Genomic DNA, 57198 nt, shown 5'->3' with positions numbered 1-57198 from the left:
ATCTGCTCGGCGCCGACCCGGACTACAATGCGGCGGCCATCCATGCGCTGTTCGACGGCGCGCCGGGGGCCTATCGGGATGTGGTGCTGCTCAATGCCGGGGCAGCGCTCATTGTGGCCGACAAGGCGGCCGACCTGCGCGAAGGCGCAGAGGTCGCCGCCGGCATTATTGACAGCGGCAAGGCCAAGGAAACACTCGCCCGCCTGGTGGCGGTATCGCACGGACGAGACCGATGAGCGACATTCTCCAGCAGATCGAAGCCTATAAGCGCGAGGAAATCGCGGCCGCCAAAGCAATGCGACCCTGGGCCGAGGTGGTGGCGGAGGCGCATGACCAGCCGCCGACGCGCGGCTTTCTCAAGGCTATCAAGGCCAAGCGGGCGGCAGGACGCTACGCGCTGATTGCCGAGGTGAAGAAGGCCAGCCCATCCAAGGGCCTGATTCGCGCCGATTTCAACCCGGCCGAGATTGCCCGGAGCTATGAAATGGCCGGCGCGGCCTGCCTTTCGGTGCTGACCGACCGGCCGAGCTTCCAGGGCTCGCCGAGCTATCTGATCGAGGCGCGGGCGGCGACCAATCTGCCGGTTCTGCGCAAGGACTTTCTGTTCGAGACCTACCAGGTGGCCGAGGCGCGTGCCTGGGGCGCCGACTGCATTCTCATCATCCTTGCCGCTGTGGGTGACGACGTGGCGCGCTACCTGCTCGACGCCGCCGAAGAGTGGAAGATGGATGCGCTGGTGGAAGTGCATGACCAGCTTGAGCTGGACCGGGCATTGGCGCTGGGCGCCGAATTCATCGGCATCAACAACCGCAACCTGCGCACCTTCGAGACGACGCTCGACACTTCGATCAACCTCGCTGCGGGCGTGCCCAAGGGGACGTTGCTGGTGAGCGAAAGCGGCATCGTCAATCACGAGCATATCCTCAAGCTCGACCATGAGGCCGGCATCGGCACCTTCCTCGTCGGCGAAAGCCTGATGCGGCAGGAGGACGTGGCTGCGGCCACCCGTGCCCTGCTGATGGGCGCGCCGCAGGCCGTGCGCTGATGGGCCAGGGGCTCACCCATCTCAACGACAAGGGCGAGGCCCATATCGTCGATATCGGCGACAAGGCGGTGACGCGCCGCCGCGCCGTGGCGCAGGCGCGGGTGCTGGCCCGGCCCGAGACCATCGCGGCCATCATGGGCGGCGGACTGAAGAAGGGCGACGCGCTGGCCGTGGCTCGGATTGCCGGCATCATGGCGGCCAAGAAGACAAGTGAGCTCATTCCGCTGTGCCACCCGATCGCGCTGACCAAGGTCAGCGTCGACATCGCGGCAGACGGCACTGAGGCTGTCCTCATCCATGCCACGGCCGAAACCACCGGGCAGACCGGAGTGGAGATGGAAGCTCTGGTGGCAGCTTCGACGGCGGCGCTGACGCTCTACGACATGGCCAAGGCCATCGACCGCGCCATGGTCATCACCGACCTGTGCCTGCTGGAAAAATCCGGTGGCAAATCGGGCGATTTTATCCGGTGAGCCTGCTCCCGGTCGACGACGCCATTGCCGCCATCCTCAAGCGCGTGCCCGAGCCGGTGGCCGAAAGCGTGGCACTGGCCGAGGCGGCCGGCCGTGTGCTGCTGGCGCCGGTGATCGCCACGCATGACCAGCCGCCATTTGATGCCAGCGCCATGGACGGCTATGCCATGCGCGCCGCCGATGTGGTGGCGGGGCACCGGCTCAGGATCGTCGGTACCGCGCAGGCCGGCACCGGCTTTGCCGGGCCGGTGGGAGCGGGCGAAGCGGTGCGGATCTTCACCGGAGCGCCGGTGCCCGCCGGAGCCGACACCGTCATCATGCAGGAACAGGCCGTGACGGATGGGGATTTCGTATCCTTCACCGCCCCTGCCCGGCTGGGCCATAGCATCAGGCCGCTGGGCAATGACTTTTCGCGCGGGCAGGTGCTGGTCGAGGCCGGGACGCTGATCGCACCGATGCAACTGGCAGTGGCGGCGGCCGCCAATACCGCGACGCTTGCCGTGGCCAGGCGCCCGCGCATCGCGCTGCTGGCGACCGGGGATGAACTGGTATTGCCGGGCACGGTGCTGGGGCCGGACCAGATCGTGGCGTCCAACAGTTTCGGGCTGCGGCCACTCCTGGCGCCCTATGCTGCCGATGTGACCGACCACGGGATTGCACCAGACAACCGGCCTGCGCTGCGGGGCAGGCTGGAATCGATGTTTGCCGGGGAGCCGGATGTGGTGGTCACCACCGGCGGGGCCAGCGTGGGCGACCACGATATCGTGCAGGACATCCTGCTCGAGCTGGGCGTGACGCTGGATTTCTGGCGCATCAACATGCGGCCGGGCAAGCCGCTGATGTTCGGCACCCGCGGCAAAACGCTGATTTTCGGCCTGCCGGGCAATCCGGTTTCGGCCATGGTGACGGCACTGGTTTTCATCCGCCCGGCCCTGCGGCACTGGCTGGGCTATCGACAGAAGGCGAGCTGGCGCCTGCCTTTGGCGGAGGCCACGCCGCCCAATACGGCGCGCCGCCACTTCATGCGGGCCCGCCTGCTGCATGGGGCGGACGGGCTGGCGCTGCTGCCCATTGCCCAGACCGACAGCGGGCACACCTCGTCCCTGGCTCGTGCCGACATGCTGATCGTCCAGCCGGAAAACGATCCGGGCCAGCAGGCCGGCACGATTGTCGAAGCGTTGCCCATCGACGCATTCTGACAGTCGAATCCAGACCAAGACTGCATGGCGCAGAGAGATATTGCAGAACATAACTGGAACACGTATAGTCGTTCTGTCTATGTTCCGATTCTCTCCCCGAGGGGCCCATGCTCACGCGCAAACAACACGAGCTGCTGATGTTCATCCACGAACGGATGAAGGAAAGCGGCATCCCGCCATCGTTCGATGAGATGAAGGATGCGCTCGATCTGGCGTCCAAATCGGGCATTCACCGGCTGATCACGGCGCTGGAGGAACGCGGCTTCATCCGCCGCCTGCCCAACCGGGCGCGGGCGCTCGAAGTGGTCAAGCTGCCCGATTCGATGAACCCTTCGCTCGGCGGCCGCAAGGTGCGCTTCGAGCCGTCGGTGATCGAGGGCAATCTGGGCAAGGTGGCCACGCCACCCTCACGCATTTCGGCAACCGAGGACTATGTGCGACCCGTCGCCATCCCGGTCATGGGCCGCATCGCCGCCGGCACGCCGATCGAGGCGATCCAGACCCACTCCCATACCATCATGGTGCCGCCCGAAATGCTGGGCGCCGGCGAGCATTATGCGCTCGAAGTGCGCGGCGACTCGATGATCGATGCCGGCATCTTCGATGGCGACACCGTGCTCATCAAGAAGCAGGAAGCCGCCAGCACCGGGGAAATCATCGTCGCTCTCGTGGATGATGAAGAAGCCACCCTCAAGCGCCTGCGTCGCAAGGGAAATACCGTGGCGCTCGAAGCGGCCAATCCGGCTTATGAGACCCGCATCTTCCCGCCCGACCGGGTGAAGGTGCAGGGCCGACTTGTCGGCCTGCTGCGGAAATACTAATGCGGCCCGCCCTGGTTCTGGCATTGGGACTGGTTTCTTTCCTGTGCAGCCCGACGGTTGCCCAGGAAGCGAGCGTGAAGGAGACAAGGTGCTGGGTCGGGGATGTCACCTTCTCGGCCGGCGCGGGCATCAATGCCGGCAATTCGACCGCGGTCTGCGAGGCCGGACGGGGCTGGAAGGAAGCCGAGGCCGGAGCGCCGGTCATCGGCTGCCTGCTGGAGGGCGAATTGTCCTCGGTCGGCGCTGTGGTCGGCATCCGCAACAATGACAGCCTGATGCTGCAATGCGATGCCGGCGGCCGCTGGACGACATTGGCGGCAAATAGCGAGGGCTGATCGGCGGGCGGACGCTTTCGCCGGCCGACGATATTATCGGCATGATTGGGTGGCGGGTTTGCCGGCCCGGTGTTCGCGTCCGGCTCCTGCGACCGCGTGGTGGCGGGCACCGGCGCGCGGGAGGCGGGGCCAATCCCGGCAGGTTGTTGTTGCTCTTGCCCGTACTTGCGGGTACGGTTGAAACGGCAAAATGGAAGTATCGGCAAACTCTTACGGGCACACATCTTGCGGAATGACGGTTTCCGTGCCACATAGAGGCCATACGTTTTCAGCCTAAGTCGGCTGCCTGACGCCGGTGCGCCGGTCCGTGGCTTCCTTCTCGATCATGCGAACGTTATGTCCCCTTGGCATGTTGCCATTGGATAACCGCTCGGTACGAGCAAAAGGAAACTATCATGGCCCTCATCACCGGCACCGTGAAATTCTTCAACACCACCAAGGGCTTCGGCTTCATTTCGCCTGAAAATGGCGGCAAGGATGCCTTCGTCCACATCTCCGCCGTTCAGCGTTCGGGCCTGCAGGGCCTCTACGAGAACGACAAGGTGACCTATGAGCTCGAGACCGGCCGTGACGGCAAGGAATCGGCGACCAACCTGACCCTGCTCTAGGCTCAGCGACATCGGCGAGCGCGCTTCGGCGCCGCTGGCACAAGGGCCACCGCGGTAAACGCGGTGGCCTTTTTTTTGCGCGGTCTGGCGGGATTTCGTCCGCCATGGTCATGTCCACCGGCGCTGTCGGGGCCGCCAGGACCAATCGACAACGTCTGAGGCTGAGCCGAAAATGGCGGTTTTCGAGAACCGGACTGGCGCGCACGTAGGGGCCGGTGAGGAGTGGAGGCGCGGAAAGGCCGGCATTTGCAGGCCGGCGACTGGTCCTAGTCGAGATACCGGCCCGTACCGGCGCCGTCCTTGTGCCGCAGCCTGGCCGCTGCGACGACAGCCGGGGGAAGCAGCCGCGCATTGATGCCCCGCGTTTGCCGCCCCGCCGATCGCGGTGCCCAGTGGGTGACGCAGCCGCAATCGCGGCAGCGATGAAAATCCACATGCCTGCCGTTCCACGCATAGACATGGTCGGCGCCGGCTTCGGGCAGGCCCGTGAGTTCGGCTATATCGTAGTAGACCCAGAGCACGCCATAGCGGCGGCAGAGACTGCAATTGCACTCGACCACCACGGTCGGGACGCTCGCCAGACCTATTTTCACCCTGCCGCAGTGGCAGGACGCGACGAGGGGCGCGCTGTCGTCGGCTTCAGTTGCTGGCGTCGTCATGTCCTGGCCCCGCGAGTCACCGGGACAACCCTACCCTATCGCTGCGCAACACTGAAAGGCGCGCGACCCGGCCGCCCGGCAGCCGGATCAAACACGTCCCCGGAATGTTGTGGCAAACAGAGGTTCCCGCTTGCGCGGGAACGACCCGGTGAAACAGCACGATTGCGCCAGAGGACCTGAATATCGCCCAGTATTCTAGTGCATCGCGCCGGCCTGGCGCGGCAGCCAGAGCACGAGGTCGGGTATGTAGGTGATCATGAACAGGACCACCATCAGCAGCAGCAGATGCGGCCAGAGTTCCTTGATTATGGCGCTGATGCTGATGCCGTTCACCGCCTTGATGACGAATAACAGCATGCCCATTGGCGGGGTGATGAGGCCGATCATCATGTTGAGCACCAGGACGACGCCCAGATGGACGAGATCGACGCCGAGGGCCAGCGCCGTCGGAATGAACAGCGGCACGATGACCAGCTGGATGGTCGACACGTCGAGAAAGCAGCCCAGGATGAGGAACAGGATGTTCAGCAGCAGCAGGAACAGCCAGGCCTCCATCTGGTAGTAGGCGAAGACCTCGTAGACCATCTGCGGGATGCGCTCGATGGCGATCACATAGTTGAACACGAAAGCACCGCAGAGCACGATGCTGACCACGGCGGTCGTCTTGACCGTGGAATAAACCACCGCGGCGAAGCTCTTGAAGCCAAGGCTGCGATAGGCGAACAGCGCCAGCAGGAGTGCATAGAAGGCCGAGACGGCGGCCGCCTCGGTGGGCGTGAAGGCGCCGGAATAGATGCCGCCCAGCAGGATGGCCGGCATCAGCAGGGCCGGGAAAGCGCGCAGGAAGATCAGTGGAAACTGCCGGAACGGAATGGCGTCCTCGACCGGGAAGCCGCGCCGCCGGGCTGTGAAATAGGCGGCGATCATCTGGAAACCGACGATCAGCAGAGCCGGCACCACGCCGCCCAGGAAAAGCGCGCCGATGGAGGCCGAGGACACCAGAGCGTAGTAGACCATCGGAATGGAGGGCGGGAAAATCGGCCCGACAACGGCAGTGGCGGCGGTCAACGCGCCGGCATAGCCGGGAGGATAGCGATTTTCCCGCGTCATCATGTCGTTGACCACCTTGCCGATACCCGCCGCATCGGAAATGGCGGAGCCGCTCATGCCCGAAAAGATCAGGCTGGTGAGAATGTTGACCTGCGCCATGCCGCCGGGCATGCGCCCGACCAGCGCCAGGCAGAAGGTCAGCAGGCGGTCGGAAATCTTGCCGGCATCCATGATGTTGGCGGCAAAGATGAAGAGCGGCACCGCCAGCGCGGCGAAATTGCCGAAAATGCCGTTGAGCACCATTTCGGCGCCCAGGCCCACGTCGCGGCCCGAGATGAGAAGGTAGAGAACGCTCGAGGCAATCATGGCAATGCCCATGGGCAAGCCGGCGACTGTCGTCGCGACCAGCACCACGAGCATGATGGGAAGGGCATATTCGACCAGCATGGAAACCTCTTTTGGCGTTAAAGCGCGTCGCGATCTTTCAGATGCGCTCTAAGCGCTTTGGCGCGTTTTTTACGCATGTCTTCGTCCCCAAACCGGGGCCACTTTCGGGAGACATGCCTAGATCTGCCTGCCCCAATCGGGGGTGAACAATCGCCAGAGCCGCACAGCGGCCTGAATGGTGAAATTGACCACGAACAGCAGGTAGCAGCCGTAAATCCAGGTCATCGGGATGCGCAGCACGGGGCTCCGCTTGCGCAGCAGGAATTCGAGATAGTCCCAGGTCGCCGGAACCAGCAGCACGAAGGCGATGATCAACACGATCATGGAAACGATCGCCATGACACGCTTGATCCGCGGCGAGACGACCTCGTAGACCACGTCGAAAGTGACATGCTCGCGGATATTGACCATGCAGGCCGCCGCCCAGAACACCGTCCAGACGAAGGCGATCATGGTGACCTCCTCGGTCCACAGGATCGGGCGGTTCACCACGTAGCGGAAAAAGACCTGCACGATGAAGCCGAGGAAGGCGACCGTGAACAGAAGGACGCCGATGAGATCGGCGCCCCCCTTGAGGTAGCGCAGCCAGGGCGGAAGCCTGGTGGTCGCGGGATCGTCGAACATGAACCTACTTGGCCAAAGCGTTGATCTGCTCGATCCAGCCTTCCGGCCAGGACGCAGCGCGATCAGAATTGAGGTAGTAATCCTGCACGTGGGTCCGGAAGGCGTCCACGTCCGGCGTGGTGATCGTCAGGCCCTGTTCCTCGAAGAACGAGACCAGACGCTGTTCGTCGGCCACGCGCTTTTCGTTGTTCCAGTCGCAGGAGGCCACGGCGGCCTCGGTCATCGCGGCCTTTTCGGCATCGCTGAGCTGTTCCCAGGTCTGGTTATTGACGGCCACGTTGATGCCGTCGACCAGGTGGCTGGTCAATACGATCTGCTCGGTGACTTCATAGAACTTGGCCGCTTCGACGGACGGCAGCGGATTGTCCTGGCCATCGATCGTGCCGGCCTGCAGGCCAAGATAGACTTCCCCGAACGGCAGCGGCGTCGGATTGGCGCCGAGCGCCTGACCCAGGAACAGCCACGCATCCGAGGACGGCATGCGCAGCTTCACACCGGCCAGGTCGTCCGGAGTCTGCACGTCGCGGGCGGTACGCAGGTTGATCTGGCGGGTGCCGAGATAGCAGGTATCGAGCAGCTGGATGCCCATCTCGTCGGACACGCGCTGCTTGAACTCGGCACCGATATCGCTGCCGAAGAAGGCGCGGTAATGCTCCGGGCTCTGGAACAGGTAGCCGGCGGTCAGCAGGCCATATTCGGGAATAGCGTCGGCGATGAGCTGGAACGACACATAGGTCATTTCGGCATTGCCGCGCTGCAGCGCATCGAGATCGGCGCCCTGGGCGAAGAGCGAGCCCGAATCGTAGAGCTGGATGTCGAAGCGGCCGGGAACCAGCTCTTCGAGCTTATCGGCGAATACCTTCATGGCCTGGGTATGCAGGTCCGTCGGGACGCTCGGCACGGTATATTTGAGTTCCAGCTTGTCCTGCGCGGCAGCAGCAAGTGTCAAAGCGAGCGTGGAAACGGCCGCCAATGCGATGGTCTTGATAAGCATCATGATCCCTCCTCCAGGGAAATAACGAGCGCGCAACGGAGCCTCCCCAGGCGTCCTCCAAGCGCAACGCGGCGCACCTTGCATTAACTTCCAGCTCATGTAAACAGTGATTTGATATTTGATTGCATAACTGATTGTATCAGTATGCAGATGAGGAGGAAGACTTGTCCAAAGCCCCGCTGAAAGGCGTCATTACCGCATCGATCACTCCCTTCGCCGACGATCTGTCGGTTGATGTCGGCCGGCTGGCGGCGCATACCACGCGCCTCCTGGACAATGGTTGCGCCTATGTCTCGACTTTCGGCACGACCGGCGAAGGCGCCTCCCTGTCGACGGCCGAAAAGCTGGCTTCACTCAGGGCGCTGCGCGCTGCCGGTGCCGATATGAGCCGCCAGATTCCGGCCGTCATGACCCCGACGCTCGACGACGCCGCCCGCACTCTGGTCGGCATTGCGGAGCTGGGCTGCCGCGCCGCTTTGGTCCTGCCACCCTTCTACTACGGCACCAGCGAAGCCGGAATCGCCGGCTGGTTCGATGCGCTGATCGAACGGACGCGCGCGGCGACCGATATCGACCTGCTGCTCTACAATATCCCGCAACTGAGCCGCATCCGCTTCACCCGCACATTGGTCGAGGCGCTGGTCGGCAAGCATGGCGCACGCATTGCCGGCATCAAGGATTCGACCGGGGACGTCGACAACGGCGTCATGCTGTCATCCACGTTCAAGACCCTCGCCATCTTCACCGGCGACGACCGCGTGCTGCCGACGCTACTGGCCAATGGCGGCGCCGGCATGATCGGCGGCATGCCCAACGTCTTTGCCCGCGACCTGCGTGCGCTTTACGACACGCCCGACAATGCCGATCTGCTGGCCAAGCAGACCCAGCGCATCCTGGCCGTCGATGCCGGTGGTTCGCTGGTGGCGCTCAAGGCGGCGCTGGCGCAAATTCTCGGCGACGAAAATTATGCCCGCCCCTTGCCGCCATTGACGCCACTGGTGGGGGAAGGCCGCACCAAACTCATGGCTTCTTTCGCCCAAAGCGGGTTTGATGTGGCGGCATGACCGCGGCGCAACGACGCCCGTGTCCCGAGGAGCCTGGACGTGTCCGCACTAGAGCCTGAAGCCGAACCGACCGAACTGCGCAACGTGAAGCAGGCCGCCTATGAGCGGTTCCGCCAGGCGCTGTTTGACGGGCGGCTGCGGCCGGGACAATTCGTGTCACAGCGCGAGCTGGTGGCGCTGCTCGGTCTTTCCATCGGTGCATTGCGCGAACTGTTGCCGCGCCTGCAATACGAAGGCCTGCTCAATGTGATGCCGCAGCGCGGCATCCAGATCACCCAGATCGACCTGCCGATGATCCGGCAGGCCTTCCAGTTGCGCGCCGCGCTGGAGCGCGAGGCCGTGCTGACCGCCGTGCGCCGCATGGAGGACGAGGTGCTCGACACCCAGGAGGCGCTGCACCGCGCCATCAGCGATCAGGTGCGGACCAACCCCAATCCCGAGCTGTTCGAGCGCGGCCAGCAGGTGGATGACGGCTTCCACAACCTGCTGATTGCCGGCACACAGAACGAGCTGCTGATCCAGGCCTATGCCGTCAACGCCATTCGCATCCGGCTCATCAAGCTCGATCGCATCAGCCTGTCGGCCAGCGTGCTGCCCGCGGCCTTCGGCGACCATCTCGCCATCATCGCCGCCATCCGCAGCCGCGACGCCCATGCCGCCATCGATGCCATGGACCGGCACATGCTGAATGCGCGCGAGCGCGCCCTCGAACTCTAGCAGACCCATCGTGACCCCATTGCGACCCTACGACCTGCGCTGCGAGCATCTGGCCACGGCGCGCGGGCTGAACACGCCTGCACCCCGGCTATCCTGGGCACTGGAGGGGGAAGGCCGGGACCGGCGGCAGACGGCCTATCGAATCATCGTCCGGGATCGGGTGGGAGAGAGGTTCTGGGATAGCGGCGTGGTCGCATCGGGCGACTCCCAGCTCGTGCCCTATGGCGGCCCCGCCCTACCGGCCGATGCGGAGCTGAGCTGGACGGTGACGGTTTGGGACGAGGCCGGGCAGGCTTCCTCTCCCTCGGCACCAGCCGTCATTTTCACCGGCCTTGGCGCCGAGGATTGGCGGGCGCAGTGGATCGCGCGGTATTTCGTCTTGCCGGCAGGACGCGAAGTGCCGGCCGACAACCCTTATGACAATCGCTGGCAGGCCCGACCGGCGGATTACCTGCGCCGGGATTTCCGCGCGGAGGACGTGCCGGTCCGCGCGACGCTTTATGTTACTGCGCTCGGGCTCTACGAGGTCTGGCTCAATGGCCGGCGCGTTGGCGCCGACGTCATGGCGCCCGGCTGGACGGATTATCATACCCGGGTCGAGTACCAGGTCCACGACGTGACCGATTTGGTACATGGCGGCGACAATGTGCTGGGTGCGATACTCGGCGAGGGGTGGTACTCGGGGCGCGTCGGGCACAATCAGCGGCGCGCCGGCAATCACTATGGCGGCCGCCCTGCCCTGTTCTGCCAGCTACACCTGCACTTTGCCGACGGGCGCACCGAGATCGTGGCCAGCGATGGCGACTGGCAGACCCGCCAGGGCCCCATCTGCTATTCCGACTTCCTGATGGGCGAAATGTATGACGCGCGCCTTGAGCTGGCCGGCTGGAGCGAACGACCTGGCCCGTTACTGGGCTGGCAGCCGGTGGAGGCATTCATGCCCGATCCACAGGCGCCGCAGCTCGACGCAGCGCGGGTCCAGCCGGCGCGCGAGGTGGCAAGCCTGCCTGGACAGTTTTCCCATCACGCCCGAAATGGCGCGGCGATATTCGATCTTGGACAGAATATTGCCGGCTATGTCGAACTGACCGTCAGCGCGCCTGCGGATGCCCGCTTCACCCTGCGCCACGCCGAAATGCTCGACGGTGAGCGGGAACTGTATGTGGCCAATCTGCGCCATGCGGTCGCCACCGATATCTTCATTGCCGCCGGCACCGGCGAAGAGACCTTCAAGCCGCGCTTCACCTTCCATGGCTTTCGCTATGTGGAACTGGCCCTGCCCGACGGCATTGGCGCGGAGGATGTAGGGCTGACCGGCATCGCCATCCAGACCGATACGCCGGTCACCGGCACAATCGAAACTGGCCATGCCATGGTCAACCAGTTGCTTTCCAACATCTTCTGGAGCCAGCGCGACAATTTTCTCGCCGTGCCCACCGACTGCCCGCAGCGCGACGAGCGCTATGGCTGGACCGCCGACGCGCAGGTGTTCTGGAAGACGGCCGGCTATTTCATGGATGTATCGGCATTTCTCACCAAGTGGATGCTCGATATCGAGGATGGCCAATCCCCGGACGGCGCCTTTCCCGACGTGGCGCCGACCAAGCCGCTCAATCCCTATCGCCTGACCGCCCAGCCCGGCGCGCCCGGCTGGGGCGATGCGCCGATCATCATGGGCTGGCAGCATTGGCTGCGCTATGGCGACCGTGGCCTGCTCGAACGCTATTGGCCTGCCTTCGAGCGCTGGATGGCGCATATCGGCGAGGCCAATCCCGACTTCGTGCGCCACAACGCCGTCTACAACAATTATGGCGACTGGCTGAGCGTCGGCGCGGCGTCCGACAGAACCCTGGTTGCCACCGCCTACTGGTATCACGTCAGCGACTTGATGGCAGAAATGGCAAGAGTCCTCGGCCGGCCGGCCGATGCCGCACGCTACCGCGAAACCGCGGGCAACATCGCCGCCGCCTTCCGCAACAGCTTCCTTCTTCCTGACGGACGCCTGCTTGGCGATACCCAGACCGCTTATCTGCTGGCTCTCGATTTCGGCATTATCGATGACCCCGCGCAGGCCGCGGCCGCCCAGCGCCTTGTAGAACTCATCACCCAAGCTGATGGCCACCTGCAGACCGGTTTCCTCGGCGTCCGCCATCTCTGCCCGGTCCTGTCCGCCATTGGCCGAGACGATCTGGCCATGGACCTTCTGCTCAAGGACACCTATCCGAGCTGGGGATTTTCCATCCGCCACGGCGCCACCACGATCTGGGAACGTTGGGATGGCTGGACCCCCGAAAAGGGCTTCCAGAGCGCCAGCATGAACTCGTTCAACCACTACGCCTATGGCGCGGTGGGTGAGTGGATCTGGTCGCGCATCGCTGGAATCGATGCCAGCCCGGAAGGTCCGGGTTACGCCGTCATCAGATTGGCGCCCCTGTTCGATCCGCGCCTGTCGCCCCTGTCGGCCCAGTACCAGACCACGCGCGGCACGGTAGCGAGCGATTGGCGCTTTGAAGGTGATGAGGTCGTCTGGACCATCATTGTGCCGCCCAACAGCAAGGGAAGCCTGCGCCTGCCCGCCGGCTGGCGCTGCCCGGACCATGCGGCGGCCTCGTGGCAGGTGGGCTCTGGCCAATGGACCTATCGGCTGGTCCCGGCATGAATGCACAAGGCCCGCACAGCATGCGGGCCTTGTCACTGTTCAGTGGTTGTCGCGCGGGACGCCGTTGGTCTGGGCGATGCGCTGGTATTTCTCGGCCGGCTTGAGGATGGCGCCCTCGCCGAGCTGGCCGACGATGCCGCGCTGGATTTCCTGCCAGGGCGTCTGGTGCTTGGGGAACTTGTAGCCACCAGCGGCTTCAAGCTCCGCGCGACGCTGGGCGATTTCCTCGTTCGAAATCAGGATATCGGCCTCACCTTTGTTGAGGTCAATGCGGACCTGGTCACCGGTCCTGAGGATGGCGAGATTGCCGCCTGCGGCCGCCTCTGGCGAGGCATTGAGGATCGAGGGCGAGCCCGAAGTGCCCGACTGGCGGCCGTCGCCGATGCAGGCAAGGGAGTGGATGCCCTTCTTGATGAGATAGGCCGGCGGCCGCATGTTGACCACTTCGGCAGCACCCGGATAGCCGATGGGGCCGGCGCCGCGCATGAACAGCAGCGTATTCTCGTCGATATCGAGCGCCGGATCGTCGATGCGGTGGTGGTAGTCCTCGGGACCGTCGAACACCACCGCCTTGCCCTCGAACATGCCGGGATGGGCAGGGTTGTTGAGATAGCGGTCGCGGAACTCCGACGAGATCACGCTGGTCTTCATGATGGCATTGTCGAAGAGGTTGCCACGCAGCACCAGGAACCCGGCCTCGGCCTTGAGCGGATTGGCGAAGGGGCGGATGACCTTGTCGTCCTGGATCGGCGTTGCCTTGCAGTTCTCGCCGATGGGCTTGCCGTTGACGGTGGGCGCACCCTCGCGGATCAGCCCCTGGCCCATCAGCTCGTTGACCACCGCCGGCACGCCGCCGGCATGGTAGAAATCCTCGCCCAGATATTCGCCGGCGGGCTGCAGATTGACCAGCAACGGCACCTTGTGGCCGTGCTTCTGCCAGTCGTCGATATCGAGCGGCACGCCGATATGCCTGGCGATGGCGTTGATGTGGATCGGCGCATTGGTCGAGCCGCCAATGGCTGAATTGACCACAATGGCGTTGAGGAAATTGTCCTTGGTCAGGATATCGGAGGGTTTGAGGTCCTCGTGCACCATGTCGACGATGCGCTTGCCGGTGCGATAGGCCATTTCCTGGCGGTCGCGATAGGGCGCGGGAATGGCGGCCGAACCGGGCAATTGCATACCCAGCGCCTCGGCCAGCGAATTCATGGTCGAGGCCGTGCCCATTGTATTGCAGAAGCCGGTCGAGGGAGCGGACGAGGCCACCAGTTCAATGAACTGGGCATAGTCGATCTCACCGGCCGCCATCATCTGGCGGGCCTTCCAGACGATGGTGCCCGAACCGGTGCGCTCGCCCTTGTGCCAGCCGTTGAGCATAGGACCGACCGACAGCGCAATCGCGGGAATGTTGACTGTGGCGGCGCCCATCAGCATGGCCGGCGTGGTCTTGTCGCAGCCGATGGTAAGCACGACGCCGTCGAGCGGATAGCCGTAAAGCACTTCGACGAGACCGAGATAGGCCAGGTTGCGGTCGAGGCCGGCGGTGGGGCGCTTGCCGGTTTCCTGAATCGGATGAACCGGGAATTCGATGGCAATGCCGCCGGCCTCACGAATGCCGTCGCGCACGCGCTCGGCGAGGACGATATGGTGGCGATTGCAGGGCGACAGGTCCGAGCCTGTCTGGGCGATGCCGATGATCGGCTTGCCCGACTGCAGTTCCTCGCGCGACACGCCAAAATTCATGTAGCGCTCGAGATAGAGTGCCGTCATGTCCGGATTGTCGGGATTGTCGAACCAGGCACGCGAACGCAATTTCTTGGGCGCCTCGCCGTGGCCATTGCCTGCAGTCATGTCATTTTCCTCTTGGGTCCGATGGGCGCAATATGCCCGCCGTTTGGAGCCGTTCTAGCATGGCTTACGCCAGAGTGAACGCGATTCCGAGGAAAAAATCATACAAATGAGAAGCAGCCTCCGCGATATTTCCCAACGCTCTGAAAATCTTACCAAACGAGGGGACCGGGCCGGCCGATCCGGGCTGTTGTGCCACTTAGAATCGGGCTGGCTGAAACAGGATGCAGCCGCTAGGGTCGCGCCGCGTCGGGCCTGCGCGATGAGGGATATCAGTGACTGAGATAGTAGACTGGGTTGCCGTGGACTGGGGCACCTCCAACCTTCGCGCCTGGGGCATCGGCCCCAATGGCGCGGTGGTGTTCGAGAAGACCTCGCCCAAGGGCATGGGCAAGCTGGCGCGCGCGGACTTCCCCGCCGCGCTGACCGAATTGCTGGACGAGGTGAGTTCGGCCCGGTCCGGTCCGCTCGAGGTGCTGATCTGCGGCATGGCAGGCGCGCGCCAGGGGTGGCTGGAAGCGCCGTATCTCGAAGCGCCGACGGACCTGCGCGGCCTGCTCGACGGCGCCGTGCGACCGGAAATGCCTGACGCGCGGATCGCTCCGGCCATCCTGCCCGGCGTGTGCCAGAAGGCAGGGGCCGACAACGTGATGCGGGGCGAGGAGACCCAGTTGCTGGGCCTGGCCGCGCTGACGGCGGGATTTTCTGGCGTCGTCTGCATGCCCGGCACCCATTCAAAATGGGCGCAACTGTCCGGCACCCGCATCGAGCACTTTTCTACGGCGATGACCGGCGAAATGTTCGAGGTGCTGCGCACCCATTCGGTGCTGCGCCACTCGTTCGACGGCGACCTCGACGGCCCGGCGCGCGCCGATGGCTTTGCGGCGGGCGCCGCAGCCGGGCTGGAGCATCCCGAGCAATTGCTGGGCACCCTGTTTCAGGTGCGGGCGGGCTCGCTGCTGTCGGGCCGCCAGCCAGACTGGTGCGCCGGCTATCTCTCGGGCCTGCTGATCGGCACCGAAATCGGCAGCAATCGTCATCTGATAGGCCAGCAAGCCGTGCCATTGATCGGCTCGCCCGCCCTCTGCGCGCTCTACGCGCAGGTGCTGGGCATGATCGGCGCAAGCGGCGAAGCCCGCGACGCCACCGAAATCGTGCTCGCCGGCCTCAAGGCCGCGCGCAGCTTCGTCGCCTAGGAGAATTGAGCAATGGACCATCGCCACATCATCGCCATCCTACGCGGCATCACGCCGAACGAGACCGTGGACGTCTGCCAGGCGCTGATTGCCGCCGGCATCACCATGATCGAAGTGCCGCTCAATTCGCCCGACGCGCTGACCAGCATCGCGCTGGCCTCCAATGCGCTGGACGAACAGGCGGCTATCGGCGCCGGCACCGTGCTGAACAAGAAGCAGGTCTGGGCGGTTTCCGATGCCGGGGGCACCTTCATCGTCTCGCCCGACACCAACAAGCAGGTGATCGAGGAAACCGCACGGCTGCAGATGCTGTCCTATCCGGGAGTGTTCACCCCCACCGACGCCTTCCGCGCCATCAAGGCCGGCGCCACCGGGCTCAAATTTTTCCCCGCCGAAGTGCTCGGCCCCAAGGGCATCAAGGCGATGAAGGCGGTGCTGCCGCCCGAGATGCCGGTCTATGCCGTGGGCGGGGCCAATCCCGACAATTTCGGCGAGTATTTCGCCGCCGGCTGCACCGGCTTCGGGCTGGGCACCTATATCTACAAGCCCGGCATGGACGCGGCCCAGGTGGCCGAGCGCGCCGCCGCGGCCGTGGCCGCCTATGACGCGGGGAAAGCCCGATGAGCGCCACCGCAAGCCTGCTGTTCGACAGCCAGTGCCAATTGGGCGAAGGTCCGATCTGGCATGCCGGGCGTCAGCAATTGTTCTTCTTCGATATCAACGAGCAGACGCTGTTTGCGGTAACCGCCGATGGCGAGGTGGCCGATAGCTGGCTGTTCAACGAGACGGTGGCCGCAGCGGGAATCGTCGACGATCACATGCTGGTTCTCGCCACCGAAACCGGGCTCAAGGCGTTCGACCTGGCGACCGGCGGCATGAACCGCATCAACGAGATCGAAGCCGACAACCCGGTCACCCGCACCAATGACAGCCGCGTCCATCCCTCCGGGGCGTTCTGGATCGGCACCATGACCAAGAGCGAGGCGGAGGCGCCGATCGGCTCGGTCTATCATTATCGCGCCGGCGTGCTGACCACGCTGAAATCGGGCATCAGCATCCCCAATGCGACCTGTTTCTCGCCGGATGGCCGTATCGCCTATTGGACGGACACTCCGACCAGGAAAATCATGCAATGTGCCACCGATCCGGCAACGGGCCTGCCCGTGGGCGAATGGACGCTGTTTGCCGATATCGAGGGGCATCGCGGTTATCCCGATGGCGCCGTGGTCGATAGCGAGGGCTATCTGTGGAACGCCCGCTGGGGCGGCTCCTGCGTGGTCCGCCACGCTCCGGACGGGTCCATCGACCGCATCGTGGAGGTGCCGGTGAGCCAGGTCACCTGCCCCGCTTTCGGCGGGCCGGACCTCAAGACCATGTTCATCACTACCGCCGCCAAGAACCTGAGCGCCGAACAGCTCGCCGCCGAAAAGCATGCCGGGAGCCTTTTTGCCATCGCGGTCGATGTTGCCGGCCAGCCCGAAACGCCCGTCGTTCTCTGAGACTTTTGCCATGACCTCCCCCGCCCTCGGCGTCTGCTACTATCCCGAACACTGGCCCGAAGACGTGTGGGAGCGCGACGCCGCGCGCATGGCCGAGGCCGGCATTGTCTGGGTGCGGATCGGCGAATTCGCCTGGTCCAAGCTGGAGCCGGAGCCGGGCAAACTGACCTTCGACTGGATCATCCGGTCGATGGACGTGCTGGGGCGGCACGGGCTCAAGGTGGTGTTCGGCACGCCGACCGCCACGCCGCCGCGCTGGATGGTGGACAAGCACCCGGACATGCTGGCGGTCGATGCGCAGGGGCGCCGCAGAGGCTTCGGCTCGCGCCGGCACTATGATTTCAGCCATCTCGGCTATCGCGAGGAGGCCGGCCGCATCACGTGCCTGCTGGCCGACGCGGTGGGCGACCACCCTGCCCTAGGCGCCTGGCAGACGGATAACGAATATGGCTGCCACGGCACCACCTATTCTTATTCGCCAGCCGCAAGGGAAGGTTTCCAGCGCTGGCTGGCCGAAAAATACGGCACGATCGACGCGCTGAACCACGCCTGGGGCAATGTGTTCTGGTCGATGGAATACAATCGCTTCGACCAGATTGACCTGCCCAACCTCCTGGTCTGCGAGGCCGCGCCTGCGCATGACCTCGATTTCCGCCGCTATGCGTCCGACCAGGTCGCCGCCTTCAACAAGGTGCAGTTCGACATCCTCAAGGCCAAGCGTCCCGACCTGCCGGTGATCCACAATTTCATGAGCCGCTATACCGAGTTCGACCATTACGACCTGGCCGAAACGCTCGATATCGCCAGTTGGGACAGCTATCCGATCGGGCATCTGGCCGTCAGCGACGAGCCCGATGAGATCAAGCGCCTCTATATGCGCCAGGGCGATCCGGACAATGCCGCCTTCCACCACGATCTCTATCGCGCCGTGGGGCATGGCCGCTGGTGGGTCATGGAACAACAGCCCGGCCCGGTGAACTGGGCCCAGTTCAACCCCGACCCGCTATCCGGTATGGCGCGGCTATGGGCCTGGGAGGCCTTTTCCCATGGCGCCGAGGTGGTGACCTATTTCCGCTGGCGGCAGGCGCCGTTTGCGCAGGAACAGATGCATGCGGGCCTGCTGCGGCCCGACAGCGAGCCGGCGCCGGCCTATCACGAGGCCATCCAGGTTGCCCAGGAACTGGCGCTGGTCGGCCTGGGAGGTAATGCCACCAAGGGGCGCGTCGCCATCGTCTTCGACTACGAGAGCGAATGGGCATGGGACATCCAGCCACAGGCCAAGGGCTTTTCACATGGCGCGCATGTGCGGGCGCTTTACGCCGCCTTCCGCAAGCATGGCATCGATATCGACATCCTGCCGCCGAGCACGAGGAGTTTTGCCGGCTATGACATCGTCGCCATCCCGGCGCTGTTTGCCTGGAACGACGAGCTGCGCCACGCCATCACCGAATTCGAGGGCCACCTGCTGATCGGGCCGCGTTCGGGTTCCAAGACCGAGAATTTTGCCATTCCGGCGGCACTGGCGCCGGACCTGCCGAGCAACCTGCTCGATGTGAAAGTGGCGCGGATCGACAGCATCGATCCGGCGGTGGAAGTCGAGGTCAAGGGCGGCGGCGGCGCGGTGCGCCACTGGCGCGAACGTATCGAAACCGGGGCGGACGTGGTTATCGAGGATAATGAAGGCTGGCCGGTACTGGTGTCGCAGGGCAAGCTCTTCTATCTCGGCGCCAGCGGCACCAAGGCGATGGTGCAGCGCGTAGCCGACTATCTGATTGCCGAAGCCGATCTGCCCACACTGGCTCTGCCCGCCGGCGTACGCTGCCGCACCCGCGACGGCTTCCGCATCTATGTCAACTACGGTTCGCGCCCCGCAACGCTCAACGCGGCCAAGGATGAGGCCGGCTATGTGGTCGGATCGGCCGACATGCCGGCGGCCGGTGTCACCGTGGCACGACTCGCCAAGGCCGGGTGAGATTGGGAATGGCGGTGCGGATATCGAACCGCGCCGCCGCCGCGTTCCAGCGCAGCCAGTGGACGCCCCCTTCCGCCAGCGCATCGGCATCGATGACCTGACTACCGGCGCAGGTTTCGGGGGCCCGGATACGGGCAACGACCAGCGCATGCAGACCGCAATCCTCGGCGAAGGCCGCCGCATTGCGGACCACCGCGACGGAGAAACGGCCGGTGGTCGCGATACAGCCCAGGCTGTCACAGCGAGCCCCTTCGGCCACGGGCGCTATCGGCTCCTGGTAATGCTCGCTCCAGACGTCGGTGGCGAAGCTGCCGGTGCGGCCGGTGATGAGCCCAAGGCCGGCTTCCGTGCGCAAGGCCACCGCCTGCGTGGTATCGGCGATGAGCAGGTCCGGCCGTTGATCCAGCCCCACCAGCAGGATCAGCGGCAGCGCCAAGGCCGGGCCAAGCAGCCGCCACCAGCTGTTGAGAAAAGCGAACCAGGCCAGGGCGACAAGGCCGATGATCAGGGCCAGACCAGTCAGCAATGGGTTACCGGTCAGTCCCGCGCTCCAGAAGGCCACCAGCGCGGCGCCGTCGACCATGCGGTCTATGCCCCAGCCCATCGCCATGACGAACGGCGCCTCCACGCCGAAGGGCATGGCCAGCACCGACAGCACGGCGAAAGGCATGATGACGAGGCTGACCACCGGCAGCACCAGCACGTTGCCAAGGACGCCGAGCGGCGCCGTCTGCTGGAAATGATAGGCCGAGAACAGCAGCGTGGCGGTGCCGGCGATGAGGCTGGTGAGTGCCGTGGCCCAGATGGTGGCCCATAGGCGCCGGCCCCAGCTGCGGTCCCTGTCCGGCTGGCGGTGCGGCATTTCGTAGATGCCGATCAGCGCCACCACGGCGGCAAAGGAAAGCTGGAAGCTGGCGCGGAAGACGCTGGCGGGGTCGATGACGATGATGGCCAGCGCGGCGATGGCGACATTTCGCATGGTCAGCGCCCGCCGCCCGGCCAGCACCGCGCCGAAAATCAGCCCCAGCATGATGGTGGAGCGCAAAGCCGGTACATTGGCGAGCCCGCCGGCCAGCAACAGATAGCCGGCCGCTGCGAGGATGCCGCCGACGGCCGCGATCTTCTTGACCGGCCAGCTTGTGGCGATTGCCGGGATGGAGGCGAGCAGGAGCCGCAGCAGGAAGAACATGCCGCCCGCCACGATGGAAAGATGCAGGCCCGAGATCGAATAGATGTGGGCCAGTCCGGCGGCCGCCATGACGTCGCGGGTCGCATCGTCGATGGCGCTCTGGTCCCCCACCACCATCGCCCGGCCGATGGCTGCCGAGGGGCCGTCCAGAACCGCGTCGATGCGGCTGCCGATGGCCATGCGCAGGCCTTCCACGGCGCGCGTCGGGTCGGGCCCGCCGGTGCTCACCAGGGCGAAGTCGCTAGTGACGTTGCCATAGGCGCCGATGCCCGCGAAATAGGCGTGGAACTGCCCGTCGAAGGCGCCGGGCAGGATCGGTCCGGGCACCGGCGCCAGCCGTATGTTGGCGCGGATGATGTCGCCCGGCGCCAATGGCGGTTCGGGCGGCACCACGAGCCGGGCGCGCGCGATATCGACTGGCCGATCGTCGGCCAGCGGGATGAAGCCGGAAACGACGATGCGACGGCTTTCATCGGTGGCCGACACGATCTCGTCCACCCGGCCCTGGTAGAGCCCGTAGGCGGGGCGTGTCAGCATGGTGGTGCCGAACCACAGCCCATGCAGCGGCAACAGGCAGAACCCGGCCCAGGCCGCGATCAGTATTCCGGCCAAGGGCAGGCCAGGCGACCGCCACAGCAGCATAACAGGTAAAAGCGCAACGGTCCCAAGCATGGCCAATGCCTGCGGCGCCGGCTCGAATGGCAGCGCGGCATAGCCGATGAGTCCGACGATCATGGCAAAGGGCAGCAGCACGAAAAGACGCCGCGCAACCGCCGCATCGGCAAGGCCCCTGTCCACCGTTGCCGCGGGCGGCAGGCGCTGTGGCAGGGCGTGCAGCGGCACGGACACGATGCCGGTTTCGCGCTCGCGTGTTTCGGCCTCCAGCACCCGCTTCGCCCCCGCCCTTGCGCTCGTGCCGCTCTATGCTACACACGGCCCACAAATCCTCCAAGCATTCCGGTCTCATGTCCCAGGTCGTCACCCGTTTCGCCCCCTCGCCCACCGGCTACCTGCATATCGGTGGCGCCCGCACGGCCCTTTTCAGTTGGGCCTACGCCCAGAACAAGGGCGGCAAGATGCTGCTCCGCATCGAGGATACCGACCGCGAACGCTCGACCGAAGCGGCCGTGGTGGCGCTGGTCGACGGGCTCAAATGGCTGGGCCTCGACTGGGAGGGCGAGCCGATCAGCCAGTTCGGCCGCGCCGCGCGCCATGCCGAAATCGCCCATGAGCTGGTGAATACGGGCCACGCCTACTACTGCTATTGCTCGCCGGCCGAGCTGGACCAGATGCGCGAGGAGGCCCGCGCCGCCGGCAAGCCGCCGCGCTATAACGGCTATTGGCGCGACCGCGACCAGTCAGAGGCGCCCGCCGGTGTCGCGCCGGTGATCCGCATCAAGGCGCCGCTCTCAGGCGATATCGTGGTCGACGACCATGTGCAGGGCAAGGTGGTGTTCAAGACCGAGAACCTCGACGATTTCATCATCCTGCGCTCGGACGGCACGCCGACTTATATGCACGCGGTGGTGGTCGACGACCACGACATGGGCGTAACCCACATCATCCGCGGTGACGACCACCTGACCAATGCCGCCCGCCAGATCGTCATCTACAACGCCATGGGCTGGACCGTGCCGGAGATGGCGCATATCCCGCTGATTCACGGGCCGGATGGCGCCAAGCTGTCCAAGCGCCACGGCGCGCTGGGCGTCGAAGCCTACCGGCAGATGGGCTACCTGCCCGAAGCTCTTCGCAATTATCTCGCCCGCCTCGGCTGGAGCCATGGCGACGACGAGATTTTCTCGACCGAACAGATGGTCGAATGGTTCAGCCTCGAAGGCCTCAACAAGGGCGCGGCGCGCTTCGACTTCGTCAAACTCGAGAATATCAACGGCCACTATATCCGCGAAGCGGCGCCGGCCTATCTCTATGACGTGATGCTTGCCACCGCCGCCGAAGTCGGCCGGCAGGCCGATGTCGACGGGCTTTCGGCCAACAGGGACACGGTTCTCACGGCCCTGCCCGAGTTGCAGCCCCGCGCCAAGACGGTGCTGGAGCTGATCGACCTGGCGCAGTTCATCTATGCGTCACGCCCGCTTGTTATCGATGCGGCGGCGGCGGCTTTGCTGACGACCGATACCCGCGCGGTACTCAGCGACATGGCTGAGACATTGCGCGGCCTTAACGACTGGTCGGTGCCGGCCATCGACGCGGCGATGCGCGCCCTGGCCGAGGCCAAGGGGTTGAAGCTGGGCAAGCTGGCCCAGCCTTTGCGCGCCGCGCTGACCGGACGCACCGTTTCGCCGGGGATTTTCGAAGTCATGGTGCTGATCGGACGGGCCGAAAGTATGGCTCGCCTTGAGGACCAAATCGGCGCTGTCTAGTGCTAATCGGAGGGTAAGCCTTGCTTACCCATCGGTTGCGTCGGCAGGGGTAAAACTGATACCCCTGCGAAGCAGCCATGACTGCCCAGTTTACGGCTTCGAGCGACCGGAACAATTGCGGACGCGGAGGCCCACGAGGAGAGCTCAATGACCGAAAAAGTCGCCAAACTCGTCATCGGGGACCAGACCCACGAATTCCCGGTTCTGTCCGGTTCGGTGGGTCCGGATGTGATAGACATACGATCGCTATACGCCAAGACCGGGATGTTCACCTACGACCCCGGTTTTACCTCGACGGCAGCCTGCGACAGCGCCATCACCTATATCGACGGCGACCAGGGCCAGCTCCTCTATCGCGGCTATCCGATCGAACAGCTCTCCGAAAAGAGCAACTATCTCGAAGTCTGCTACCTGCTGCTTTATGGCGAACTGCCCAGCAAGGCGCAGATGGCCGAATTCGACGAGTTGGTGACCCGCCATACGATGGTGCATGAGCAGATGCACTATTTCTTCCGCGGCTTCCGCCGCGACGCGCATCCCATGGCGGTGATGACCGGCGTGGTCGGCGCCATGGCCGCCTTCTACCACGACTCCACCGATATCACCGATCCGCGCCAGCGCGAGATCGCCTCGATCCGCATGATCGCCAAGATGCCGACGATCGCGGCCATGGCCTACAAATACTCGGTGGGCCAGCCCTTCGTTTATCCGCGCAACGACCTCGATTACGCGTCGAACTTCCTGCATATGTGCTTCTCGGTGCCGGCCGAGGAATACAAGGTCAATCCGACCATCGCCAAGGCGATGGACCTGATCTTCACCCTGCATGCCGACCACGAGCAGAATGCCTCGACTTCGACCGTGCGGCTGGCCGGCTCGTCCGACGCCAATCCCTTTGCCTGCATCGCGGCGGGCGTCGCCTGCCTGTGGGGCCCGGCGCATGGCGGCGCCAATGAAGCGGCGCTCAACATGCTCAGGGAAATCGGCACCGTCGACCGCATTCCCGAATTCATCGAGCGCGCCAAGGACAAGTCGGACAGCTTCAAGCTGATGGGCTTCGGCCACCGGGTCTACAAGAACTTCGACCCGCGCGCGACCGTGATGCAGAAGACCGCCAAGGAAGTCCTCGACCTGCTCGGCGTTCACAACAACCCGACTTTGCAGGTAGCCCAGGAGCTCGAGAAGATCGCGCTCGAAGACCCCTACTTCATCGAGCGCAAGCTCTATCCCAACGTCGATTTCTATTCGGGCATCATCCTCGACGCCATCGGCTTCCCGACCTCGATGTTCACCGTGCTGTTCTCGGTGGCCCGCACCGTTGGCTGGATCAGCCAGTGGAAGGAAATGATTGCCGATCCGCAGAAGAAGATCGGCCGCCCGCGCCAGCTCTACAACGGCGCCCCGGCCCGAGATTACCCCGCGCTGAGCACCCGCTGATCCCAGTGAGCCAGGATCCGGTCCGCCGGATCCTGCCGCGGAAACGTGGTCTCGCCCGTTTCCATGAGATTTGAAAGCTCGCCAAAGGCCTCGATCTGGTCCTGGCGGGCTTTTTTGTCGTCCAGCAAGGCGCGGACAGCCCCGATCATCGCGGCAGCGTCCGGCGCCGCCTGCACCAGCTCGGGCACGGTCGGCCGGCCGAGAATGATATTGGGCAGCGATACCGGCGGACGGCCATGTTTGTCGTAGATGCGCGCCTGGTGTGGATCGAGCACATAGGTCACCACCATCGGCACCCGCGCCAAAGCCAGTTCCAGCGTGACCGTGCCCGATACCGCCAAAGCCAGCACCGCCTGCCGGTAGATTTCGGCGCGTGCCGCCCGTTCAGAGACGATCCGCACCGGCACGGACCAATCCGCCACCGCTTGAGTGAGTCGATCATGCAGCGAAGGGAGCGTGGGGATGACCATGCCATCCACCGCCGCGTGCCCGCCCATCTCGGCGGCCACCTGCCGGAACAAGGCCAGGTGGCGCCGCAATTCGCCGTCGCGGCTGCCCGGCAGCAGCACCAGCGGACCACGCTCGACGACATCGCGCGCGAGACGTTCCCCCAGCGCCGGATGGCCGACATAGCTGGTGGGCGGGCCATCGAGGCGCTGCATGACGGCCGGCTCGAACGGCAATACGGCCAGCACTTCCTCGAATAGCGGCCTGAGCCTGGCGGCGCGTTGCGGCGCCCGCGCCCATACCGAGGGCGCCACATAGAGGATGAGCTTGCCCTGATAGCGAAGCTGCTTCAGCCGGCGCGCCAGCAGCCTCGAAAAATCCTGAGAATCGACCAGCACCACAATGTCGGGCTTGGCAGCCCTTATGGCGCGGGCGGTCTGCTCGATGCGCCACAGCAGCAGCGGCAGGCGCAGCACCACGTCGCTGACACCCATCACCGCCAGGTCGCTCATGGGAAACAGCGAACGCAGGCCCAGTGCCTCCAGCTCATGGCCGCCGACGCCGCTGAAGGCCAGCTTCACGCGGCGCATGAGCCGCGCCACAAGGTCCGCGGCGATGCGATCGCCCGAAGGCTCGCCGGCGAGAATGAAGAGCTTGAGCCGGTCGGCCCCGCCTGCCGGATCGGCAGCGCCTGCCGGCCCGCTCATCTAGTCGGGATCGTGGCCGTTGCGCGGCATCAGGATCGGCCGATCCGACGCGGCTGCAATGAAGGCGACGACGTCCTGCACCAGAGGGTCGTTCTTGAACAGCTCGGCGGCGTCCTCGACGCGCTCCCGCAATGTGCCTTCGCTGGCAAAGATCATCCGGTAGGCCGCCCGCAGCCGGTGGATGACCTCCCGGTCGAACTTGCGGCGCTTGAGCCCGATCAGGTTCAGCCCGGTGAGCGCAGCACGATTGCCCACCGCCATGCCATAGGGGATCACATCGCCGTCGACCATCGACTGCGCGCCAATAAAGGCATGCGCGCCGATGCGGGTGAATTGATGGATGACGCAGGTGCCCCCGAAGATCACGTTATCGCCGATCTGGCAGTGACCGGCCACGCCCACATAATTGGCCATGATGACATTGTTGCCGATAATCGCATCATGCGCCACGTGGGCGCTCGCCATGATCAGGCAGTCATTGCCGATCCGGGTCAGCATGCCGCCGCCCTCGGTCCCCGGATTGATGGTGACCGACTCGCGGATGGTGCAGCGTTCGCCGATGACCAGCCGCGACGCCTCGCCATGATATTTGAGATCCTGCGGCTTGTGGCCGATGGAGGCGAACGGATAAATCTGCGTGGCCGCACCGATTTCGGTATGGCCGTCGATCGAGACGTGGGAAATCAGTTCCACACCGTCATGCAGCACGACATTGTCACCGACAATGCAATAGGGGCCGATTTTCACGCCCTTGCCGAGCCGAGCCCGCGAGCCGACGATTGCCGTCGGGTGAACGACAGGCTCGCTCACGAAGCCGCCTCGACAATCATCGCCGTGATCTCGGCTTCCGCGATGATTGTCCCGTCCACCATGGCCTTGGCCTCGTAGCGGCCGACATTACGGCGGCGCTGGATCTTGGCGATGTGGAACTCGATGGTGTCGCCCGGCCCCGCCGGCTTGCGGAACTTGGCCTTGTCGACGCCCAGCATGAGCACGATGTTCTTCTTGCCGCTGCCTGAATCATGCTTGATGACGATGGCGCCGGCGGTCTGCGCCATGCCCTCGATGATCAGCACGCCCGGAAAGATCGGGTTCTCGGGGAAATGGCCCTGGAAGATCGGCTCGTTGAAGGTCACGTTCTTGATGCCGACAGCCGTCTCGTCGCGATCGATGCGGACAATCCGATCGATCATCAGGAACGGGTAGCGATGAGGCAGGCTCGTCAAAATCTCGGCAATATGCATTGCACCGAGTTCCGTGCTCGCTGGTGCGCTGTCGGTCATCCCCGCTTGTCCCCCTTGGAAAGTTTCCGCATCGTGGCGATCTCCCGCCAGAAATCTCTTATATCCTGCGCCGGCGCACCGGCAAGTTTGCTGCCCGCGGGCCAGTTCTTGGTGACCGCGGCGCGACCGTGAACCACGCTGCCGGCGCCGATGCTGAGATGGCCCGACGTGCCGACGCCGCCGCCCATCAGCACGCCATCTTCCACGATCGTCGAGCCCGAAAGCCCGCTCATCGCGGCGATGAGACAGGCCCGGCCAATTCTGCAGTTATGACCGATCTGCACGAGGTTATCGATCTTGGTGCCTTCCCCGATCATCGTGTCGCCCAGCGCGCCACGATCCACGGTTGAATTGGCGCCGATCTCCACCCGATCCTGAATCAGCACCCGCCCCAACTGGGGCACCTTGCGATTGGACTGCCCGAAATCAAGCCAGCCGAAGCCTTCGGTGCCGATGCGCACGCCGGAATGAATCACCACCTCATTGCCGATATGGGCACAATCGATGGTGCAATTGGCGGCAATGGTGCAGTTGCGGCCGATGGTGACGCCCGCGCCGATGACGGTATTGGCGCCGACAACGGTGCCCCGTCCGATCTCGACGCCCTGGCCCACCACCACGTTGGAGCCGATGAAAACATCGCGCTCGAATACGGGCGCGCCCAGATCATCCCGCCCCGCGGCAATGACCGTGCGGGTATTGGCTGGATAGAGATGGTCGAGAATATCGGCGAATAACTGGTGCGGTCTGTCCACCGCGATGGCGAGGCTGTGTGCCGGCACCACGTCGCGCAGGGCCGGCAAAACCACGACGACACCTGCCTCGGTGGCGCGCAGTTCCTCGATATAATTGGTGTGGGCCGCCAAAGCCACGTCGCCCGGACCAGCCAGGTCGAGCTCGGTCGCCCCCAGGATCGAGAACCCCGCATCGCCGAGCCCGGAAAGCAGGTCGGCGCGGCCAAGCGCGGCCAGGATATCGCCAATCGTGGACGGGCCGGCAAAGCGATGAAAACGGGTGTCGACCATGATGTCACTTAAAAGAATTGAGCCGCGGTGCTTGCCGCCCGCGGCTCAATGAACTGTCTCACGCCACGACGGCTAGAACAAGGTGGACATGGTCAGCTGGAAGACCTGGGTCCGATCCGAGGTCGACTTGTTCAGCACGTGGGCGAAATCGCCACGCAGCGGGCCGAACGGGCTGTCCCAGATCAGGGAAGCACCAACCGACGTGCGCCATGGCACATCGATGCTGTTCGGATCGACCGAGTTGATACCGTCCAGACGCGGCACGTTCACGCCATCGATCCAGGCAGCATCGGCCCACACCGCGCCGCTCAGGCCATAGCTCTCCGGCACGCCGGGGATCGGGAACTGCAGTTCAGCCGAAACGCCGGCATAGGCAACCGCGCCGAGATATTCGCCATTCTGGATGCGCGGCCCGAGGCCACGGCCCTCGAAGCCACGGATCAACTGCGAACCGGGCATAAAGGCCTCGACCGAATGAACGCCATTGCCACTCAGGTCATTGATGATACCGGCCTGGCCGCGCACGCTGGCGATGATGCCGCTATCCTCGACCACGGGGACGAAGTAGCGCGCCTTTGCTTCCGAGCGGACCAGGCTATGGTCCCAGCCGATATATTGCTGGGTGAACGTCGCCAGCAAACCTTCGGTCGGCTTCTTGGTATCGTCGAGGTTGTTCCAGGTGAGGCTATAGCCCACGAAGCCTTTGTAGAACTCGTCCCCGTCATTGACGAGCAGCGAGGCAGGCGCCTTGGCGTCGGCGATGATCTTGCGTTCCATGCCGGCAAACACGGTGCCCGACAGATCAGCAGTCAGCGGGATGCCGACGCGGAACTGCCCACCGGTCGCCTGCGAGCCGTAGAAGCCGGCCGTCGTCTCCTCGTTGATGCGATGGTAGACATCGACGCCGGCCGAGACCTTGAGGCCCATGAAGCGCGGCTCGGTGAACGAGAAGTCGAAGGTACGGCCGGCCTGCGAGGCGCCGATGGCGGCGCGCAGATACTGGCCACGACCCAGGAAATTCCGTTCGGTCAGCGATACTTCGCCCAAGACACCATCTTGGGTCGAATAGCCGGCAGTGGCGCCGTATTCGCCCGTCGATGTTTCGGTCACCGCGATATTGATGACCACCTTGTCGGGCGCGGAGCCCGGACCCGTGGTAACATTGACCGCCGAGAAAAAGCCCAGCGCGTCGATGTTCTTGCGGCCACGAAGCACCAGCGAACGGTTGAAGGGGTCGCCTTCGGCAAACTCCAGCTCGCGACGGATGACGAAATCACGCGTCTTGGTATTGCCGGTGATGTTGATGCGCTCGACATAGAGCCGCGCGCCTTCATCCACCAGATAGGTCACGTTGAACGTCCCCGTCGTCACATCGCGGTCGAGACGCGCACGGACATCGGCGAAGGAGTAGCCCTGGACAGCGGCTTCGTAAGCCATGTCCTCGATGGTCTCCTGCAGGTTGCCGGCGGAATAGGTGCTGCCCTGCCCCGTCTGCACCGTGCCCTTCAGGGCATCGGTATTGAGACCGGCAATGCTGGTTTCGATACCGACATTGGAGAACTCGTACTTCTGGCCTTCATTGATGGTGAAGTTGATGAAGTAGGCATTGCGCTCGGCATCATACTCACCGACCGACGTCACCTGGACGTCCGGATAGCCGCGATTGGCATAGTACAGCCGGATCCGTTCGCGATCGACGGCCAGCTTTTGCTCGTCGTAGCCGTCGTCCTTGAACAGCCAGCTCAGGATGCCGGTTTCCTTGGTGAGCATGGCGCTCTTGAGGCTGTTGCCGCCAAAGGCGTTGTTGCCGGTGAAATTGATCGCCGCAATGCCCGCGCGATTGCCTTCGTTGATGGTGAACAGCACACGGACGCGGCCATCAGTGGTCGCCTCGGTGCGCGCCGTCACGGAAACAGCGAGAAACCCGTCACGGTCATAGGCCTGGCGTATGCTTTCGACATCTGCGGCAAGACGCTGCTGGGTGAAAATGCCGGAAGCCGATACGTCGACCATGGCCAGAAGCTGGCTGTCGGAAAAGCGCCGGTTGCCGTCGAACAGCACCGCGCCGACCAGTTGTTCCTGAGCCTGAACAGTCGCAGAGCCAAGAAGCGGAATGCTGGGCCCGGCAAGCGGTGCTGCACCCAGTATCGCAAGCGCCAGAAGGGCGCCGCGCATCAGCTTGGTGGGATGGATCATATTGTTATTGCCTTCTGCGACCACGCCCGGAGAATCGCCATGCACAGCGCTCCCCCAAGCTAACTCCATTGCACCGTTTTACCGTCTTTTTAACCAAGGACAAGGCGGAAGCCTCGACGCGGTTAGCAAATGATTGGTGCTCTTGTATTCCTGCAACACCTCACAAACCTAGGTTAACCGGGTGTTAACGCAGGATTCCGAAGTAGGCGAACAGTGTGTCGTTGAACAGCGTGAACACCATGAGTGCAAGCACCAGGGCAAAGCCGAAGCGGAACCCCATTTCCTGCACGCGCATGCTCAGCGGACGCCCCCTGACAGCTTCAACCAGATAGTACAGAAGGTGCCCGCCGTCGAGCATGGGAACCGGCAAAAGATTGAAAATACCGATATTTAGCGACAGCAAAGCGGTGAGATTGATCAGCGCCACGATGCCCAGCGTCGCCACTTCCCCGGAAACCTTGGCCACTTTGACCGGCCCGCCCAATTGCTCGACATCACCGCGCCCGACGAAGAAATCGCCGAGGAAGGCGGCGGTTCGCTGGATGATGAAGCGGATTTCCTCGACGGTCATGCCGACCGCCTCGACCGGCCCCGGCCGGTAGAGCGTCACATCGGTCTCGGCCACATCGCGGCTCACCCCGATTCGACCGATCCGCTGGCTGTTGCCGAAGCGGTCTTCCACATCGACTGCCTCGGGCACGAGGACCAGGGTCTTGCTGACGCTGCCGCGATCCAGTTCCACAGTGACGGGCCGCTCCGGGCTGGTCGCCACCATGCGCTGAAAGTCCTCGAAGCCACGCACGGCATAGCCATCGACCGCTGTGATGATATCGCCCGGCTCGATGCCGGCCGCCTCGGCCACCGAACCAGCGATGACGTCGCCGACGACAGGCGGGATCGTGTAGCGGCCATAACCAAGCAGCAGCGCATAGAGAATGAGGAAGGTCAGGATGACATTGGCCAGCGGCCCGGCCGCGACGACAGCGATGCGCTGCCACACATTCTTGTTGGCGAAGAGGCGCGGCGCCAGTTCGGGATCGACATTGGCCAGGGTATCGGGGTCGGGAACGCTGGCGGCATTCATGTCGCCGGTAAAACGCACATAGCCGCCCAGCGGAACGGCGGAAATCTTCCAGCGCGTGCCATGCCGGTCGTTCCAGCCGATGAGTTCACGGCCGAAGCCGATGGAGAAGGCATCGATCGCCACGCCATTCCAGCGAGCCACCAGGTAATGCCCCATTTCGTGCACGAACACGATGACAGTGAGCACCGCCAGGAACGGCACGACATAGGACAAAAGCCAGTAAAGAAATTCGAACATGGGCATCCTTGCGTCAGCGAATATGGCGCCTGCGCACCGCCGCTACCAATAGAGCAGGCCTTCGGCCACCGCGCCGTAGCCGGCATGCAGCGCCCCCACCAGCAAGACCAGCAAGACGCCGAATGTGAGGCTGTCCAGCCGATCCATCAGCCCGCCATGGCCCGGAATGATGTCGCCGCTGTCCTTGATGCGGAAATGCCGCTTGATCGCACTTTCGCTGAGATCGCCAAGCTGGCCAAGGACGCTGATCGCCGCAGATAGCACCAGACCGATCCACCACGCGGAATCGGTCGCCACGATCCAGACCAGCAACCCTGCCCCGGTACCCAGCGCCAACCCACCCAATGCGCCCGACCAGGTCTTGGACGGCGAAATCTCCGGCGCCAGCTTCTCCCCGCCAATCTGCCGTCCGGTAAAGAAGGCCGCCGAATCCGTCATCCAGACCACGGTGCCGAGATAGACCCCGGCCCAGACCCCGGTCAGCGTATCGCCGCGCATGGCCAGCGCCGCCACGATGATAGCGCCGTAGATCACCAGGCCCAGGATCCGCCACAGCACACCCTCGCCGCGCATCGCCACGGCGACCACGCAGGCCAGGGCGATCACGCCGATGGTGCCCAGCGGCCCTAGCAGCGGGTAAACCAGCCCCGACACCGCCACCAGGCCGATCAGCGCCATGCCCGCCGGCGTCAGCGGCGCCCGCGACACCATGGTTTCCCACTCACGATAGGCCCCGGCAAAGACGGCGCCAACCACGGCGGCAAACACATAGGTTCCGATATAGAGCGCCGTCGCTGTCAGGGCGATCAGTACCAGGGCCGAGATGAGGCGAGGCCCCAGATCGGACCAGGTACGGCGGCGACTGACGACAGGATCTGACGCGGGATCGCCTGGATTGCTCAAGTTCGCTCCGCCTCGATGCCGCCAAAACGCCGGTCGCGCCGCGCGAAGGTTTCGAGCACGCGGATGAAGCTGGCTTCCCCGAAATCGGGCCAGTTTTCATCGACGAAAACGAATTCCGCATAGGCGGCCTGCCATAGCAGGAAATTGGAAATGCGCTGCTCGCCACTGGTGCGGATGATGAGGTCCGGATCGGGCAGGCCGGCGGTATAAAGCGCCGCCGCGATCGTCGCCTCGGTAATGGCCTCGGGCGCCAGACGCCCGGCAGCCACCTCGGCGGCAATCCGGCGCGTCGCATCGGCGATTTCGGCCTTGCCGCCATAGTTGAAGGCCACGATGAGCACGAGGCCCGTATTGGATGCCGTCTTGGCCTCCACGTCATCGATCAGCCGGACCAGGCTGGGCTCGAGCCCGTTGCGGCTGCCGATGATGCGGACCTGTACATTATTGCGGATCAACCTTTGCAGGTCGGATGCAACAAACCGACGCAGCAGATTGAATATGAACGATATCTCGTCCTTCGGCCTCGTCCAGTTCTCGGACGAGAAACTGAAGACAGTAAGGTGCCCCACGCCATAATTGATGCAGAGCTCAACAAGGTTCCGCAACGCCTTGACGCCCTCGATATGGCCCTCGGTGCGGCGCTTGCCGCGGGCCTCGGCCCAGCGGCCATTGCCATCCATGATCACGCCAAGATGCACAGGAATGCGCAGGCGGGGGCGCTCCGCAATATCACTGGCAATGGCTGGATCGATGGACATCTACGCCCTCCCGGCGCAGTTCAGCCGACTTAGACCTGCATGATTTCCGCTTCCTTGGCCGCGACCACCTGGTCGATCTCGGCCACGGCAGCGTCGGTTGCCTTCTGCACGAGATCGGACTGGACGCGGCTATCGTCCTGGCTCAGATCGCCATCCTTCTCGGCCTTCTTGAGTGCATCCATGCCGTCGCGGCGAATGTGGCGCACCGCAACGCGCGCCGCCTCGGCATAGTTGTGGGCGACCTTGGCCAGCTCCTTGCGGCGCTGCTCGTTGAGCTCGGGCAGCGGCACGCGGATGATCTGCCCTTCGCCCATGGGATTGAGGCCCAGGCCGCTGTCGCGGATAGCCTTTTCGACCGCATTGGCCATCTGCCGGTCCCACACCTGCACGCTCAGCATGCGCGGCTCCGGCACGGTCACCGTGGCGACCTGGTTCAGCGGCATTCGCGTGCCATAGGCATCCACGGTCACCGGCTCGAGCAGGCTGGCGCTGGCACGCCCGGTCCTGAGGCCCGTCAACTCGTCGCGCAGCGAAGAAATCGACTTCTGCATGCGGTTCTTCAGGTCGGGGAGGTCATAGGCCATAATTGTCGTCCTTTAGAGGCTAGAGCGGCTCGCCGACGCGCGTCGAGCGGGTCGTCCCCGCCAATACACCCGCCAGGCCCGCCGTGTCGTCGAGAGCATATACGATTATCGGCATGGCGTTGTCGCGGGCAAGAGCGAAGGCTGCAGTATCCATAACACGCAGATTCTTGCCGATAACTTCATCATAGCTGACGGTGTCGTAACGCGTTGCATTCGGATTCTTCATCGGATCCTCCGAATAGACCCCATCGACCTTGGTGCCCTTGAGCACCACATCGCATTCCAGCTCGATGGCGCGCAGGGTGGATGCCGTGTCGGTGGTGAAGAATGGATTGCCGATGCCGCCGCCCATCACGACCACGAACCCATCCTCGAGCGACAGCTTGGCGTCACGCGCGGTGAATGTGTCGGCCACGGACGGCATGGACACGGCGCTATAGGGCTTGGACTTCGCGCCCTGGCGGGAAATGGCGTTGGAAAGGGCCAGGGCGTTGATCATGGTGCCCAGCATGCCCATCATGTCGGCGGTAACGCGATCGGTGCCGTCGGCCGCGCCGGCCATGCCGCGGAAAATATTGCCGCCGCCGACCACGATGGCGATCTGCACGCCGCTATTGGCGACATCGGCGATCTGCTTGGCCACGGCCTGCAGGAAAGGCGGCTCGATCCCGAAGGAATTGTCCCCTGCCAGCGCCTCGCCCGAAACCTTGAGGAGAATGCGTTTATAGGCAGGCGCCATCGGCGAACCCCTTTGACAAGAACATGGATGGGGCACCGAATCCGGCGGCACCCGGCAGACCCTATGGCAAAATCGCCTTCAACAGAAGGCGTGGTACCATCGGAACATGATAACGGCTGGGTTTTACGCTCGATCCCGCCCAAATCATGGCCGCCGGGAGAGCAGCGGACAGGCCCGTGGGCCTGCCCGCAGAAGATCAGTTGGAATTGGCCGGCTTGGTGCCAGCCGTGGCGGCAACTTCAGCGGCGAAGTCGGTCTCGGCCTTCTCGATGCCCTCGCCCAGCGCATAACGCACGAACTTGGTCAGCGTGATGGGGGCGCCAACGTCCTTCTCGGCATTCTTGATCGCATCGCGGACCTTGGTCTCGCCGTCGATCACGAAGGTCTGCGCCAGGAGCGTCACTTCCTCGAAGTACTTGCGCATGCGGCCATCGACCATCTTTTCGGCGATCTCGGCCGACTTGCCCGATTCCTTGACCTGCTCGAGAATGATGGCGCGCTCGCGGGCGACAACCTCCTGATCCAGTTCCTCGGGCGAAATCGCCTGCGGCTGGGCGGCGGCGATGTGCATCGCGAGCTGCTTGCCAAGGGTGCTGAGCGCAGCCTTGTCGCCGCTCGATTCGAGCGCCACCAGAATGCCGATACGACCGAGGCCGCCCTTGACGGCGTTGTGGATATAGCTCTCGACCACGCCATCGGTGACCGAAACGACTTCGGTGCGGCGCAGGTTCATGTTCTCGCCGATCTTGGCGATCGCCTCGGTCAGCTCGGCCGAAACCGAGTGGCCCGAACCGGGGAACGGCATTTCGCCGAGCTTGACCACGTCGCTATCGGCATCGAGCGCCAGCTTGGCGACATTGCCGACAATGTCCTGGAACTGCTCGTTGCGGGCAACGAAGTCGGTTTCCGAGTTCACTTCGACGACGGCGGCCTTGGTGCCGGCGGTGGCGACACCGACCAGGCCTTCGGCGGCCACGCGGTCAGCCTTCTTGGCAGCCTTGGCAAGGCCACGGGTGCGCAGCCAGTCGACCGCGGCTTCCATGTCGCCATTGGTTTCGGCCAGGGCCTTCTTGCAGTCCATCATCCCGACGCCCGTCGAGTCGCGGAGCTGCTTGACCATTCCTGCAGTGATTTCCATGGTTCACCTCTTGGCGACCCCGTTCAAGGGGTCGCATGGTTCAAATCAGTACGAAAGACGCGAAACGCGCTTAGTTGGCGGCGGCAGCCGGGGCTTCGTCGCCCGGCAACTCTTCAGCCGGAGCACGATCGGACGCGCCCAGATCGGCACCCAGGCCCGACGCCGAACGGCCGATGCCGTCGATGGCTGCCTTGGAGATCAGCGAGACATAGAGCTCGAGAGCGCGCGAAGCGTCGTCATTGCCGGGAATGGCGTAGTCGACCGTGTCGGGATCGCAATTGGTATCGACGATGGCAACGACCGGAATCCCCAGGCGGCGGGCTTCCTTGATCGCATTGGCTTCCTTGTTGGTGTCGATGACGAACAGCAGGGACGGCAGGTTGCCCATGTCCTTGATGCCGCCCAGGTCACGCTCGAGGCGTTCCTGCTCGCGGCTCATCATCAGGCGCTCCTTCTTGGTACGCAGCGCGAGCGTGTCTTCGCTCATCGATTCGAGTTCGCGCAGGCGCGCGATCGAGTTCGAGATGGTCTGCCAGTTGGTCAGCGTGCCGCCGAGCCAGCGGGAATTGACGTAATACTGGGCCGACTGCTTGGCGGCATCAGCCACCAGCGGCGCCGCCTGGCGCTTGGTGCCGACGAACAGCACGCGACCGCCATCGGCCACGGTGTCGGACACCAGCTGCAGCGCGCGGCTCAGGGCCGGCACGGTCTGGCTCAGGTCGAGAATGTGGATGTCGTTGCGAACGCCAAAGATATAGCGCTCCATCTTGGGGTTCCAGCGGTGCTTCTGGTGACCGAAGTGGACGCCTGCTTCGAGCAGTTGGCGCATAGAAAAATCGGGCAGTGCCATGATGGCTGCTCCTTGTTTACCGGTTGATGCCGCCACGAGGCCTTGCGGCGGTTACCCGCCACCGGATGGCTTTCCGATTGCTCGAAACGCCTGCCTCGTGTGTGAAATCGCGCTGACACACAGTCAAACGCAGGGGCGATATAGGGGAAGACGGCCCTCCCCACAAGGGGGCGTGTTCACTTTGAACTGACGAACACTCACGCGACACCGTGATTGATCCCTCCCCTTGTGGGGAATGTTCACTCCGGACGCTCCTATCCCATCAAAATCGCACGGCGTCGTCGTGGAAAATTGAAGCGTCCGGAGCTCAGAGCGAGATGGCAAAATGCTCGCGGGTTCGTTAGGGAACCGCATACATATCGGCCGTATTGTATCGACAGACCCGCGCTTGTCCGTGGGGGCAAGGGTGAAAACCCCTTAGTGGGGGAGGCAGGGCTCAGGCTCGCCTCTCCCGCGCTTTTCGCAGCAGGTCGTCACGCTTGAAATGGCGCCCGCCGGCCTAGTGCAGCCGCACATCCGTCACGCCATCCAGCGCCTTGATGCCGCCGGCGACTTCGGCCGTGATCCGATAGGCCCCCGGCAGCTCGATCTCGTATTCGCGGGCGCCGCCGTCGCGGATGACGACGAAGTTCACCCTCCCCTCCCCGCCCCGCATGAGCTGGGCATTGATGGAGCCGAGTGCCTTGGCGTCGGCGGCAAAGACCGTGAGGCGGCGCTCGATCGTGTCCTCGATGCCGTCGATGGCCTGGGCCGAGAGCAGGCGCAGGCTGATGCCTTCGGCGCGTTCGTCGGCGCCCACCTGCAGGATCACCGACTTGCCCGGCTGCAGCAGCGCGCCGAATTCGTTGATCTGCTCGGAAAAGGCGATGACTTCGAAACTGCCGGTCTGGTCCGACAATGTCAGGATCATCATCGGCGTGCCCTTGCGGGTGCGCCGGTCCTGCCGCCCGCTGATCGTGCCGGCCAACCGCCCGGCCGAAGCGCCGTCCTTGACGGCGCGCTCGAAATCGCCCCAGCGCTGCACGCGCAGCTTTTCGAACAGGTCGGCATAGGCGTCGAGCGGGTGGGCCGAGAGGTGGAAGCCGATGGCCGAGAGTTCCCGGTCGGCCCGCTCGGTCGTGGACCAGGCCGGCACACCCGCCGGCAGGCGGATCGGCTCGGGCTCGCCCAAGTCGAACATGTTCCACTGGCCCTCATTGCGCTCGGTGGTGAGCGAGTGGGCCATGCCCATGACCGCCTCGATGGCGGCGAAGGCGACTTCGCGGCTGGACACGATGGCGTCGAAGGCGCCGGCATTGGCCAGCGTTTCCAGCGTGCGCTTGGACAGGACGCGCGGATCGACCCTCCGGGCAAAGTCGCCGAGGTCCTTAAACGGGGTATCGCCGCGCACCTCGACAATATGCTCGGCCACCTGCCGGCCCACGCCCTTGACGGCACAGAGGCCATAGAGAATGCGCTTGTCCTTGACCGAGAACACCACCTGGGACGTGTTCACGCAGGGCGCGACCAGCTCGATATTGTGGCGCTTGGCTTCGCTGCGGAATTCGGCCAGCTTGTCGGTATTGCCCATGTCGAGCGTCATCGAGGCGGCGAGGAATTCGTGCGGGTGATGCGCCTTGAGCCAGGCGGTCTGGTAGCTCACCAGCGCATAGGTCGCCGCGTGGCTCTTGTTGAAGCCGTAATTGGCGAACTTGGCCAGCAGGTCGAAAATGGTGTCGGCCTGGCTTTGCTTGAGGCCATGCGCCACCGCGCCCTCGCGGAAGCGCTCGCGCTGCGCGTCCATTTCGGATTTGATCTTCTTGCCCATGGCGCGGCGCAGCATATCGGCTTCACCCAGCGAATAGCCCGACAGAAGCTGGGCGATCTGCATCACCTGTTCCTGGTAGACGATGATGCCATAGGTCTCGTCGAGCACCTTGGAGAGCTCGGGATGAGGATATTCCACCTCTTCGCGGCCATGCTTGCGGTCGTTGAACAGGGGGATATTGTCCATCGGACCGGGCCGGTAGAGCGCCACCAGCGCGATGATATCCTCGAAGCGGTCCGGCTTCATGTCGACCAGCGCGCGGCGCATGCCGGCGCCTTCCACCTGGAACACACCGAACGTGTCACCCTTGGCATAGAGGTCGTAGGTCGGCTTGTCGTCGATAGGAATGTCTTCGATCCGGAGATTGCCCCCATCGAGATTGACCATCTCGACGGCATATTCCACCGTGGTCAGCGTCTTGAGCCCGAGGAAGTCGAACTTGACTAGCCCGGCCGCCTCGCTCCACTTCATGTTGTACTGGCAGACCGGCATGTCCGAGCGCGGATCGCGATAGAGCGGCGCCAGGTCTTGCAGCGGCCGGTCGCCGATGATGATGCCGGCGGCATGGGTCGAGGCGTGACGGAACAGCCCTTCCAGATTGCGGGCGATGGCGATCAGGTCCGCCACCGTCTCGTCCTCGTCGGCCATGGCCTTGAAGGCCGGCACCTCATTCATGGTCCGCTCGATGGACCACGGGTCTGCCGGATTGGCCGGCACCAGCTTGCAGATGCGGTCGACCTGCCCATAGGGCATCTGCAGCACCCGGCCCACATCGCGCAGAACGGCGCGGGCCTGCAGCGTTCCGAAGGTAATGATCTGCGCCACCTGCTCGGTGCCGTATTTCTGCTGGACGTAATGGATCACCTCTTCGCGGCGATCCTGGCAGAAGTCGATATCGAAGTCGGGCATCGACACGCGTTCCGGATTGAGGAAGCGTTCGAACAGCAGATTGTAGGCCAGCGGATCGAGGTCGGTAATGGTGGTGGCATAGGCCACCAGCGAGCCGGCGCCCGAGCCCCGGCCCGGCCCCACGGGAATACCCTGCGACTTGGACCAGCGGATAAAGTCAGCCACGATGAGGAAATAGCCAGGGAACTTCATCGACTGGATGATGCCCAGCTCGAATTCCAGCCGTTCCCAATATTCCTGCTCGGTCTTGCCCGGCGCCGGGCCGGGACTGGCCAGGCGCGCCCGCAGCCCCTCCTCCGCCATGGCCCGCAAAGCCGCGGCCTCGGCGGCCACCGCATCGGCATCGCTGAGATCGGGCGCGGCAGCGAATTTGGGCAGGATGGGGCTGCGCGTGCGCGGCCGATAGGACACGCGGCGGGCGATTTCCACCGTGGAGTCCAGCGCCTCGGGAATGTCCGAGAACAGCTCGGCCATTTCGGCGCGGGTCTTGAAATAATACTGGTCGTTGAGCTTGCGCCGCTCGGTCTGGGCCAGCACGGTGCCGCCGGCAATGGCCAGCAGCGCATCATGCGCCTCGAACTCCTTGGCAGACTTGAAGAAAGGCTCGTTGGTGGCGACCAGCGGCACGCCCTTGCGATAGGCATAGTCGATCAGGCGCGGCTCGACGGCGGCTTCCTGCACCCGGCCGTGGCGCTGCAATTCGATATAGAAGCGGTCGCCGAACAGCTCGGTCAGCCGGTCGAGCCGGCGGATGGCATTGGCGTCCTGCCCATGGGCGAAAGCCATGTCGATGGCCCCTTCCGGCCCGCCGCTGAGGCAGATGAGGCCTTCTAGGCTATCAGGGGTCAGCCAGTCGAGCCTGGCCCGCGCCGTGCCGGAGCCGTCGCCCTGGAGATAGGACTGCGACACCAGCCGCGAGAGATTGGCGAAGCCCGCCTCGGTCTGCGCCAGCAGGACGACGCTGGACTTGCCGGCCCAGGCGACGTGGCCGCGCTCGCTGATACGCTCCTCGGCGGCGGCAAAGTCAATGGCCAGTTCCACCCCGGCCAGCGGTTGGATGCCCTTCTTGCTGGCCTTCTCGGAAAATTCCAGCGCCCCGAACAGGTTACCGGTATCGGCAATGCCCAGAGCGGGCTGGCTGTCCTCGGTCGCGAGCTTGAGAATCGTCTCGAGCTGAAGGGCCCCCTCCAGCAGGGAATAGGCCGAATGGACGTGAAGATGGATGAAGCCGGGACCGCGCATGATTGCCCTTTATGACCGGCCCGGCGCGGCTTCGATACCGCCGCCAGACCGCAATCCACAGGAAGGGTCACACGAGTCGGGTCAGCACATCCATCCAGGTCAGCGAGCCGACCGTGAAGGCGCCGAGCGTGACAAAGGCGGCGAAGTCCTTGATGAAAGTGAGCATCTGCATCTCCCGCGTTGCTATAATGTTCTTATAAGTTCGTCTTTTGTTCCTGTCCACCTGTGATCTCCGGGAACAGCGGGGATCGGGCGGAACTGGTTAGCAAAGCGTTAGGAAACGTTCACGGACTGTTAGCATCGACGCCGCGCTTGCGTGAATCCGGGCGACTCGCCAAACTCGGCCCATGACCCCTACGCCCCAGCTCAGCCTCGGCCTGCTCCTCACCGCCGCGGCCGGCTTTGCCGATGTCATCGGCTTCATCGAGCTGGGCGGGCATTTCACCTCGTTCATGAGCGGCAACACCACCCAGCTCGGCGATGCACTGGCGACCGGCGCCTGGCCGGTGGCGCTGCTCACCACTTCGCTGGTAGCCCTGTTCTTCCTTGGCAGTGTCGCCGGTTCGCTGCTGGCCATCGCTGCCGGAGCGCGCTGGGGCGCCGGCGCGGTGACCGGGTTGGTGCTGGCATGCTTCGCCGCCACATTGGTTCTGGCCCTGGCGGGATTTCCGTCGACCCAGTTCATGCTGATCCTGGCTGCCGGCGCCGGTGCGCAGAACGCTATCCTGCCCTCGACCGGCTCGGTGCGGCTCGGCACCACCTTCGTCACTGGCACGCTGTTCATGGCCGGACATGACCTGGCCCGTGCCCTGCGCGGCCTCGCCCCGCCCTGGCGTTGGGCCCAGCATGCGCTGGTCTGGGCATCATTGCTGCTGGGCGGATTGCTGGGGGCATGGGGCTATGGCCTGGCGGGCATCAATGCGCTGCTGGCGCCGGCGGCTGTGTATCTGGGGTTTCTGGCGGCGTTTTTGCTGCGGCGGCCGGCGCGCATCATTCCCTGAACTAGGCCGGCAAGACGATGACCTTGGTATCGACCGGCGTCTTTTCGTAGAGATCGAGCATGTCCTGGGTGAGCAGGCCGACACAGCCGCTGGAAACACCCCGGCCGATCGTCTCGGGCTTGATGGTGCTGTAGATCGTATAGAGCGTGTATTTGCCGTTCTGGTAGAGATAGAGCGTGCGCGCGCCCAGCGGATTGTCGAGGCCCGGCGGCATGCCATTGGCATAGGGCGCGGCCTCCGGCTGGCGCAGGATCATTTCTCTTGGCGGCGTCCAGATCGGCCATTCGGCCTTGCGGCCGATATAGGCGTCGCCGCTCCACAGGAAGCCGGCACGGCCGACATTGGCGCCATAACGGGTGGCCTGCCCGCCGCCTTCGATGCGGTAGACGTAGTAGTGGCGCGGATCGACGATGATCGTGCCGACGGCCTCGTCGGAGGTGTAGCGTACGGTCCGCCGAAGATATTTTGGATCGACCTTGTTGAGATTGACCGCGGGAATGGCGAAACGCTCATCGGGGACCGGCCCATAGACCCGCTCCGCCTCGGCAAAGCTCATGCCGCCGGCGGTGCAACCGGCAAGCCCGACCGCGCCGACAATGGCAGCGGAGCCGACGAGGAAGGCGCGGCGATTCATGGGCTGGCCCGCCGCGCGTCCGGCCGGCGCGTCCATCGCATCGATAGCATCGTCCGTATTCATGTCTGGATACCCCGCAGCCTGGAGCAGGCCAACAACTTACCCGGCGGAGATTGGCCCGACAGAGCACGATTGGCAAGATCGGCGTCGGCCGCGGCCGCGCGGCGCAGGCCGCGGTCCAGCACGCGAATCCGAGAACCGCCCTCTTGCATATTGCCCGCCATCCGATACACTGAACTACATGGTTCAGTTTCAACAGACCCGCTTTGATACCGCGTTCGCCGCGCTTTCGGATGCCACCAGGCGTGGCGTGCTCGAGCAGCTCGGGCGATCCGACGCCTCGGTCACCGATCTTGCCGAGACGTTCCACATGACCCTCACGGGCATGAAGAAGCATATCGGCGTCCTCGAACGGGCGGGGCTGGTCACCACCGAGAAGGTCGGGCGCGTGCGCACCTGCCGGCTCGGCGACAGTCGCCTTGAGCAGGAGGCGGAATGGATCGAGCGATATCGCCAGCTTTGGGATGCCCGCTTCGACCAGTTGGACAAGGTTGTCGAAGAACTCAAACGCAGGGAGAGCAGTGATGAACGATAGGAACGGGTCGAACGGGGGCAATGGCCGAACCACGGTGAAGCGGACATCCGAGCGCGAGATCACGGTGACGCGCGTTTTTGATGCGCCGCCCCGCATCGTGTTCGAGGCCTGGACCAAAGCCGAACTGTTCGCGCGCTGGTGGGTGCCCAAATCGCTTGGCGTGCCGCTGCGCTCCTGCGAGATGGACGTGCGCACCGGGGGCACCTACCGCCTCGAATTCGGCCAGGACGCTGAAAACACCTGGGCCTTCTTCGGCAAATATGTCGAAGTGGTGCCGCCGGCGCGGCTGGTCTGGACCAATGAAGAAGGCGAGAACGCGGCCATCTCCACGGTGACCTTCGTGGACGATGGCGGCAGGACGCTGCTGACCTTCACCGAAGTCTATCCCACCAAGGAAGCGCTCGATGAATCCCTGGGCGGCATGGAAGGCACGCCCGAACAGTTCGAGCAGCTGGACGACCTGCTCGCCACCCTCGGCGCCGGTCGCGCGGACTGACAACGCATCCGGAGGTGAAGAAGGCCCGCATCGCTGCGGGCCTTCTGCTTAGTTTTTGTCGGCGGTCGCCTTGGGCTTTTTCGGCTTCGGCAGAGCCTTGGGCTTGGCTGGGCGCGGGGGCACCGCCACCAGTTCCAGCTTGGCATCGGCGCCCTCGCCCACCACGGCGACGGTCACCGTGCCGCCATTGACCAGTTCGCCGAACAGCACCTGGTCGGCCAGGGGCTTCTTGATATGCTCCTGGATGACGCGGCCCAAAGGACGCGCGCCCATGCGCTCGTCATAGCCACGCTCGGCCAGCCAGTCGGCGGCTTCGGGCAGCAGGTTGATGGTGACGCCACGCTCGGCCAGCTGGCCTTCGAGCTGCAGCACGAACTTTTCGACGACGCGGCGGACAACCTCGCGCGGCAGCGGCGCGAAGGAGATGATCGCGTCGAGCCGGTTGCGGAATTCCGGGGTGAACAGGCGGTTGATCGCCTCTTCGTCGTCGCCCTGCTCGCGCTTGCGCCCGAAGCCGATGGGGCTCCTGGCCAGCTCCATGGCGCCGACATTGGACGTCATGATGAGGATGACATTGCGGAAATCCACCGACTTGCCATTGTGATCGGTCAGCTTGCCGTGGTCCATGACCTGCAACAGGATGTTGTAGAGGTCCGGATGCGCCTTCTCGATTTCGTCGAGCAGCACGACGCAGTGCGGATGCTGATCGACGCCATCGGTGAGCAACCCGCCCTGGTCGAACCCGACATAGCCCGGAGGCGCCCCGATGAGGCGGGAAACCGTGTGGCGCTCCATATATTCGGACATGTCGAAGCGCAGAAGCTCCACCCCGAGGGTGTCGGCGAGTTGCTTGGCGACCTCGGTCTTGCCCACGCCGGTCGGGCCGGTGAACAGATACGAGCCAATCGGCTTTTCCGGTTCACGCAAGCCGGCACGGGCCAGCTTGATGGCCGAAGTCAGCGCCACGATGGCCGCATCCTGGCCGAACACCACCGACTTGAGGCTGCGGTCGAGCCCGCTCAGCAATTCGGCATCGGATTTGGTGACGGTCTTTGGCGGGATGCGCGCAATGGTGGCGATGGTCGCCTCGATGTCTTCCACATCGATGACCTTCTTGCGCTTGTCCTCGGTGAGCAGCATCTGGCTGGCGCCGGTCTCGTCGATCACGTCGATCGCCTTGTCGGGCAGCTTGCGATCGTTGATGTAGCGCGCGCTCAGTTCCACCGCCGCCTTGAGGGCATCGTCGGTGAACTTGATCTTGTGGAACTCTTCGTAATAGGGGCGCAGGCCCTTGATGATCTCGATGGCATCGGGGATCGAAGGCTCGTTGACGTCGATCTTCTGGAAACGACGCACCAGCGCCCGGTCCTTCTCGAAGAACTGGCGGTATTCCTTGTAGGTTGTCGAGCCGATGCAGCGGATCGCGCCCGAAGCCAGAGCAGGCTTGAGCAGGTTGGACGCGTCGAGCGCACCGCCCGACGTGGCGCCCGCGCCGATCATGGTGTGGATCTCGTCGATGAACAGCACCGAATTGGGGAGCTTTTCGAGCTCCTTCATCACGGCCTTGAGGCGTTCCTCGAAATCGCCGCGATAGCGGGTGCCGGCCAGCAGCGAACCCATGTCGAGCGCATAGATGACCGCTTCCTTGAGCACTTCGGGCACCTCGCCCTCGACGATCTTGCGGGCCAGGCCCTCGGCAATGGCGGTCTTGCCCACGCCAGCATCGCCGACATAGATCGGATTGTTCTTCGAACGCCTGCACAGCACCTGGATGGTGCGGCGCAATTCGGAGTCGCGCCCGATCAGCGGATCGATCTTGCCGGCGCGGGCCTTGTCGTTGAGGTTGACGCAGAAATCGGCCAGGGCCGAGCTCTTCTTGGCCTCGGCGCCGCCCTCGCCATGGTTTTCGCCGTCCTCGGCACCACGCACCTTGCGCTCCTCGCTGGGACCGGACTTGGTGATCCCGTGGCTGATGAAATTGACCGCGTCCAGCCGGCTCATGTCCTGCTGTTCGAGGAAATAGGCGGCATGGCTCTCGCGCTCGGCAAAGATGGCGACGAGCACATTGGCACCCGTAACCTCCTCGCGACCGGACGACTGGACATGGATCACGGCGCGTTGGATGACGCGCTGGAAGGCGGCGGTGGGCCGCGCATCCTGACCAGAGGCCACGATCAGGCTGTCCAATTCTTCATTGATGAAATCTTCGAGATCGCTCTTGAGCGCGTCGATATCGACGTCGCAGCCGGTGAGCACGGCGATCGTTTCACGGTCGTCGGTCAAAGCCAGCAGCAGGTGCTCGAGCGTAGCGAACTCATGGTTGCGCTCGCGCGCCAGGTTCATCGCCTGATGCAGAGCCTTTTCAAGTCCGCGGGAAAATGAGGGCATATGATGTTCCTATTGCTTTTCCATCACGCATTGCAGCGGATGCTGGTTCTTGCGTGCCGTATCCATGACGCGCGTGACCTTGGTCTCGGCCACTTCGTATGGATAGACGCCACATTCACCCACCCCCTTTTGGTGAACGTGCCACATGACCTGCTCGGCGTCCTCGCGCGATTTGTTGAACACATCCTGGAGCACCAGGATGACGAACTCCATCGGCGTATAGTCGTCGTTGAGCAGGAGCACCCGATAGAGGTTCGGGCGCTTGGTCTTGGGACGGGTCCTGGTGATCGTCCCGGTCTCGGTATCGCCTTTGCCGCCGCCCGTGCCGGAATCCTCCTCCTTGGGCCCCGCATAAGCGGGCACGGGCACCAGACGCAAAGCGCCCGGAGCCTCATCGGTCAAAGCGAGGAGGTCGCTGATATTCATGGCAAGACATCTGTCGTGAGGAAACGAAGCAGCATGGTGAGAACCATTATGTAGGCAAAAGATGGCCGGTGTTAAGGGGCATGATGTCTCGATTTTGTGAGGGGCAAAATGGTGCCGCGCCCTCGTGGTTCGAGGCGCTGAAGAAGCGCACCTCACCATGAGGGCTACTTCAAACCAGTACCCCTCATGGTGAGGCGGGAGCGCAGCGACCCTCGAACCACGAGGGCGTGGCACAATCTCCCTCACCCATCCGTGACCCGCTTTCCACACCCGCGCCAGATTCGTTCGCATTTTACGGAATGGTAACGGCAGGGAACTATCTTCCTACAATAATGGACTTTTCGGGCGCGTGGGGCTCACCCGGGATCATCCAGCCAGTTGTGTTGCGTACGGATGCAGAAGCATCCGAGAGTAAAGTTGGAGTACCGGGTGGCTTCCCAGGCGAAAACCCCATGGCGCGTCGTGCTCGTTCGCGCCTTTGCCGCAGTCCTTGTCGCCCTCGCGGTCAGCGCCCATACGGTGGCGCCGGCCCAGGCCATTGAGAACCTTCGCAAATATGCCGGCATCGTGGTCGACGCCAAGTCGGGGCAGGTGCTCTACGAAGAGGCGGCCGACAGCAAGCGCTATCCGGCCTCCGTCTCCAAGGTGATGACGCTCTATATCCTGTTCCAGGAGCTGAGCGCGGGCAATATCAAGCTCTCCACCAAGATGACCGTCTCGGCCCATGCCGCAGCCGCCGTGCCGACCAAGCTGGGCCTGCGCGCCGGCGCTACCATCACGGTGGAAGACGCCATCAAGTCGCTGGTGACCCTGTCGGCCAATGACATGGCCCGCGTCATCGCCGAACATATTTCGGGCACCGAATCCAAGTTCGCCGAACGCATGACCGCGACCGCACGGGCCCTGGGCATGCGCAACACCACCTATCGCAACGCCTCGGGCCTGCCGGACGGCGCCCAGCTAACCACGGTGCGCGACCAGGCCATCCTGGGCATCGCCATCTACCAGCACTTTCCCAGCTATTACGAATTTTTCCAGACCCGCAGCTTCAGCTACGGCAAATCCACCTATGGTAACCACAACCGGCTGCTCGGCTATATGGGCGCCGTCGACGGCATCAAGACCGGCTATATCAATGCCGCCGGCTCCAACCTGCTGACCGCAGCCCGCAAGGACGGCCGCCATATCGTCATCGTCGCCTTCGGCTTCAACACCGCCGGCGCCCGCGACGAGAAGGTGCGCCAGCTCGTCGCCACCTACCTGCCCAAGGGTCGGCGCGGCGATTACCTGCAGACCGCGCTGATCCCGATGCCGGGCCGCCAGGGCAATGGTAACGTCCAGGTTGCGGTTGCCCAGCCCAGCCAGCCGGTCTTCGTCATGCCCATGCCCCTGCCCGGCTTCCGCCTGGCGCAGCTCGTCGCCGCCAATGGCGCCCGACCGCAGGCGCCGGCCGTGCAACCCATGCCTGACGTGGTCGTCGCCAGCGTTGCGCCGGTGCCCGCCCCGATGCCGGCCGATCTCGGCCTGCAGCCGGCCGTGCAGGCCGTCAACACCCTTGCCGCGCCTTCGCAGGCGCCACAGCCCGCCTATCCCAGCCAGGACATTATCGGCGCCTGGCTCAGCGAGAGCTATAATCTGGGTGCGCCGCCCGCCGCCCTTGGCCAGACCGTTCCCTCCGCCCCGCTCGGCTTCCAGCCGCCGCCGGCCAATGTCGGCACGCAGCAGGGTGGCCAGCCGGTCGACCTGCTGACCTCGGGCTCGGTGACCACGGCCGATACCGGCGCCGCCCCCGGCGGCTGGGTGGTGCAGATCGGCGCTGGCCCATCCGAAGACAGCGCCCGGTCCCTCCTCGCCGACGCCGCCGGCAAGGTCGGCACGCTGGGCGACTTCCGCTCCTATGTGGAGCGCTTCGAAAAGAATGGCCAGATCTTCTTCCGCGCCCGTTTCATCGGTTTCGGCGGACGCGACGATGCCACGGCCATGTGCAACCAGCTCAAGCAGCAGGACATGAGCTGCCTGGCGATGCAGAGCTAGAACAAGACCAACGAGCCGGCGCCGATGAGTGCCGGCCACCCTGGGGAAGCAAATTGGTGCCTGTGTTTGGAGTAGCCCAATGAGCGAAAATACTGCCCTTACCGAGCTGGCCAATTTCGTCGGCCGCTCAAGCCTGGCCTCGGAAGACATGGCGGTGCGCAATCGCGCCCTGGCCGGCATCACCCAGCGCATGCTGCCCCGGAAGCGCGGCGTCGGCGACCTGCTGGGCGTGGTGCTGGCGCTGTCGGCGCGCACGCGGCGCATGGTGCAGGAGCCGGTCAGCATCGACCTCGACGTCTTCGCGCCCGGCGGCAGCCGGGCAATCGACCTGATCTTCGGGGATCGCTAGCCCCTAAGCGGTCCCACATCTTTGAAACACCGAGCGATCCGGGAGCTTGGGCTTCTTCGCCTCCCTCCCCCTTGAGGGGAGGGATTGAGGGAGGGGGTCCATCAGTGGACTACAAAGCCACCCCCTCCCCAGCTCTGCTAGGGCCCTTCGGGCCGAGCGGCGCTACCCTCCCCTCAAGGGGGAGGGTGGGCAGGCGGAGGATACAAGGGCGATGAAGCAGCCTCAGGAATCGGTCTGCATCATGTGAATGAACTTGCGGACGGGGTCGCTGTCCGCCGGCGCCTGCGCATTGCGCGCCGCGATGATCTCTGCGCTCGGCAGGTGCAGTGCCGATACCAGGTTCCGATATTCCTGCCGCGCGCTCATATGCGACATGGACGGCAGGCCACCCAGCAAATCCTCGCCCAGCGGATCGAACACCGTCATGCCGGTGGGAAACAGCGAGCGGAAGATCACCCGCTCGGCAATGCCATCGGCCACCCGGCAGCCCAGCCGCAGCGCGATCCGCTCCAGCATGGTCTGCACCTGCCGCATGTTGCGCGACGACAGCATCGAGATGCGATTGCGCACCAGCACCCAGTCGATGGTCCTGCCATCGATGGCCAGCCGCTCGGAGCGGGCGCGCTGCACCAGCCGGGAATAGTGGCTCATCTCGCGCGGCTCACCGGTGACCGGATCGATCTGCGCCATGACGTTGAGATCGATCAGGCTGTCATTGACCGGGGTCACCAGCGTATCGGCCAGCGAATGGGCCAGCCGCGTCAGGTTGGTATCGAAGCCGGGCGTGTCGATGACCAGGAAATCGGCATCGTGCTCCACCTCCGCCACAGCCTGCCGGAACAGGCCGAACTCGGCGCGATGGTTCTCCCTGACGGAGTCCCCGCGCGCCAGCGGCAGGTGGAAATGGGTTGTGTGGGGAATCCGCAAGCCATGATTGCGCGCCCAGTCGCGGCGGTTACGCACATACCAGGTCAGTGTCTGCTGGCGGCTGTCCACATCGATGGACGCCACCTTGAAGCCCTCGTAGAGCAGGTAGATGGCCAGATGAAAGGCGGTGGTCGATTTGCCCGACCCGCCCTTCTCATTGCCGACCACGATGACATGCACGCCCCGCCGAGCCATCGCCCCACCCGTTTATGCCTGCGCGGGACTGTCGGGGCTGCGGGCCGCACTGGCAAGGGTGCGCGTGGTGAATAATTTGTTAAAGGCTTAACGCGGCAGGGAGGCCAATATGATTCTTCATGGCGGGCGCGTATCGCCCTTCGTCCGGCGGGTGGAACTGTGGCTGGCTGTTCAGGAGCGTCCGGTGGAGCGCCGCTATGTCAGCGACTTCGATGCCGATTTCGGCGGCCTGCTGGCGGTCAACCCGCTGGGCCGGGTGCCCGTGCTGCAGACCGATGACGGCGCCAGCCTGTTCGAGACGTCGGCCATCATCGACTATCTCGAGGAGACCGCCGCCCCCGATCGCCGGCTGATCCCCGCCGCCGGGCCGGCGCGCTGGCAGATGCTGCAGGGCATCAGCCTCGCCCACGGGATTGCGGAGAAGACCGTCGCGCTGATCTACGAGCGCTTCAACCGGCCGCCGGACCTGCAATGGCCCGCATGGCGGAACCGCATCAAGACACAGATCCGCAATGGCCTGCTGGCGCTGGAGGAGGTGGTGGGGCCGGAGGCCGCCCCCTCTGATGGACTGGGGATTGCGGCCGTCTGCGCCCATGACCTGGTGGCGAGCCGGTTCCCGGCCCTGGTCAGGCCGGCGCTGGCCAATCTCGCCGGCCTGTCCGCGCGGGCCAATGCGCTGCCGGCCTTCGCCGCGACGCATCCGCCTCCGGCTTAATGGCTAGGCCGACAGGCGCATCGGTTCGATGCCGCGCAGCGGCAGGTTCAGCGCGGCGACCAGGTTGCGGTATTCCTGCCGGGCGCTGACATGGGAGACGGTGGCGGCTTCGCCCTCCTCGTCCAGCGGATCGAAGACGGTGGTGCCGCTGGGAAACAGCGAGCGGAAGATCACGCGCTCGGCAATGCCGTCGGCCATGCGGCAGCCGAAGCGGGTGGCTATGCCCTCGAGCGTAGACTGCACCTGCCTTGCATTGCGCGAGGCCAGCATGGAGATGCGATTGCGCACCAGGACCCAGTCGATCGAAGCGCCGTCGATGGCCATGCGCTCGGAGCGCGCCCGCTGCACCAACCGGGCATAATGGCTGGTCTCGACCGGCAGGCCGGTTTCCGGATCGATCCGCGCCAGCACGTTGAGATCGATCAGGCTGTCATTGACCGGGGTAAGCAGCGTATCGGCCAGCGAATGGGCCAGCCGCGTCAGGTTGGTGTCGAAGCCGGGCGTATCGATGACCAGGAAATCGACGCTGTCCTCGACCTCGCCGATGGCGCGGGTAAAGACGTCGAACTCGGCCTGCTGGTTTTCCTTCACCGAGTCGCCCCAAGCCGCCGGCAGGTGAAAATGTAGCGGATTGGGCAGTCTGCGCCCGGTTTCCCGGCCATGCGCGCGGCGGTTGCGCAGATAATGGGTCAGCGTCTGCTGGCGGCTGTCCACGTCGATGGTGGCGACGCGGTGGCCGGCATAGAGCAGGTAGACGGCCAGGTGAAAGGCCGTGGTCGACTTGCCCGACCCGCCCTTCTCGTTGCCCACTACAATGACATGCGCCCCATCACGCGCCATCGCCGCCCCCAAATCAATGCTTGCACCACTGGGCTGCTAACAAGGGCCGCTATGGTTAACAGGGCATTAACGAGCAGCGATGGCCCTGCCCTATTGCTTCAGCAACAGGTCACGCGCCGCATTGATCTTGGAGGCGAGATAGCTCGATCCCCCATGATCGGGATGGACGCCCTTCATCAATTCGCGGTGGGCGGCGCGGATGTCCTCGTCGCTGGCACCGGGCTTGAGGCCGAGCACGGCATAGGCTTCGGTCACCGGGTCGCCGGCCGGCTCGTTTCGCGGGGTTTCGCCAGAATCCTGCGCGGCAAAATATTCGCGCCAGCCGGAGCGATTGGTATCGAGCCAGCTTTCGAGCAGGCTCATGCTGTCGGCGTCGCCCTCCACCTCGGCCAGCAGCAGCCGCGTCTCGACCTCGCCCAGATCCATGAGATCGGCGCCGGCATATTGCCCGGCCACGACATTGCCGGCAACCGCGCCGGTATCGTGGTCGAGTTCCATGGAAAAATAGAAGCTGCGCACCGCCGAGACATTGCCCTTGTCCGCCGCGGCGGCATCGAAGGAAAACGGCCCCAGCCGTCCCATGCGAAACACCTGGGCGGCGCCGGCCGCGGCAAACAGGGCAATGTCGAAGCGCCGCACCACCAGCAGCAGAATGGCGACAAGTGCCAGCCCGCCGGCCACCAGCCAGCGCAAGCCGCGCATCAGGCGACGGCGATCCATCTTGCCGAGATATTGGTAGGCCGCCAGCGCGCCGAGCAGCACGAAGCCGCCGAGAAAGACCCAACTCATCGCGGCAACTGCGCCAGCAGGGCCCGCGCCTGCCCGCTGCCTTGCAGCTTCAACAGGTCACGCCCACCGCTGGCATAGGCCGCCACCGCCTTGAGCAAGGCCGCCAGCTCCTGCGGCGCGGAGGCATCGAACCGGGCATAGGCGCCTTTGGTGAGGCGGGCGAATTCGCGGAAGGCGGCCTCGACGCGGGTGTCCCGCCCCTCCTGGAACACGAAGATCGGGCAATTCAGCAGGCCGAGCTGCCCGGCTTTCTCGGAGAGATCGTCGACATTTTCCTCGATGGCGTCGCCGACATAGATCACCGCATTGATGCGGCGCTTCGCATGTTCGGCCCGCGCATGGGCAAAGACCTTGCCGATCTGCGTATTGCCGCCACGGCAATCGATGCCGGTCATCAGCCGGGCCAAGGCGGTGGCGTCGATGACCCATTTGGAGGCCCGGCACTCCCCGAAACCGCGGAAATACAGCAGCTGCACCTGCAGCGCGCTGTCTTTCGGGATGGAATTGAACATCTCGGCCTGCAGCGAACAGGCCAGGTCCCAGGTCGGCTGGCGGCTCATGGTGGCGTCGAGCGCGAACAGCAGGCGCCCGTCCTGCGACGCATTGGGCCGTGCCATGGCGCCGACCTTGCTGACAAAGGCGGCAACGTCGCCGCTGACCTTGCCCTGTTGGGGCAGGCCGGTGGTTCTTCGGGCAATCGGGTCTTTGTCCGCCATGGACGCAATATGTGGGCGGGCGCGGAGAACGGCAAGGGCGCACATCACCTCTCCTGGGGGAGAGGTCGACCCTCTTGGGTCGGGTGACGGGGCTTTCCCCGCGCACCTCACCCAGTAAAGGCCCCCTCACCCGGCGCTGCGCGCCGACCTCTCCCCCAAGGGAGAGGTAAGAAGCCCTCAGATCAGCCCCAGCTTGGCCAGATCGGCCGCCAAGGCCAGCGATTCGGCGTTCTCGTTGGCGCCGAGATCGGGCGGGGCGTCTTCGGGGCGCAGGTAGCGCCAGCCCTGGAAGGGGCGCTTAGGGTAGGGAATGGTGCGGACCATGTCGGGCGCCATGATGATATCGCAATAATCGATGCCCTCGGCATTGGTATAGCGCGCCAGCCGCAGGATCGGCTGGCGGCACACCACCTGCCCGGCAATGACCCAGTAGATCGAGGCCTGGCCTTCCATCTCCGCCGCGCGCTTGGGCATCATGCGGGTGCGATGCACATGCACATCCTCGCCATAGTCGGCATCCCACCAATGGGCGCGCTCGTCGCGATAGGATTCCAGCTCGGCAAGGCTGGAAACCCCGACGCAGAGCTTGATCATGTGGATCATGCCAGCGTCCCCGGCTTGATGCGGCCCTGGATGACATCGATTTCGTCGTCATCGACGATCCATGGTTCATGCAGGGCCAGAGCCAGCCAGTCCTGGAAGGCCGGCAGGCCGTAGATGGCTTCGACATAGCCTGCCGCCATATCGGAAACCGGCAGGTCATAGGTACGCAGGCGGGTCGCTACGGGCGCGAACATGGCGTCGGCGGCCGTGAAGGCGCCGAACAGGAAGGGGCCGCCCGAGCGGGTGAGCAGGCTTCCCCACAGGGTTTCGAGGCGATGCAGGTCCTTGGCGACCGCATCTACGCTGACCTTGCCGGGATGGGACGCACGCAGGTTCATCGGCGCATGGCTGCGCAAACCCGTGAAGGCCGAGTGCATTTCGGCGGAAGCGGCGCGGGCCAGCGCCCGCTGGCCGATATCGGTGGGCCAGATGGTTTTGTCGGGGAAACGATCCGCGAGATATTCGATGATGGCGATGGTTTCCACCACGACCAGGTCGCCGTCCTGCAAGACCGGCACCTTGCCGGTGGGCGAGCGCCGGGCCAGCACATCGCGCCAGCCTTCGCCCTGCAATTGCAGCACTTCATCCTCGAAAGGGATGTCGAAATGCCTGAGCACCAGCCAGGGCCGCAGTGACCAGGTGGAATAGTTGCGATTGCCGATCAGCAGCTTCATCGGATGCCTCCAGGAAGAACGAAGGGCGCCCCAGTGGCCCGGGCGCCCTTCCGAATTGCTGTTAGTGAAGAACTCTAGCGTTTCAAACTAAACGCCAGCAACGACGGAGAAAACCAGTCCCATTGAGAGCAGGCAGACCAGGGTCCAGGTCGCTGCTCGCCACATCGTGGCGGTGGTCTTCGGTTGACTTCGCATGATCGCTCCTTGTCAGCCGTTCACTCCGGAGCTTGTGCGTCGCACGCAGGCAGCACCCGGTAGCAAATCGTTAACTGCGTCATAAATGCTTTGCAAGCGGCGAAGTTGCCACAGTCCACAGGCACGCCGGGTGGTTGGTCAAGGCGGGAAGCGGGATCGAGGGCATTTTAGGTATGGCGCCACGCCCTCGTGGTTCGAGGCTCGCGAAGAGCTCGCGCCTCACCGTGAGGACTACTGGAACACCAGGTTTGCAATAGCCCTCATGGTGAGGCGGGAGCGCAGCGACCCTCGAACCAGGGGGGCGTGGCACCGAGCCTCAGAACAGCCCGAACCACAGCCCCGCGATCCCCAGGAACGCGAAGAACCCCACCATGTCGGTGATGGTGGTGACGAACACCGCCGAAGCAATGGCCGGGTCGGCCTTGAACTTGTCCAGCATGACCGGGATCAGGATGCCCGCCGTGCCGGCGACGATCAGGTTGATGATCATGGCGAGCGCGATGACGATGCCCAGTTGCAGATCGTTGAAGCGGGCCCATGTCACGAGGCCGATCAGAATGGCGAAGATCACGCCATTGGCCATCCCCACCACCATCTCGCGGCCGACCAGGCGGCGCAGGCGTCGCCCGTCCAGTTCGCGCATGGCCAGGGCCCGCACGGTCACGGTCATGGTCTGCGTACCGGCATTGCCGCCCATCGAGGCCACGATGGGCATCAGCACGGCCAGCGCCACCATCTGGTCGATCGTGGCGCCGAACAGGCCAATGACGAAGGATACCGCCACTGCCGTAATGAGGTTGATGACCAGCCAGGGCACGCGGCTGCGCACCGTATCGACGGTGGAATCGGAAATATCCTCGTCGCCCACGCCGGCCAGCAGCTTGATGTCCTCGTCGGCTTCCTCATGGATCACGTCGACGATGTCGTCGATGGTCAGCACGCCGACCAGCCGGCGGCTTTCGTCGATGACGCCAACTTCGACAAGGTCGTAGCGCTCGAAGTCGCGCGCGGCTTCTTCCTGGTCCTCATTGGCGTCGACCAGCACCAGGTTGGTGTTCATCAGCGCCTCGATGGAGGTCACGCGCGGCGCCCGCAGGAACTTGTCGAGCGGCAGCGTGCCGAGCACCTGATAGGACGCATCGACCACGTAAATCTGGTAGAATTCGTCCGGCAGGTCGGGTTCGCGGCGCAGGTAATCGATGGTCTGGCCCACCGTCCAGAACGGGGGAATGGCGATGAAATCGGTCTGCATCCGCCGACCGGCGGAATCCTCGGGAAAATCGAGGCTGCGCTTGAGGCTCAGACGCTCGAAGGTGGGCAGCTTGGCCAGGACCTCGTCCCGGTCGTGCTGCTCCATGTCCTCGAGAATGGCCACGGCGTCGTCGCTGTCGAGGCCGCTGACGCCGCGGGCGATTTCCGCGTTGGGCAGTTCCTCCATCAGCTCGATGCGGACGCTCTCGTCCACCTCGGTCAGCGCCGAATAGTCGAAGCGGTCGCCCAGCAGCCGCACCAGGTGCAGGCGCTCGTCGGCATCGAGGGATTCGAGCACGTCGCCGACATCGGCGGCGTGCAGCGGCTCCATCACCGTGGCGACATCGTCATCCCGGCCCGCAGCCAAATAGGCGCGCAAACGTTCAAGCCACAGCGGACTGATGTGGTCTTCGGCGTCGCGCAGCGCATTATAGTCGATCCCGGCGCCTGGGCCGGGCATGGTCTCGGGATCTGTGCTCAATTGGAGGCCCTTTGTGTGTCCGGGGTTTCGGGGGCAAGCCAAGCTGTAGCCAATCGAGGTGGACTGCGCCAGACTTAGAAAAGGGATTTGAGATGGTTAGGCATAAAATGACTGCTGATCTCGACCAGATTTTCGCCCGCATCGAGCAACTGGCCGGCGCCCGCGGCCTGCCGGAGGTCACACGCTCGACCAGCTACGGCACGCCGGCCCTCAAGGTGCGCCAGAAGAGCTTCGTGCGGCTCAAGGATTCGGCCACTCTGGTCCTGCTCTGCCCGTCCGAGCAGAAGACGCTGCTGATGGAAATCTCGCCCGAAATTTACTTCGAGACCGCCCATTATGTCGGCTATCCCGCCGTGCTGATCCGCCTCGATGCCATTGCCGACGAGGAACTGTCGCTGCGGCTGGAAGACGCCTGGCGCTTCAAGGCCCCCGGCAAGCTGGCGGCGACGCGTCCGACCACGGCGCCGCGGGACGGCGACTAGTCAGCCCCATCTTCGCCCCAATGGGGCAATTAGCTCACCTGTGTTTGAAGACCAAGATCAATCAAGGTTCACCCAAGGAGATCCCATGTCCCGAAAACTGCTCGCGCCGCTGGCCGTCGTGCTGGCGCTCGCTTTGGCTGCCTGTGGCGGCGACGCCCCGGACAACAGCACGGCCCCGCCCGCCGATGCCGCGCCGACCGACACCATGGCCCCGGCCGACCCCGCAGCCCCGCCCGCGACCTGACGCCGGCGCATCGACCGCCCGGCACATCATGTCGGGCGGCCCCCATAGGCCGCAGCCACCATGAGCGGCTGCTCGATCTCCCACTCGGCCCTGCCCGGCCCGTCCCTCCATCCCGTCAGTTCCAGTTGCTCCCAATTGGTGTGGCTATAGGCATAGTCCTGGATTTGGGCGTTCCAGCGCACATTCTGCCAATTCGACGGTATGCCGAATTCCAGCGCCTGGGCGATGCGCAGGCCCACCCCGATCGGCGTCGGATCGATCGCCGTCCAGGCCGCATCCTGCACCCATGCCTCCAAGGCCGAGCCATAGGGCATGGCAAAGGCCCGCTCGCCATACTGGCTCCAGGTTTCTCCGGCGCGCGGCGGCACACCCACCAGCGGGCCGAAACCCAACGGCATCATCGCGGGCAGCTTGCGCCCCTCGACCACCGCATCGGGGCCCAGGGGCGCCCGCTCGCGCTCCGCTTTGCTGAACACCAGCTTGTCCCAGCGCCGCAGCAGATACGCCCGCGTGATCAGGTGGCGCGCCAGATCGAGCAGATTGTCGCGCTGCGCCAGCGTTGGCTTGGGAAAATGATGGAACTGGAAGGCCTGTGACATGGCGCCAGGCTAGCGCCATCGTCCGCCCGCCCCTACCCCGGTTCAGGGTGGCCAAACAAAAAGGCCGCCCCGAAGGACGGCCCTTTTCTGTCTCATCCGGGGATGATTGGTGCGGTCGAGAAGACTCGAACTTCCACGTCTTGCGACACAGCGACCTCAACGCTGCGCGTCTACCAATTCCGCCACGACCGCACACTTTGGTAGAGCAACGCCCCAGGGGACGAAGCGAGTGGGGATGTAGCAAAGGTCTCTGCCAACCTCAAGCGCTTAAATCGCGATTTGCGCGCAGACTGTGGAGAGGGGCAAGTGGGACCACCAATGGCGCCACCTCCACGATCGTCACCGTCGGGCTTGTATCGACGAAATCTGATTAAGATGTCCCGGGAGGCGGTCGCATCCGCGCTCCCGGGCAGACATCGACCGTCCTCGGGCAGG

Annotated in this window: 54 protein-coding genes and 1 tRNA gene (1 of these 55 only partly in view); 24 read left to right on the top strand and 31 right to left on the bottom strand. The window is 64.4% G+C overall.

Going from position 1 to position 57198, the window contains the following annotated elements:
* The 7 genes from trpD to ASD80_RS06270 all read left to right on the top strand — a co-directional run.
* Window positions 1-236: the 3' end of an anthranilate phosphoribosyltransferase gene (trpD, locus tag ASD80_RS06300; RefSeq protein WP_056230476.1), read on the top strand. Its footprint begins 787 nt before the window's first position; the window shows 236 of its 1023 coding nt (coding positions 788-1023); its start codon lies off the left edge, out of view; the stop codon is at window positions 234-236.
* A complete protein-coding gene (trpC, locus tag ASD80_RS06295; RefSeq protein ID WP_056230473.1) occupies window positions 233-1045 on the top strand; it encodes an indole-3-glycerol phosphate synthase TrpC in 813 nt (270 codons plus the stop codon). Before trpD ends, trpC begins: the two co-directional genes overlap by 4 nt.
* Complete coding sequence (gene moaC / locus ASD80_RS06290; protein ID WP_056230472.1) at window positions 1045-1518, top strand: cyclic pyranopterin monophosphate synthase MoaC; 474 nt, start codon at window positions 1045-1047, stop codon at window positions 1516-1518. The genes trpC and moaC overlap by 1 nt, the downstream gene beginning before the upstream one ends.
* Window positions 1515-2717 carry a gephyrin-like molybdotransferase Glp gene (glp, locus tag ASD80_RS06285; protein ID WP_056230470.1) on the top strand — a complete coding sequence of 401 codons (1203 nt, stop codon included), beginning with the start codon at window positions 1515-1517 and terminating at the stop codon, window positions 2715-2717. The genes moaC and glp overlap by 4 nt, the downstream gene beginning before the upstream one ends.
* Window positions 2718-2824: 107 nt before the next feature.
* Window positions 2825-3538 (top strand): transcriptional repressor LexA, encoded by a 714-nt coding sequence (gene lexA / locus ASD80_RS06280; RefSeq protein ID WP_056230468.1) that lies wholly within the window; start codon window positions 2825-2827, stop codon window positions 3536-3538.
* 74 nt (window positions 3539-3612) lie between these two features.
* The gene (locus ASD80_RS06275) at window positions 3613-3873 is read left to right on the top strand and encodes a hypothetical protein (RefSeq protein ID WP_156460358.1); all 261 of its coding nucleotides are present in this window, start codon (window positions 3613-3615) and stop codon (window positions 3871-3873) included.
* Between the two features lie 395 nt (window positions 3874-4268).
* Window positions 4269-4481, top strand: coding sequence for a cold-shock protein (locus ASD80_RS06270; RefSeq protein WP_056230464.1), 213 nt, complete (start codon window positions 4269-4271; stop codon window positions 4479-4481).
* A 266-nt stretch (window positions 4482-4747) separates the two neighbouring features.
* On the opposite strand, the gene ASD80_RS18710 is transcribed toward ASD80_RS06270, so the two are convergent.
* From ASD80_RS18710 to ASD80_RS06250, 4 genes are all read right to left on the bottom strand, one after another.
* Window positions 4748-5140: a GFA family protein gene (locus tag ASD80_RS18710; protein ID WP_156460357.1), complete on the bottom strand. Its 393-nt coding sequence runs from the start codon at window positions 5138-5140 to the stop codon at window positions 4748-4750.
* Between the two features lie 195 nt (window positions 5141-5335).
* Window positions 5336-6637, bottom strand: a complete 1302-nt coding sequence (locus tag ASD80_RS06260; RefSeq protein WP_056230460.1) for a TRAP transporter large permease — start codon at window positions 6635-6637, stop codon at window positions 5336-5338.
* A gap of 117 nt (window positions 6638-6754) precedes the next feature.
* The gene (locus tag ASD80_RS06255) at window positions 6755-7261 is read right to left on the bottom strand and encodes a TRAP transporter small permease (protein ID WP_056230458.1); all 507 of its coding nucleotides are present in this window, start codon (window positions 7259-7261) and stop codon (window positions 6755-6757) included.
* 4 nt (window positions 7262-7265) lie between these two features.
* Window positions 7266-8258, bottom strand: coding sequence for a sialic acid TRAP transporter substrate-binding protein SiaP (locus ASD80_RS06250; RefSeq protein WP_056230456.1), 993 nt, complete (start codon window positions 8256-8258; stop codon window positions 7266-7268).
* Window positions 8259-8419: 161 nt separating this feature from the next.
* On the opposite strand from ASD80_RS06250, the gene ASD80_RS06245 reads away from it, so the two are divergent.
* The 3 genes from ASD80_RS06245 to ASD80_RS06235 are packed head-to-tail and all read left to right on the top strand — an operon-like array spanning window position 8420 to window position 12695.
* Entirely contained in the window at window positions 8420-9319 is a 900-nt protein-coding gene (locus ASD80_RS06245; protein WP_056230490.1) for a dihydrodipicolinate synthase family protein, read from the top strand.
* A 39-nt stretch (window positions 9320-9358) separates the two neighbouring features.
* Window positions 9359-10036, top strand: coding sequence for a GntR family transcriptional regulator (locus tag ASD80_RS06240; protein WP_056230453.1), 678 nt, complete (start codon window positions 9359-9361; stop codon window positions 10034-10036).
* Window positions 10037-10046: 10 nt separating this feature from the next.
* Window positions 10047-12695 (top strand): alpha-L-rhamnosidase, encoded by a 2649-nt coding sequence (locus tag ASD80_RS06235; RefSeq protein ID WP_162247325.1) that lies wholly within the window; start codon window positions 10047-10049, stop codon window positions 12693-12695.
* A 39-nt stretch (window positions 12696-12734) separates the two neighbouring features.
* Here ASD80_RS06235 and ASD80_RS06230 read toward each other — a convergent pair whose 3' ends face one another.
* Window positions 12735-14546 (bottom strand): IlvD/Edd family dehydratase, encoded by a 1812-nt coding sequence (locus tag ASD80_RS06230; protein WP_056230450.1) that lies wholly within the window; start codon window positions 14544-14546, stop codon window positions 12735-12737.
* Window positions 14547-14818: 272 nt separating this feature from the next.
* Here ASD80_RS06230 and ASD80_RS06225 point away from each other — a divergent pair, with 272 nt between their 5' ends.
* From ASD80_RS06225 to ASD80_RS06210, 4 genes are read left to right on the top strand one after another with little or no spacing between them, the layout of a single operon-like run.
* The gene (locus ASD80_RS06225; RefSeq protein WP_056230448.1) at window positions 14819-15739 is read left to right on the top strand and encodes a 2-dehydro-3-deoxygalactonokinase; all 921 of its coding nucleotides are present in this window, start codon (window positions 14819-14821) and stop codon (window positions 15737-15739) included.
* A 12-nt stretch (window positions 15740-15751) separates the two neighbouring features.
* Window positions 15752-16363 carry a 2-dehydro-3-deoxy-6-phosphogalactonate aldolase gene (locus ASD80_RS06220; protein WP_056230446.1) on the top strand — a complete coding sequence of 204 codons (612 nt, stop codon included), beginning with the start codon at window positions 15752-15754 and terminating at the stop codon, window positions 16361-16363.
* Window positions 16360-17238, top strand: a complete 879-nt coding sequence (locus ASD80_RS06215; protein WP_056230444.1) for an SMP-30/gluconolactonase/LRE family protein — start codon at window positions 16360-16362, stop codon at window positions 17236-17238. The genes ASD80_RS06220 and ASD80_RS06215 overlap by 4 nt, the downstream gene beginning before the upstream one ends.
* A gap of 10 nt (window positions 17239-17248) precedes the next feature.
* Window positions 17249-19210 (top strand): beta-galactosidase, encoded by a 1962-nt coding sequence (locus tag ASD80_RS06210; protein ID WP_056230442.1) that lies wholly within the window; start codon window positions 17249-17251, stop codon window positions 19208-19210.
* On the opposite strand, the gene ASD80_RS06205 is transcribed toward ASD80_RS06210, so the two are convergent.
* Window positions 19179-21287, bottom strand: a complete 2109-nt coding sequence (locus ASD80_RS06205) for a ComEC/Rec2 family competence protein (protein WP_056230440.1) — start codon at window positions 21285-21287, stop codon at window positions 19179-19181. The genes ASD80_RS06210 and ASD80_RS06205 overlap by 32 nt on opposite strands.
* A gap of 77 nt (window positions 21288-21364) precedes the next feature.
* Here ASD80_RS06205 and gltX point away from each other — a divergent pair, with 77 nt between their 5' ends.
* Both gltX and gltA read left to right on the top strand, forming a co-directional pair.
* Window positions 21365-22783, top strand: coding sequence for a glutamate--tRNA ligase (gltX, locus tag ASD80_RS06200; RefSeq protein ID WP_056230439.1), 1419 nt, complete (start codon window positions 21365-21367; stop codon window positions 22781-22783).
* A gap of 147 nt (window positions 22784-22930) precedes the next feature.
* Window positions 22931-24220 (top strand): citrate synthase, encoded by a 1290-nt coding sequence (gltA, locus tag ASD80_RS06195; RefSeq protein WP_056230437.1) that lies wholly within the window; start codon window positions 22931-22933, stop codon window positions 24218-24220.
* Here gltA and ASD80_RS06190 read toward each other — a convergent pair.
* The 13 genes from ASD80_RS06190 to dnaE all read right to left on the bottom strand — a co-directional run bounded on the left by ASD80_RS06190 (window position 24196) and on the right by dnaE (window position 40129).
* Window positions 24196-25374, bottom strand: a complete 1179-nt coding sequence (locus ASD80_RS06190) for a lipid-A-disaccharide synthase (protein WP_056230435.1) — start codon at window positions 25372-25374, stop codon at window positions 24196-24198. The two genes, gltA and ASD80_RS06190, sit on opposite strands and share 25 nt — an antisense overlap.
* On the bottom strand, window positions 25375-26184 hold the full coding sequence (lpxA, locus tag ASD80_RS06185; protein ID WP_056230433.1) for an acyl-ACP--UDP-N-acetylglucosamine O-acyltransferase: 810 nt from the start codon (window positions 26182-26184) through the stop codon (window positions 25375-25377). It lies immediately after the preceding gene.
* Window positions 26181-26657: a 3-hydroxyacyl-ACP dehydratase FabZ gene (gene fabZ / locus ASD80_RS06180; protein WP_056230431.1), complete on the bottom strand. Its 477-nt coding sequence runs from the start codon at window positions 26655-26657 to the stop codon at window positions 26181-26183. The genes lpxA and fabZ overlap by 4 nt, the downstream gene beginning before the upstream one ends.
* A complete protein-coding gene (lpxD, locus tag ASD80_RS06175) occupies window positions 26654-27682 on the bottom strand; it encodes a UDP-3-O-(3-hydroxymyristoyl)glucosamine N-acyltransferase (RefSeq protein WP_056230429.1) in 1029 nt (342 codons plus the stop codon). The genes fabZ and lpxD overlap by 4 nt, the downstream gene beginning before the upstream one ends.
* 72 nt (window positions 27683-27754) lie before the next feature.
* Window positions 27755-29878, bottom strand: coding sequence for an outer membrane protein assembly factor BamA (gene bamA, locus ASD80_RS06170; protein WP_162247324.1), 2124 nt, complete (start codon window positions 29876-29878; stop codon window positions 27755-27757).
* 184 nt (window positions 29879-30062) lie between these two features.
* Complete coding sequence (gene rseP, locus ASD80_RS06165) at window positions 30063-31199, bottom strand: RIP metalloprotease RseP (protein WP_244488951.1); 1137 nt, start codon at window positions 31197-31199, stop codon at window positions 30063-30065.
* 42 nt (window positions 31200-31241) lie between these two features.
* Complete coding sequence (locus ASD80_RS06160) at window positions 31242-32102, bottom strand: phosphatidate cytidylyltransferase (protein ID WP_056230423.1); 861 nt, start codon at window positions 32100-32102, stop codon at window positions 31242-31244.
* A complete protein-coding gene (locus ASD80_RS06155) occupies window positions 32099-32860 on the bottom strand; it encodes an isoprenyl transferase (RefSeq protein WP_056230422.1) in 762 nt (253 codons plus the stop codon). The genes ASD80_RS06160 and ASD80_RS06155 overlap by 4 nt, the downstream gene beginning before the upstream one ends.
* A 29-nt stretch (window positions 32861-32889) precedes the next feature.
* Entirely contained in the window at window positions 32890-33444 is a 555-nt protein-coding gene (frr, locus tag ASD80_RS06150) for a ribosome recycling factor (RefSeq protein WP_056230420.1), read from the bottom strand.
* Between the two features lie 19 nt (window positions 33445-33463).
* Window positions 33464-34183, bottom strand: a complete 720-nt coding sequence (gene pyrH, locus ASD80_RS06145) for a UMP kinase (RefSeq protein ID WP_056230419.1) — start codon at window positions 34181-34183, stop codon at window positions 33464-33466.
* Between the two features lie 196 nt (window positions 34184-34379).
* Window positions 34380-35321 (bottom strand): translation elongation factor Ts, encoded by a 942-nt coding sequence (gene tsf, locus ASD80_RS06140; protein ID WP_056230417.1) that lies wholly within the window; start codon window positions 35319-35321, stop codon window positions 34380-34382.
* A 70-nt stretch (window positions 35322-35391) separates the two neighbouring features.
* The gene (gene rpsB / locus ASD80_RS06135) at window positions 35392-36171 is read right to left on the bottom strand and encodes a 30S ribosomal protein S2 (RefSeq protein WP_056230415.1); all 780 of its coding nucleotides are present in this window, start codon (window positions 36169-36171) and stop codon (window positions 35392-35394) included.
* 499 nt (window positions 36172-36670) lie between these two features.
* Entirely contained in the window at window positions 36671-40129 is a 3459-nt protein-coding gene (gene dnaE, locus ASD80_RS06130) for a DNA polymerase III subunit alpha (RefSeq protein WP_056230413.1), read from the bottom strand.
* Between the two features lie 347 nt (window positions 40130-40476).
* Here dnaE and ASD80_RS06125 point away from each other — a divergent pair, with 347 nt between their 5' ends.
* Window positions 40477-41130, top strand: coding sequence for a YoaK family protein (locus tag ASD80_RS06125; protein WP_056230412.1), 654 nt, complete (start codon window positions 40477-40479; stop codon window positions 41128-41130).
* A gap of 1 nt (window position 41131) precedes the next feature.
* Here ASD80_RS06125 and ASD80_RS06120 read toward each other — a convergent pair whose 3' ends face one another.
* Window positions 41132-41800 carry a L,D-transpeptidase gene (locus ASD80_RS06120; RefSeq protein WP_244488952.1) on the bottom strand — a complete coding sequence of 223 codons (669 nt, stop codon included), beginning with the start codon at window positions 41798-41800 and terminating at the stop codon, window positions 41132-41134.
* A gap of 205 nt (window positions 41801-42005) precedes the next feature.
* On the opposite strand from ASD80_RS06120, the gene ASD80_RS06115 reads away from it, so the two are divergent.
* Together ASD80_RS06115 and ASD80_RS06110 are read left to right on the top strand one after the other, a co-directional pair.
* Window positions 42006-42359, top strand: a complete 354-nt coding sequence (locus tag ASD80_RS06115; protein ID WP_056230408.1) for an ArsR/SmtB family transcription factor — start codon at window positions 42006-42008, stop codon at window positions 42357-42359.
* On the top strand, window positions 42349-42855 hold the full coding sequence (locus ASD80_RS06110; protein ID WP_056230407.1) for an SRPBCC family protein: 507 nt from the start codon (window positions 42349-42351) through the stop codon (window positions 42853-42855). The genes ASD80_RS06115 and ASD80_RS06110 overlap by 11 nt, the downstream gene beginning before the upstream one ends.
* A 48-nt stretch (window positions 42856-42903) precedes the next feature.
* On the opposite strand, the gene clpA is transcribed toward ASD80_RS06110, so the two are convergent.
* A complete protein-coding gene (gene clpA, locus ASD80_RS06105; RefSeq protein ID WP_056230405.1) occupies window positions 42904-45243 on the bottom strand; it encodes an ATP-dependent Clp protease ATP-binding subunit ClpA in 2340 nt (779 codons plus the stop codon).
* A 9-nt stretch (window positions 45244-45252) separates the two neighbouring features.
* Window positions 45253-45669, bottom strand: a complete 417-nt coding sequence (clpS, locus tag ASD80_RS06100; protein ID WP_082555097.1) for an ATP-dependent Clp protease adapter ClpS — start codon at window positions 45667-45669, stop codon at window positions 45253-45255.
* A gap of 429 nt (window positions 45670-46098) precedes the next feature.
* Here clpS and ASD80_RS06095 point away from each other — a divergent pair, with 429 nt between their 5' ends.
* Both ASD80_RS06095 and ASD80_RS06090 read left to right on the top strand, forming a co-directional pair.
* Window positions 46099-47703 carry a serine hydrolase gene (locus ASD80_RS06095; protein ID WP_162247323.1) on the top strand — a complete coding sequence of 535 codons (1605 nt, stop codon included), beginning with the start codon at window positions 46099-46101 and terminating at the stop codon, window positions 47701-47703.
* A gap of 79 nt (window positions 47704-47782) precedes the next feature.
* Window positions 47783-48052, top strand: a complete 270-nt coding sequence (locus ASD80_RS06090; RefSeq protein WP_056230401.1) for a hypothetical protein — start codon at window positions 47783-47785, stop codon at window positions 48050-48052.
* A gap of 222 nt (window positions 48053-48274) precedes the next feature.
* On the opposite strand, the gene ASD80_RS06085 is transcribed toward ASD80_RS06090, so the two are convergent.
* Window positions 48275-49174 (bottom strand): division plane positioning ATPase MipZ, encoded by a 900-nt coding sequence (locus tag ASD80_RS06085; protein ID WP_082555095.1) that lies wholly within the window; start codon window positions 49172-49174, stop codon window positions 48275-48277.
* Window positions 49175-49283: 109 nt separating this feature from the next.
* Between ASD80_RS06085 and ASD80_RS06080 the strand changes: the two genes are divergently transcribed.
* Window positions 49284-49889 (top strand): glutathione S-transferase family protein, encoded by a 606-nt coding sequence (locus ASD80_RS06080; RefSeq protein ID WP_056230400.1) that lies wholly within the window; start codon window positions 49284-49286, stop codon window positions 49887-49889.
* Window positions 49890-49892: 3 nt separating this feature from the next.
* Here the strand turns inward: ASD80_RS06080 and ASD80_RS06075 are convergent, their stop codons facing one another.
* The 6 genes from ASD80_RS06075 to mgtE all read right to left on the bottom strand — a co-directional run bounded on the left by ASD80_RS06075 (window position 49893) and on the right by mgtE (window position 55438).
* The gene (locus ASD80_RS06075) at window positions 49893-50729 is read right to left on the bottom strand and encodes a division plane positioning ATPase MipZ (RefSeq protein WP_056230399.1); all 837 of its coding nucleotides are present in this window, start codon (window positions 50727-50729) and stop codon (window positions 49893-49895) included.
* Between the two features lie 90 nt (window positions 50730-50819).
* Window positions 50820-51518 (bottom strand): DnaJ domain-containing protein, encoded by a 699-nt coding sequence (locus tag ASD80_RS06070; protein WP_056230393.1) that lies wholly within the window; start codon window positions 51516-51518, stop codon window positions 50820-50822.
* The gene (locus ASD80_RS06065; protein WP_056230391.1) at window positions 51515-52234 is read right to left on the bottom strand and encodes a hypothetical protein; all 720 of its coding nucleotides are present in this window, start codon (window positions 52232-52234) and stop codon (window positions 51515-51517) included. The genes ASD80_RS06070 and ASD80_RS06065 overlap by 4 nt, the downstream gene beginning before the upstream one ends.
* 177 nt (window positions 52235-52411) lie before the next feature.
* Window positions 52412-52837 (bottom strand): DUF1489 family protein, encoded by a 426-nt coding sequence (locus ASD80_RS06060; RefSeq protein WP_244488950.1) that lies wholly within the window; start codon window positions 52835-52837, stop codon window positions 52412-52414.
* Entirely contained in the window at window positions 52834-53511 is a 678-nt protein-coding gene (locus ASD80_RS06055; protein ID WP_056230389.1) for a glutathione S-transferase family protein, read from the bottom strand. The genes ASD80_RS06060 and ASD80_RS06055 overlap by 4 nt, the downstream gene beginning before the upstream one ends.
* A 511-nt stretch (window positions 53512-54022) precedes the next feature.
* Window positions 54023-55438, bottom strand: a complete 1416-nt coding sequence (gene mgtE, locus ASD80_RS06050; protein ID WP_244488949.1) for a magnesium transporter — start codon at window positions 55436-55438, stop codon at window positions 54023-54025.
* A gap of 107 nt (window positions 55439-55545) precedes the next feature.
* On the opposite strand from mgtE, the gene ASD80_RS06045 reads away from it, so the two are divergent.
* Window positions 55546-55920 (top strand): MmcQ/YjbR family DNA-binding protein, encoded by a 375-nt coding sequence (locus ASD80_RS06045; RefSeq protein WP_056230386.1) that lies wholly within the window; start codon window positions 55546-55548, stop codon window positions 55918-55920.
* An 85-nt stretch (window positions 55921-56005) separates the two neighbouring features.
* The gene (locus ASD80_RS18705; protein ID WP_156460355.1) at window positions 56006-56164 is read left to right on the top strand and encodes a hypothetical protein; all 159 of its coding nucleotides are present in this window, start codon (window positions 56006-56008) and stop codon (window positions 56162-56164) included.
* A gap of 26 nt (window positions 56165-56190) precedes the next feature.
* Here the strand turns inward: ASD80_RS18705 and ASD80_RS06040 are convergent, their stop codons facing one another.
* Both ASD80_RS06040 and ASD80_RS06035 read right to left on the bottom strand, forming a co-directional pair.
* Entirely contained in the window at window positions 56191-56763 is a 573-nt protein-coding gene (locus tag ASD80_RS06040) for a hypothetical protein (RefSeq protein ID WP_056230385.1), read from the bottom strand.
* Window positions 56764-56870: 107 nt separating this feature from the next.
* Window positions 56871-56955, bottom strand: a tRNA-Leu gene (locus ASD80_RS06035).
* Window positions 56956-57198 lie beyond the last annotated feature (243 nt).

The sequence above is a fragment of the Devosia sp. Root635 genome (genome assembly GCF_001427605.1).
GTDB lineage: Bacteria > Pseudomonadota > Alphaproteobacteria > Rhizobiales > Devosiaceae > Devosia.
Note: the sequence above shows the minus strand (reverse complement) of the source record. Positions and strands in the feature narration are given on the sequence as shown.

Coding starts and splice junctions, on each gene's coding strand:
- trpC (WP_056230473.1), top strand. CDS start 233: ATGAGCGACATTCTCCAGCAGATCGAAGCCTATAAGCGCGAGGAAATC.
- moaC (WP_056230472.1), top strand. CDS start 1,045: ATGGGCCAGGGGCTCACCCATCTCAACGACAAGGGCGAGGCCCATATC.
- lexA (WP_056230468.1), top strand. CDS start 2,825: ATGCTCACGCGCAAACAACACGAGCTGCTGATGTTCATCCACGAACGG.
- ASD80_RS06270 (WP_056230464.1), top strand. CDS start 4,269: ATGGCCCTCATCACCGGCACCGTGAAATTCTTCAACACCACCAAGGGC.
- ASD80_RS18710 (WP_156460357.1), bottom strand. CDS start 5,140: ATGACGACGCCAGCAACTGAAGCCGACGACAGCGCGCCCCTCGTCGCG.
- ASD80_RS06260 (WP_056230460.1), bottom strand. CDS start 6,637: ATGCTGGTCGAATATGCCCTTCCCATCATGCTCGTGGTGCTGGTCGCG.
- ASD80_RS06255 (WP_056230458.1), bottom strand. CDS start 7,261: ATGTTCGACGATCCCGCGACCACCAGGCTTCCGCCCTGGCTGCGCTAC.
- ASD80_RS06250 (WP_056230456.1), bottom strand. CDS start 8,258: ATGATGCTTATCAAGACCATCGCATTGGCGGCCGTTTCCACGCTCGCT.
- ASD80_RS06230 (WP_056230450.1), bottom strand. CDS start 14,546: ATGACTGCAGGCAATGGCCACGGCGAGGCGCCCAAGAAATTGCGTTCG.
- ASD80_RS06220 (WP_056230446.1), top strand. CDS start 15,752: ATGGACCATCGCCACATCATCGCCATCCTACGCGGCATCACGCCGAAC.
- ASD80_RS06215 (WP_056230444.1), top strand. CDS start 16,360: ATGAGCGCCACCGCAAGCCTGCTGTTCGACAGCCAGTGCCAATTGGGC.
- ASD80_RS06210 (WP_056230442.1), top strand. CDS start 17,249: ATGACCTCCCCCGCCCTCGGCGTCTGCTACTATCCCGAACACTGGCCC.
- gltX (WP_056230439.1), top strand. CDS start 21,365: ATGTCCCAGGTCGTCACCCGTTTCGCCCCCTCGCCCACCGGCTACCTG.
- gltA (WP_056230437.1), top strand. CDS start 22,931: ATGACCGAAAAAGTCGCCAAACTCGTCATCGGGGACCAGACCCACGAA.
- ASD80_RS06190 (WP_056230435.1), bottom strand. CDS start 25,374: ATGAGCGGGCCGGCAGGCGCTGCCGATCCGGCAGGCGGGGCCGACCGG.
- fabZ (WP_056230431.1), bottom strand. CDS start 26,657: ATGACCGACAGCGCACCAGCGAGCACGGAACTCGGTGCAATGCATATT.
- lpxD (WP_056230429.1), bottom strand. CDS start 27,682: ATGGTCGACACCCGTTTTCATCGCTTTGCCGGCCCGTCCACGATTGGC.
- bamA (WP_162247324.1), bottom strand. CDS start 29,878: ATGATCCATCCCACCAAGCTGATGCGCGGCGCCCTTCTGGCGCTTGCG.
- rseP (WP_244488951.1), bottom strand. CDS start 31,199: ATGTTCGAATTTCTTTACTGGCTTTTGTCCTATGTCGTGCCGTTCCTG.
- ASD80_RS06155 (WP_056230422.1), bottom strand. CDS start 32,860: ATGTCCATCGATCCAGCCATTGCCAGTGATATTGCGGAGCGCCCCCGC.
- frr (WP_056230420.1), bottom strand. CDS start 33,444: ATGGCCTATGACCTCCCCGACCTGAAGAACCGCATGCAGAAGTCGATT.
- pyrH (WP_056230419.1), bottom strand. CDS start 34,183: ATGGCGCCTGCCTATAAACGCATTCTCCTCAAGGTTTCGGGCGAGGCG.
- tsf (WP_056230417.1), bottom strand. CDS start 35,321: ATGGAAATCACTGCAGGAATGGTCAAGCAGCTCCGCGACTCGACGGGC.
- rpsB (WP_056230415.1), bottom strand. CDS start 36,171: ATGGCACTGCCCGATTTTTCTATGCGCCAACTGCTCGAAGCAGGCGTC.
- dnaE (WP_056230413.1), bottom strand. CDS start 40,129: ATGCGCGGTCCCGGCTTCATCCATCTTCACGTCCATTCGGCCTATTCC.
- ASD80_RS06125 (WP_056230412.1), top strand. CDS start 40,477: ATGACCCCTACGCCCCAGCTCAGCCTCGGCCTGCTCCTCACCGCCGCG.
- ASD80_RS06120 (WP_244488952.1), bottom strand. CDS start 41,800: ATGGACGCGCCGGCCGGACGCGCGGCGGGCCAGCCCATGAATCGCCGC.
- ASD80_RS06115 (WP_056230408.1), top strand. CDS start 42,006: ATGGTTCAGTTTCAACAGACCCGCTTTGATACCGCGTTCGCCGCGCTT.
- ASD80_RS06110 (WP_056230407.1), top strand. CDS start 42,349: ATGAACGATAGGAACGGGTCGAACGGGGGCAATGGCCGAACCACGGTG.
- clpA (WP_056230405.1), bottom strand. CDS start 45,243: ATGCCCTCATTTTCCCGCGGACTTGAAAAGGCTCTGCATCAGGCGATG.
- clpS (WP_082555097.1), bottom strand. CDS start 45,669: ATGAATATCAGCGACCTCCTCGCTTTGACCGATGAGGCTCCGGGCGCT.
- ASD80_RS06090 (WP_056230401.1), top strand. CDS start 47,783: ATGAGCGAAAATACTGCCCTTACCGAGCTGGCCAATTTCGTCGGCCGC.
- ASD80_RS06085 (WP_082555095.1), bottom strand. CDS start 49,174: ATGGCTCGGCGGGGCGTGCATGTCATCGTGGTCGGCAATGAGAAGGGC.
- ASD80_RS06080 (WP_056230400.1), top strand. CDS start 49,284: ATGATTCTTCATGGCGGGCGCGTATCGCCCTTCGTCCGGCGGGTGGAA.
- ASD80_RS06075 (WP_056230399.1), bottom strand. CDS start 50,729: ATGGCGCGTGATGGGGCGCATGTCATTGTAGTGGGCAACGAGAAGGGC.
- ASD80_RS06070 (WP_056230393.1), bottom strand. CDS start 51,518: ATGAGTTGGGTCTTTCTCGGCGGCTTCGTGCTGCTCGGCGCGCTGGCG.
- ASD80_RS06065 (WP_056230391.1), bottom strand. CDS start 52,234: ATGGCGGACAAAGACCCGATTGCCCGAAGAACCACCGGCCTGCCCCAA.
- ASD80_RS06060 (WP_244488950.1), bottom strand. CDS start 52,837: ATGATCCACATGATCAAGCTCTGCGTCGGGGTTTCCAGCCTTGCCGAG.
- ASD80_RS06055 (WP_056230389.1), bottom strand. CDS start 53,511: ATGAAGCTGCTGATCGGCAATCGCAACTATTCCACCTGGTCACTGCGG.
- ASD80_RS06045 (WP_056230386.1), top strand. CDS start 55,546: ATGACTGCTGATCTCGACCAGATTTTCGCCCGCATCGAGCAACTGGCC.
- ASD80_RS18705 (WP_156460355.1), top strand. CDS start 56,006: ATGTCCCGAAAACTGCTCGCGCCGCTGGCCGTCGTGCTGGCGCTCGCT.
- ASD80_RS06040 (WP_056230385.1), bottom strand. CDS start 56,763: ATGTCACAGGCCTTCCAGTTCCATCATTTTCCCAAGCCAACGCTGGCG.